This is a genomic window from Tenacibaculum crassostreae (assembly GCF_964512405.1).
In the GTDB taxonomy this organism is placed as follows: domain Bacteria; phylum Bacteroidota; class Bacteroidia; order Flavobacteriales; family Flavobacteriaceae; genus Polaribacter; species Polaribacter crassostreae.
Genome location: NZ_CAZELE010000007.1, coordinates 57,672 through 115,342, shown reverse-complemented (window position 1 = coordinate 115,342; position 57,671 = coordinate 57,672). Strand labels below are relative to the sequence as shown.

General features: G+C 32.8%; 56 protein-coding genes and 3 tRNA genes (2 of these 59 cut by a window edge). 27 read left to right on the top strand and 32 right to left on the bottom strand.

Features of this window, described 5'->3' with window-relative positions; translation table 11 throughout:
* A protein-coding gene (locus ACKTST_RS10790; RefSeq protein ID WP_408047756.1) for a mechanosensitive ion channel family protein crosses the window boundary here: on the bottom strand, nucleotides 1-587 show its 5' portion. It extends 517 nt beyond the left edge of the window; the window shows 587 of its 1,104 coding nt (coding positions 1-587); its start codon is at nucleotides 585-587; the stop codon falls past the left edge of the window.
* A gap of 175 nt (nucleotides 588-762) precedes the next feature.
* Entirely contained in the window at nucleotides 763-1,452 is a 690-nt protein-coding gene (locus ACKTST_RS10785; protein WP_408047755.1) for a queuosine precursor transporter, read from the bottom strand.
* A 65-nt stretch (nucleotides 1,453-1,517) separates the two neighbouring features.
* Here ACKTST_RS10785 and fabD point away from each other — a divergent pair, with 65 nt between their 5' ends.
* The gene (fabD, locus tag ACKTST_RS10780; protein ID WP_408047754.1) at nucleotides 1,518-2,405 is read left to right on the top strand and encodes an ACP S-malonyltransferase; all 888 of its coding nucleotides are present in this window, start codon (nucleotides 1,518-1,520) and stop codon (nucleotides 2,403-2,405) included.
* 55 nt (nucleotides 2,406-2,460) lie between these two features.
* Here fabD and ACKTST_RS10775 read toward each other — a convergent pair whose 3' ends face one another.
* Nucleotides 2,461-2,871, bottom strand: coding sequence for an MFS transporter (locus tag ACKTST_RS10775; RefSeq protein ID WP_408047753.1), 411 nt, complete (start codon nucleotides 2,869-2,871; stop codon nucleotides 2,461-2,463).
* Nucleotides 2,872-2,883: 12 nt separating this feature from the next.
* Complete coding sequence (locus ACKTST_RS10770; protein ID WP_408047752.1) at nucleotides 2,884-4,011, bottom strand: DegT/DnrJ/EryC1/StrS family aminotransferase; 1,128 nt, start codon at nucleotides 4,009-4,011, stop codon at nucleotides 2,884-2,886.
* A gap of 143 nt (nucleotides 4,012-4,154) precedes the next feature.
* Between ACKTST_RS10770 and ACKTST_RS10765 the strand changes: the two genes are divergently transcribed.
* Entirely contained in the window at nucleotides 4,155-6,536 is a 2,382-nt protein-coding gene (locus ACKTST_RS10765) for a penicillin acylase family protein (RefSeq protein WP_408047751.1), read from the top strand.
* Nucleotides 6,537-6,543: 7 nt separating this feature from the next.
* On the opposite strand, the gene ACKTST_RS10760 is transcribed toward ACKTST_RS10765, so the two are convergent.
* The 8 genes from ACKTST_RS10760 to ACKTST_RS10725 are packed head-to-tail and all read right to left on the bottom strand — an operon-like array spanning nucleotide 6,544 to nucleotide 12,758.
* Nucleotides 6,544-6,795: a hypothetical protein gene (locus tag ACKTST_RS10760; protein WP_408047750.1), complete on the bottom strand. Its 252-nt coding sequence runs from the start codon at nucleotides 6,793-6,795 to the stop codon at nucleotides 6,544-6,546.
* 10 nt (nucleotides 6,796-6,805) lie between these two features.
* Nucleotides 6,806-7,549 carry a nitroreductase family protein gene (locus tag ACKTST_RS10755; protein ID WP_408047749.1) on the bottom strand — a complete coding sequence of 248 codons (744 nt, stop codon included), beginning with the start codon at nucleotides 7,547-7,549 and terminating at the stop codon, nucleotides 6,806-6,808.
* The gene (locus tag ACKTST_RS10750) at nucleotides 7,539-8,207 is read right to left on the bottom strand and encodes a hypothetical protein (RefSeq protein ID WP_408047748.1); all 669 of its coding nucleotides are present in this window, start codon (nucleotides 8,205-8,207) and stop codon (nucleotides 7,539-7,541) included. The genes ACKTST_RS10755 and ACKTST_RS10750 overlap by 11 nt, the downstream gene beginning before the upstream one ends.
* 2 nt (nucleotides 8,208-8,209) lie before the next feature.
* The gene (locus tag ACKTST_RS10745; protein ID WP_408047747.1) at nucleotides 8,210-9,583 is read right to left on the bottom strand and encodes an aldehyde dehydrogenase; all 1,374 of its coding nucleotides are present in this window, start codon (nucleotides 9,581-9,583) and stop codon (nucleotides 8,210-8,212) included.
* Nucleotides 9,583-10,614 (bottom strand): alkane 1-monooxygenase, encoded by a 1,032-nt coding sequence (locus ACKTST_RS10740; RefSeq protein WP_408047746.1) that lies wholly within the window; start codon nucleotides 10,612-10,614, stop codon nucleotides 9,583-9,585. The genes ACKTST_RS10745 and ACKTST_RS10740 overlap by 1 nt, the downstream gene beginning before the upstream one ends.
* A 31-nt stretch (nucleotides 10,615-10,645) precedes the next feature.
* Nucleotides 10,646-11,332, bottom strand: a complete 687-nt coding sequence (locus ACKTST_RS10735) for an RluA family pseudouridine synthase (RefSeq protein ID WP_408047745.1) — start codon at nucleotides 11,330-11,332, stop codon at nucleotides 10,646-10,648.
* A gap of 32 nt (nucleotides 11,333-11,364) precedes the next feature.
* The gene (gene yihA, locus ACKTST_RS10730; protein ID WP_408047744.1) at nucleotides 11,365-11,976 is read right to left on the bottom strand and encodes a ribosome biogenesis GTP-binding protein YihA/YsxC; all 612 of its coding nucleotides are present in this window, start codon (nucleotides 11,974-11,976) and stop codon (nucleotides 11,365-11,367) included.
* A gap of 17 nt (nucleotides 11,977-11,993) precedes the next feature.
* A complete protein-coding gene (locus tag ACKTST_RS10725; protein ID WP_408047743.1) occupies nucleotides 11,994-12,758 on the bottom strand; it encodes an alpha/beta fold hydrolase in 765 nt (254 codons plus the stop codon).
* Between the two features lie 202 nt (nucleotides 12,759-12,960).
* On the opposite strand from ACKTST_RS10725, the gene mraZ reads away from it, so the two are divergent.
* The 16 genes from mraZ to ACKTST_RS10645 all read left to right on the top strand — a co-directional run bounded on the left by mraZ (nucleotide 12,961) and on the right by ACKTST_RS10645 (nucleotide 29,984).
* Nucleotides 12,961-13,428: a division/cell wall cluster transcriptional repressor MraZ gene (gene mraZ / locus ACKTST_RS10720; protein ID WP_408047742.1), complete on the top strand. Its 468-nt coding sequence runs from the start codon at nucleotides 12,961-12,963 to the stop codon at nucleotides 13,426-13,428.
* Entirely contained in the window at nucleotides 13,415-14,311 is an 897-nt protein-coding gene (gene rsmH / locus ACKTST_RS10715; RefSeq protein WP_408047741.1) for a 16S rRNA (cytosine(1402)-N(4))-methyltransferase RsmH, read from the top strand. Before mraZ ends, rsmH begins: the two co-directional genes overlap by 14 nt.
* Complete coding sequence (locus tag ACKTST_RS10710) at nucleotides 14,311-14,643, top strand: FtsL-like putative cell division protein (RefSeq protein ID WP_408047740.1); 333 nt, start codon at nucleotides 14,311-14,313, stop codon at nucleotides 14,641-14,643. The genes rsmH and ACKTST_RS10710 overlap by 1 nt, the downstream gene beginning before the upstream one ends.
* A 56-nt stretch (nucleotides 14,644-14,699) precedes the next feature.
* Nucleotides 14,700-16,661 (top strand): penicillin-binding protein, encoded by a 1,962-nt coding sequence (locus ACKTST_RS10705; RefSeq protein WP_408048088.1) that lies wholly within the window; start codon nucleotides 14,700-14,702, stop codon nucleotides 16,659-16,661.
* A complete protein-coding gene (locus tag ACKTST_RS10700; protein WP_408047739.1) occupies nucleotides 16,662-18,128 on the top strand; it encodes a UDP-N-acetylmuramoyl-L-alanyl-D-glutamate--2,6-diaminopimelate ligase in 1,467 nt (488 codons plus the stop codon). It abuts the gene before it with no gap.
* Between the two features lie 3 nt (nucleotides 18,129-18,131).
* Nucleotides 18,132-19,358 carry a phospho-N-acetylmuramoyl-pentapeptide-transferase gene (mraY, locus tag ACKTST_RS10695; RefSeq protein WP_408047738.1) on the top strand — a complete coding sequence of 409 codons (1,227 nt, stop codon included), beginning with the start codon at nucleotides 18,132-18,134 and terminating at the stop codon, nucleotides 19,356-19,358.
* On the top strand, nucleotides 19,359-20,693 hold the full coding sequence (gene murD, locus ACKTST_RS10690; RefSeq protein ID WP_408047737.1) for a UDP-N-acetylmuramoyl-L-alanine--D-glutamate ligase: 1,335 nt from the start codon (nucleotides 19,359-19,361) through the stop codon (nucleotides 20,691-20,693).
* 15 nt (nucleotides 20,694-20,708) lie between these two features.
* Complete coding sequence (locus ACKTST_RS10685; RefSeq protein WP_408047736.1) at nucleotides 20,709-21,899, top strand: FtsW/RodA/SpoVE family cell cycle protein; 1,191 nt, start codon at nucleotides 20,709-20,711, stop codon at nucleotides 21,897-21,899.
* A gap of 72 nt (nucleotides 21,900-21,971) precedes the next feature.
* Nucleotides 21,972-23,063, top strand: coding sequence for an undecaprenyldiphospho-muramoylpentapeptide beta-N-acetylglucosaminyltransferase (gene murG, locus ACKTST_RS10680; RefSeq protein WP_408047735.1), 1,092 nt, complete (start codon nucleotides 21,972-21,974; stop codon nucleotides 23,061-23,063).
* Nucleotides 23,063-24,409, top strand: a complete 1,347-nt coding sequence (murC, locus tag ACKTST_RS10675; RefSeq protein ID WP_408047734.1) for a UDP-N-acetylmuramate--L-alanine ligase — start codon at nucleotides 23,063-23,065, stop codon at nucleotides 24,407-24,409. The genes murG and murC overlap by 1 nt, the downstream gene beginning before the upstream one ends.
* A 1-nt stretch (nucleotide 24,410) precedes the next feature.
* Entirely contained in the window at nucleotides 24,411-25,151 is a 741-nt protein-coding gene (locus ACKTST_RS10670; RefSeq protein WP_408047733.1) for a cell division protein FtsQ/DivIB, read from the top strand.
* Nucleotides 25,138-26,484 (top strand): cell division protein FtsA, encoded by a 1,347-nt coding sequence (gene ftsA / locus ACKTST_RS10665; protein ID WP_408047732.1) that lies wholly within the window; start codon nucleotides 25,138-25,140, stop codon nucleotides 26,482-26,484. The genes ACKTST_RS10670 and ftsA overlap by 14 nt, the downstream gene beginning before the upstream one ends.
* A 77-nt stretch (nucleotides 26,485-26,561) precedes the next feature.
* On the top strand, nucleotides 26,562-28,427 hold the full coding sequence (gene ftsZ, locus ACKTST_RS10660; RefSeq protein ID WP_408047731.1) for a cell division protein FtsZ: 1,866 nt from the start codon (nucleotides 26,562-26,564) through the stop codon (nucleotides 28,425-28,427).
* 69 nt (nucleotides 28,428-28,496) lie between these two features.
* Nucleotides 28,497-28,943 carry a GatB/YqeY domain-containing protein gene (locus ACKTST_RS10655; protein ID WP_408047730.1) on the top strand — a complete coding sequence of 149 codons (447 nt, stop codon included), beginning with the start codon at nucleotides 28,497-28,499 and terminating at the stop codon, nucleotides 28,941-28,943.
* 10 nt (nucleotides 28,944-28,953) lie between these two features.
* Nucleotides 28,954-29,027, top strand: a tRNA-Arg gene (locus ACKTST_RS10650).
* Nucleotides 29,028-29,189: 162 nt separating this feature from the next.
* Nucleotides 29,190-29,984: a zinc-dependent peptidase gene (locus tag ACKTST_RS10645; protein WP_408047729.1), complete on the top strand. Its 795-nt coding sequence runs from the start codon at nucleotides 29,190-29,192 to the stop codon at nucleotides 29,982-29,984.
* Here ACKTST_RS10645 and ACKTST_RS10640 read toward each other — a convergent pair.
* The 5 genes from ACKTST_RS10640 to ACKTST_RS10620 form a co-directional block, all read right to left on the bottom strand.
* Nucleotides 29,981-30,169, bottom strand: a complete 189-nt coding sequence (locus ACKTST_RS10640; RefSeq protein WP_408047728.1) for a YgaP family membrane protein — start codon at nucleotides 30,167-30,169, stop codon at nucleotides 29,981-29,983. The two genes, ACKTST_RS10645 and ACKTST_RS10640, sit on opposite strands and share 4 nt — an antisense overlap.
* 1 nt (nucleotide 30,170) lies before the next feature.
* Nucleotides 30,171-33,377, bottom strand: coding sequence for an efflux RND transporter permease subunit (locus tag ACKTST_RS10635; RefSeq protein WP_408047727.1), 3,207 nt, complete (start codon nucleotides 33,375-33,377; stop codon nucleotides 30,171-30,173).
* A 71-nt stretch (nucleotides 33,378-33,448) separates the two neighbouring features.
* Nucleotides 33,449-34,522 carry an efflux RND transporter periplasmic adaptor subunit gene (locus ACKTST_RS10630; RefSeq protein WP_408047726.1) on the bottom strand — a complete coding sequence of 358 codons (1,074 nt, stop codon included), beginning with the start codon at nucleotides 34,520-34,522 and terminating at the stop codon, nucleotides 33,449-33,451.
* A 7-nt stretch (nucleotides 34,523-34,529) separates the two neighbouring features.
* Nucleotides 34,530-35,834, bottom strand: a complete 1,305-nt coding sequence (locus tag ACKTST_RS10625; RefSeq protein ID WP_408047725.1) for a TolC family protein — start codon at nucleotides 35,832-35,834, stop codon at nucleotides 34,530-34,532.
* A gap of 107 nt (nucleotides 35,835-35,941) precedes the next feature.
* Nucleotides 35,942-36,574, bottom strand: a complete 633-nt coding sequence (locus ACKTST_RS10620) for a Crp/Fnr family transcriptional regulator (protein ID WP_408047724.1) — start codon at nucleotides 36,572-36,574, stop codon at nucleotides 35,942-35,944.
* Nucleotides 36,575-36,719: 145 nt separating this feature from the next.
* Between ACKTST_RS10620 and ACKTST_RS10615 the strand changes: the two genes are divergently transcribed.
* Nucleotides 36,720-37,139, top strand: a complete 420-nt coding sequence (locus ACKTST_RS10615; protein ID WP_408047723.1) for a CBS domain-containing protein — start codon at nucleotides 36,720-36,722, stop codon at nucleotides 37,137-37,139.
* A 27-nt stretch (nucleotides 37,140-37,166) separates the two neighbouring features.
* Here ACKTST_RS10615 and rpe read toward each other — a convergent pair whose 3' ends face one another.
* Together rpe and ACKTST_RS10605 are read right to left on the bottom strand one after the other, a co-directional pair.
* On the bottom strand, nucleotides 37,167-37,823 hold the full coding sequence (gene rpe / locus ACKTST_RS10610) for a ribulose-phosphate 3-epimerase (protein WP_408047722.1): 657 nt from the start codon (nucleotides 37,821-37,823) through the stop codon (nucleotides 37,167-37,169).
* A gap of 148 nt (nucleotides 37,824-37,971) precedes the next feature.
* Entirely contained in the window at nucleotides 37,972-38,835 is an 864-nt protein-coding gene (locus tag ACKTST_RS10605; RefSeq protein ID WP_028891227.1) for a sigma-70 family RNA polymerase sigma factor, read from the bottom strand.
* 217 nt (nucleotides 38,836-39,052) lie between these two features.
* Between ACKTST_RS10605 and ACKTST_RS10600 the strand changes: the two genes are divergently transcribed.
* Together ACKTST_RS10600 and ACKTST_RS10595 are read left to right on the top strand one after the other, a co-directional pair.
* Nucleotides 39,053-39,622, top strand: a complete 570-nt coding sequence (locus ACKTST_RS10600; RefSeq protein ID WP_408047721.1) for an RNA polymerase sigma factor — start codon at nucleotides 39,053-39,055, stop codon at nucleotides 39,620-39,622.
* A 233-nt stretch (nucleotides 39,623-39,855) separates the two neighbouring features.
* Complete coding sequence (locus tag ACKTST_RS10595) at nucleotides 39,856-40,674, top strand: mechanosensitive ion channel family protein (protein ID WP_408047720.1); 819 nt, start codon at nucleotides 39,856-39,858, stop codon at nucleotides 40,672-40,674.
* Nucleotides 40,675-40,973: 299 nt separating this feature from the next.
* Here the strand turns inward: ACKTST_RS10595 and porT are convergent, their stop codons facing one another.
* The 5 genes from porT to ACKTST_RS10570 form a co-directional block, all read right to left on the bottom strand.
* Entirely contained in the window at nucleotides 40,974-41,672 is a 699-nt protein-coding gene (gene porT, locus ACKTST_RS10590) for a type IX secretion/gliding motility protein PorT/SprT (RefSeq protein WP_408047719.1), read from the bottom strand.
* A gap of 1 nt (nucleotide 41,673) precedes the next feature.
* Nucleotides 41,674-42,402: a bifunctional demethylmenaquinone methyltransferase/2-methoxy-6-polyprenyl-1,4-benzoquinol methylase UbiE gene (gene ubiE, locus ACKTST_RS10585; RefSeq protein WP_408047718.1), complete on the bottom strand. Its 729-nt coding sequence runs from the start codon at nucleotides 42,400-42,402 to the stop codon at nucleotides 41,674-41,676.
* Between the two features lie 24 nt (nucleotides 42,403-42,426).
* Nucleotides 42,427-43,320 (bottom strand): NifU N-terminal domain-containing protein, encoded by an 894-nt coding sequence (locus ACKTST_RS10580; RefSeq protein ID WP_408047717.1) that lies wholly within the window; start codon nucleotides 43,318-43,320, stop codon nucleotides 42,427-42,429.
* A 99-nt stretch (nucleotides 43,321-43,419) separates the two neighbouring features.
* The gene (locus ACKTST_RS10575) at nucleotides 43,420-44,778 is read right to left on the bottom strand and encodes an OmpP1/FadL family transporter (RefSeq protein ID WP_408047716.1); all 1,359 of its coding nucleotides are present in this window, start codon (nucleotides 44,776-44,778) and stop codon (nucleotides 43,420-43,422) included.
* Between the two features lie 44 nt (nucleotides 44,779-44,822).
* A complete protein-coding gene (locus ACKTST_RS10570; protein ID WP_408047715.1) occupies nucleotides 44,823-46,127 on the bottom strand; it encodes a hypothetical protein in 1,305 nt (434 codons plus the stop codon).
* A 146-nt stretch (nucleotides 46,128-46,273) separates the two neighbouring features.
* On the opposite strand from ACKTST_RS10570, the gene proS reads away from it, so the two are divergent.
* From proS to rpsT, 4 genes are all read left to right on the top strand, one after another.
* Complete coding sequence (gene proS / locus ACKTST_RS10565) at nucleotides 46,274-47,752, top strand: proline--tRNA ligase (RefSeq protein ID WP_408047714.1); 1,479 nt, start codon at nucleotides 46,274-46,276, stop codon at nucleotides 47,750-47,752.
* 76 nt (nucleotides 47,753-47,828) lie between these two features.
* Nucleotides 47,829-47,900: transfer RNA gene (locus tag ACKTST_RS10560), tRNA-Glu, on the top strand.
* 111 nt (nucleotides 47,901-48,011) lie between these two features.
* Nucleotides 48,012-48,083, top strand: a tRNA-Glu gene (locus ACKTST_RS10555).
* Nucleotides 48,084-48,118: 35 nt separating this feature from the next.
* Nucleotides 48,119-48,370 carry a 30S ribosomal protein S20 gene (gene rpsT / locus ACKTST_RS10550; RefSeq protein WP_028891217.1) on the top strand — a complete coding sequence of 84 codons (252 nt, stop codon included), beginning with the start codon at nucleotides 48,119-48,121 and terminating at the stop codon, nucleotides 48,368-48,370.
* Between the two features lie 102 nt (nucleotides 48,371-48,472).
* Here the strand turns inward: rpsT and rodA are convergent, their stop codons facing one another.
* From rodA to ACKTST_RS10510, 8 genes are all read right to left on the bottom strand, one after another.
* The gene (gene rodA, locus ACKTST_RS10545; RefSeq protein ID WP_408047713.1) at nucleotides 48,473-49,750 is read right to left on the bottom strand and encodes a rod shape-determining protein RodA; all 1,278 of its coding nucleotides are present in this window, start codon (nucleotides 49,748-49,750) and stop codon (nucleotides 48,473-48,475) included.
* Nucleotides 49,731-51,623, bottom strand: coding sequence for a penicillin-binding protein 2 (mrdA, locus tag ACKTST_RS10540; RefSeq protein WP_408047712.1), 1,893 nt, complete (start codon nucleotides 51,621-51,623; stop codon nucleotides 49,731-49,733). The genes rodA and mrdA overlap by 20 nt, the downstream gene beginning before the upstream one ends.
* Nucleotides 51,620-52,126, bottom strand: coding sequence for a rod shape-determining protein MreD (gene mreD / locus ACKTST_RS10535; protein ID WP_408047711.1), 507 nt, complete (start codon nucleotides 52,124-52,126; stop codon nucleotides 51,620-51,622). The genes mrdA and mreD overlap by 4 nt, the downstream gene beginning before the upstream one ends.
* Complete coding sequence (mreC, locus tag ACKTST_RS10530) at nucleotides 52,119-52,943, bottom strand: rod shape-determining protein MreC (protein ID WP_408047710.1); 825 nt, start codon at nucleotides 52,941-52,943, stop codon at nucleotides 52,119-52,121. Before mreC ends, mreD begins: the two co-directional genes overlap by 8 nt.
* A 16-nt stretch (nucleotides 52,944-52,959) precedes the next feature.
* Nucleotides 52,960-53,988, bottom strand: coding sequence for a rod shape-determining protein (locus ACKTST_RS10525; RefSeq protein WP_408047709.1), 1,029 nt, complete (start codon nucleotides 53,986-53,988; stop codon nucleotides 52,960-52,962).
* An 81-nt stretch (nucleotides 53,989-54,069) separates the two neighbouring features.
* Entirely contained in the window at nucleotides 54,070-55,596 is a 1,527-nt protein-coding gene (gene purH / locus ACKTST_RS10520) for a bifunctional phosphoribosylaminoimidazolecarboxamide formyltransferase/IMP cyclohydrolase (protein ID WP_408047708.1), read from the bottom strand.
* 144 nt (nucleotides 55,597-55,740) lie between these two features.
* Complete coding sequence (locus ACKTST_RS10515) at nucleotides 55,741-55,866, bottom strand: hypothetical protein (protein ID WP_408047707.1); 126 nt, start codon at nucleotides 55,864-55,866, stop codon at nucleotides 55,741-55,743.
* Between the two features lie 83 nt (nucleotides 55,867-55,949).
* Nucleotides 55,950-56,402 (bottom strand): GAF domain-containing protein, encoded by a 453-nt coding sequence (locus tag ACKTST_RS10510; protein ID WP_408047706.1) that lies wholly within the window; start codon nucleotides 56,400-56,402, stop codon nucleotides 55,950-55,952.
* Nucleotides 56,403-56,512: 110 nt separating this feature from the next.
* Between ACKTST_RS10510 and ACKTST_RS10505 the strand changes: the two genes are divergently transcribed.
* Nucleotides 56,513-56,929 carry an HYC_CC_PP family protein gene (locus ACKTST_RS10505; RefSeq protein WP_408047705.1) on the top strand — a complete coding sequence of 139 codons (417 nt, stop codon included), beginning with the start codon at nucleotides 56,513-56,515 and terminating at the stop codon, nucleotides 56,927-56,929.
* Nucleotides 56,930-56,985: 56 nt separating this feature from the next.
* A protein-coding gene (locus ACKTST_RS10500) for a TonB-dependent receptor (protein WP_408047704.1) crosses the window boundary here: on the top strand, nucleotides 56,986-57,671 show its start. The gene runs 1,537 nt beyond the window's last position; the window shows 686 of its 2,223 coding nt (coding positions 1-686); its start codon is at nucleotides 56,986-56,988; its stop codon lies beyond the right edge, outside the window.

The following is a 57,671-nucleotide window of genomic DNA, read 5'->3' as shown; positions in this document are numbered from 1 at the left end:
GATGTTAAATAATAGGTAGGAATACTTGAAATGGTGTTGTCGAAATTTCTAATGATAACCGACGTTAAATTAATTTCAACAACATCACCATCGGCACCATATTTTTCCATCGTAATCCAATCGCCAATTCTAACCGTATCGTTTACTGCTACCTGAATGCTCGATACAAAACCAAGAATGGTGTCTTTAAAAACTAATAGTAAAACTGCTGAAAATGCTCCAAGAGCAGTTAAAAATCGAATTAAAGGTTTACCAGTTAACACTGAAAAAGAAAAGATAGCAGCAATCAACCAAAGTACAATCATAAAAATTTGCACATAACTTTCTAAGGGTTTGTCTTTAAAAGCATTGGTGGTTCGTAAAAAATCTTTTACGGAGAGTAGAATACTTCGGATAAACCAAATGATAGAAAAAATAATAGCTATCGTAACTATACGCTCAGAATAAGTAAATATGTTTGGGAAATCTTCGAGGATTTGTTTTAAAAGGTTGAAAACTATTATTAAAACAACGATTCGAGATAAGTTTAAAAAAGTTCGGTTTTTAATTAATAAATCATCAAATTTTGTTGATGTTTTATTAGCCATTTTTCGAATAGCTTTTCTACCAAAAAACCTAAAAACTTTAAACAAAACATAACCTAACAATGAAAAAATAATCAAGTTGGTTACGAGATTTAAGTATACGGCAGTAGCGTCTGAAACTGAAAAATGCTCTTTAAAAATTTTATAAAAAAACTTGTTTAACATAAATAGTGTTAGCTTATAAATTTGTTAGTTCTTCTCCGATTTTAAGGTTGAATTTTTTTCTAAACCAATACACAATAATGTATAGTATTGGTGTGTCGAGTGCTGCAATTATTACCTTAAACAAAAATCCGCTTAGTAAAAGACTCCCGAAAATATTCCAAGGAAGTACTTTGAAAGAACATAGTAAAAATAATACTGTAAAAGTATCTATAAATTGTGATAAAAAAGTAGAGAAATTATTACGAAGCCATAAATGCTTTCCTTTGGTTAAATCTTTCCAAAAATGAAAAATACGGATATCTATAAACTGGGCAAATAAATAGGCAAGCATAGATGCTAAAACTGCTAAAGGCGAAAGCCCAAAAACTGTATTAAAAGTTTCGTTGTTAATTGGAGATTTATCTATTGCTGGTGCATAGTCTGCAGCTAAAATAATCAACATTGAAAAAAAGGAAGCAAAAATACCCGCAACAACTACTTGGTTAGCCTTTTTCTTTCCGTAGATTTCTGAAAGAATATCTGTGATTAAAAATGTTATTGGGTATGGAAGAATTCCCACAGAAATTTCAAAACGATATAAGTTAAAAGGTTCCCAATAAAAAAACTTCTGAAAAATTAAATTAGAAGTCACTAAAGAAGCAATAAATAAAGCGGCTAAAACGAGGTAAATAAGTTGTGCTTGGTTTTTAAGTGGTGTCGTCATAAAACGAAGATAGTAATTTTAAAAATTGTATGTTTGCACCGTTAAACAAACAACAAGATAAACAGATGAAAGCATATATTTTTCCAGGTCAAGGAGCACAATTTACAGGAATGGGGTTAGATTTATATGAAAATTCACCATTAGCTCAAGAACTTTTTGAAAAAGCCAATAATATATTAGGATTCAGTATTACCGATGTGATGTTTGAAGGTACTGCTGAAGAATTAAAACAAACAAAAGTAACACAACCAGCTATCTTTTTGCATTCGGTAATTTTAGCGAAAGTATTGGGTGATGATTTTAAACCAGAAATGGTAGCGGGTCATTCATTAGGAGAATTGTCAGCTTTGGTTGCAAACGGAGTATTGTCTTTTGAAGACGGATTAACTTTAGTGTCTAAACGCGCAATGGCAATGCAAAAGGCGTGTGAAATACAACCGTCAACAATGGCTGCTGTGTTAGGTTTAGAAGATACTATTGTTGAAAAGGTTTGTGAGTCTATTGATGGAGTAGTAGTTGCTGCAAATTATAATTGCCCAGGTCAGTTAGTAATTTCAGGAGAGATAGAAGCAGTTGAAAAAGCATGTGCTGTATTAACAGAAAAAGGAGCAAAGAGAGCTTTAGTGTTACCAGTTGGAGGAGCATTTCACTCACCAATGATGGAGCCAGCTCGTGAAGAATTAGCAAAAGCTATTGAAGAAACTACGTTTAATGAGCCTATTTGTCCTGTATATCAAAATGTGGTAGCGAAAGCGGTAACAAATCCTGCGGAGATTAAAGAGAATTTAATCGCACAATTAACAGCTCCAGTAAGATGGACGCAATGTGTACAAGCTATGGTAGCTGATGGAGGTACTGAGTTTGTTGAGGTAGGTCCAGGAAAAGTATTACAAGGACTGATGCGTAAAATTGATAGAAACGTTGCTGCTAGCGGAGCTAGTTTTGAAGCGTAATCAGTTTTGATATAAAAAGTAAAAAGCGAACTCATTGAGTTCGCTTTTTTATTTGTTAAATTTCTGAATTTTTAATTCCTAAAGTTTGAAGAATTTGACTTTTCCTTGGGGCTATCAATATCATGTAAACTAAAAGAATTACTCCGAATAAAAGTAATTTAGGTTTTAAAAAAAGAATTGCAAAACAAGCACCTTCTAAAACCGCCCATCTCATAATAGAAGCTGTTTGGTATATTGCTAGTTTTTCATCAGGAGTATTGTCTCTATCTATTTTTTTTAAAGTATTTCTAAACAGAATATTACCAAAAACATACGCAATTGCAGGAATAAAGCTATAAGGTAAATCGCTATTGTCAATTTCTAAATTGAAAATGTTTTTAAAATCACCTAAAAAGAAATAAGCTAAAGTTACACCAGCTACCATAGCTAGATGTATAAATTTAAACGTTTTTATCTTCTGATCCATAGCTATTCAATATTAGTTTATAAACTCATTTATTGTTTTAGCAATAAATGCTAATTGCTCTTCATCTAATTCTGTGTGCATTGGTAACGAAATAACTTCATCAATTAACTGGTTGGTAATTGTAAAGTCGCTTTCGTTATATCTATCATCTTGATACGCTTTTTGTGCGTGTAATGGAACAGGATAATAAATAGAATTTGGTATATTATTATCTAATAAATGTTGATGTAACTCATCACGTTTTCCATTCGTAATTCTTAAGGTATATTGGTGAAAAACATGCGTAGTAAAAACACTAATCGCAGGAGTGATGATGTTAGAATTAGTAGCAAAAGCTTCGGTATAATACATGGCAGCTTTTCTACGAGCATCACAATAGCTGTCTAATAATGGTAATTTAGCTTTTAAAACCGCTGCTTGAATAGAATCCAAACGAGAATTTACTCCCACCACATCGTGGTAGTAACGCTTATACATCCCGTGGTTAACCATACCGCGAAGTGTGTGTGCTAACTCATCATCATTGGTGAAAATTGCACCACCATCACCATAACATCCTAAGTTTTTCGATGGGAAGAAAGAAGTAGTCCCCACGTTACCCATGGTTCCTGCTTTTTTTGTAGTTCCGTCAGAAAAAGTGTAATCGGCACCAATTGCCTGTGCATTATCTTCAACAACAAATAAATTATGTTCTTCAGCTATTTTTAAAATAGCTTCCATATTAGCACATTGCCCGAACAAATGTACAGGTACAATGGCTTTGGTTTTAGGTGTAATTGCTTGTTTTAACGCTTCAATATCTATATTAAACGTATCAGGTTCTACATCAACTAAAACAGGAGTTAATTGTAATAAACCAATCACTTCTACCGTGGCAGCAAACGTAAAATCGGCAGTAATAACTTCGTCACCAGGCTGTAAACCTAATCCCATCATTGCTATTTGCAAAGCATCGGTACCGTTGGCACAAGGAATTACGTGTTTAACATTTAAATATTTTTCTAAATCTGCTTGAAATTCATGTACATAAGGTCCGTTAATGTAGGCAGATGAGTTTAAAACTTCTTGAATAGATGTATCTACAACATCTTTAATTTTTTGATATTGACTTTGCAAGTCAACCATTTGAATTTTTTTCATTCTTGTAATGAATTTAGGAGTACAAAAATACGAACATTTTGGCTATTTGCGTAACTATTTATTTACGGATGGCTGGTTGTTAAATTTCAAATTTACAATGAATTAATTTCTCTTATATTTGAAGGAAAGTCAACTCAAATTCAATGAAACTACTTAAAAAAATCGTCAAAGTTCTGTTTATACTACTTCTTCTTTTAGTTTTTACAGGATGGTTAGTGTCTAAAATTTTACAGCCTAAGTATAACGGAGAGTTAAAACTAGCCAATTTATCAGATAAAGTTACTGTGTATTTTGATGAGGTTGGAGTGCCACATATCAATGCACAAAACCAACATGATGCTTATGTGGCTTTAGGATATGTGCATGCGCAAGATAGATTATGGCAAATGGAATTAATCCGTAGAATTTCTGCAGGTCGTTTATCAGAAATTTTTGGAAAAGAATTGGTAAGAACCGATAAGTTTTTTTCAGGATTAGGAATTGAAGAAGCTGCTGAAAAAACTATTCAGCAACTAGATAAAAATTCAGAAGCATATCAATTAACACAGGCGTATTTAGATGGGATTAATCAATTTATAGCTGAAGGTTCTACCCCTTTAGAGTTTTATTTAGTTGGGGTTGAAAAGGAAAAATATACCATTAAAGATGTGTATAATGTCTTCGGATACATGGCTTTTAGTTTTGCAGTAGCACATAAAACAGACCCTATGCTTACCGAAATTAAAGAAAAATTAGGAGATGTTTATTTTAATGAGTTGATAGAAGCCGATAGTAAAAACCTCACTTTAATTAAGAATAAAAAAGATACGGTGTTAACTGCATCTTTTGCAAAAGCAATTAACGAGGTGATGGATAAACTTCCTGTTTCACCTTTGATTGGAAGTAATTCTTGGGTAATTGCACCACAAAAAACAAAGAACGGAAAGGTGATTTTTGCGAATGATCCACATATTGCTTTTTCACAACCTTCAGTTTGGTATCAAAGCCATATTAAAACTCCTGATTATGAAATGTATGGGTACAACTTAGCGTTAACGCCGTTTCCGTTGTTAGGACATAACAGAAATTACGCTTATGGAATGACCATGTTTGAAAATGATGATGTCGATTTTTATTACGAAGAAAACAATCCGAAGAATCCGTTGGAGTACAAAACTCCTAACGGATATGAACAATATAAATTGATTGACAAAAACATTAAAATTAAAGGAGAAAAAGACACGGTTTGTCAAGTAAAAGTCAGCAAACACGGACCTGTAATGAACGGGTTAATCGATTTTATTGAAGACGAACGCCCAATAGCAATGCAGTGGATTTACACTCAGTTAGAAAATAAGTTGTTGGATGTTTCTTACGAAATGTCGCACGCTACTTCGTTAGAAGAATTCAAGCAAGGAGCTTCTAAAATTCACGCCCCAGGATTGAATGTGATGTATGGTGATGCTCAAGATAATATTGCGTGGTTTGCTGCTGCTAAATTGTATAAGTACAGAGATAGTTTATATACCAAAACGATTTTAAATGGAGCTTCAAGAGATGATGAAATTCAACGGTATTTAGCGTTTGAAGAAAATCCGCAAGCAATTAATCCGAGTTGGAATTATGTGTATTCAGCAAATAATCAACCCGACTCAATTGCAGGAATGTTATATCCAGGTTATTATTTACCAGAAGACCGAGCAAGACGTATTGTTAACTTGTTAGAAGATAAAAATGATTGGACGCAGTTTCAGGTTTCAAAAATGATAAACGATGTTACTTCTCCTATTGTACCAGAAATTGTGATGCACATTACCAAAGATGTAGATGAAACACAACTAACAGCGAGTGAGAAAAAGGCATTTCACCTATTAAAAAACTGGGATGGTACTTACGGAAAAAATGAAGTAGCACCCGTAATTTATACACGTTTGTGGTATGAGTTTGTAAAAAACACATTTAAAGATGAAATGGGTAGTGCTTTTGAGCAGTTTGTAAATACACCTTTTGAAGAAAAAGTAGTTTCTAATCAGGTGAAAAAAGAAACATCAGTTTGGTGGGATGATGTAACAACTCCAGAAAAAGAAACGAAAAAAGAAATTATGAATTTATCGTTTCAAAACACCATGTTGTTTTTACAAAAGCAATTAGGAGAAAATGTGGATGATTGGCAATGGAAAAGAGTTACAAGTGTTGAGTATGAACACGCAATTGGTAAAGCAGGCGGATTGCTACGTAAGTTTTTTAACGTTGGTCCGTTTACTACTGATGGTGGCGATCAGGTGATAAACAATCAAATTTATAAGATTGATAGCACAGGATATTATAAAATTCATGCAGGCCCATCGACTCGTAGAGTTATTGATTTTTCTGATGTAGAAAATAGTATAACGATTTTACCAACAGGGCAATCGGGTAATGTGTTTAGTCCGTATTACAAAGACCAAGCAGAAAAATATGTAAACGGTGAGTTTGTAAACATGAACCTTAATGAAGCAGCTATTAAAAAGAGTGAAAACAAGTTGGTTTTGTTGCCGAAGGAGTAATTTTAAGTTAATCAGATTGTTTTAATGTTTTGTTTCTAAAAGAAACTAGACAAATAATAATTAGGATGCTTGTACCTGCTAGAGCATGTAATATTTTTATTGTTTGGCATAAATCAATTCCTGACACTAAGGATATACAATCAGCAATATCTTCTGTTTCATACTTAAGACTAACCATTGTATTGTATGCCATGAATTCAAATAAAAAAACACTTAAAATGAATAGTATTAATCCTATTTTGTATATTTTCTCCTTCATTCTACTAGTATCAAACCTCTCTGTAAACCTCCTCAAAAGGAATTCTAAAACGTTCGCCATACACACCTTCGGGTTTACGAATACCGCAAGAAACTACCATGTTTACTTCTGAGTTAAAAGGTAGGTTTAATAAACGTTTTACACGCCAAGTGTCAGAACCTTCCATAGGGCAAGTATCGTATCCTTCAGCAGCCATTGATAGCATAAAGGTTTGTGCTGCTAATCCGCAAGTTTTATGAGCTACAATACGCATATCGCTGTTGCGAACTTCTCTGTAAATAGGGCGGAACAATCCTGTAATTAAAATCATAAGATATTTCAGCCAACCTATAATTCCAAAGAAATCGAAATACGCAAACGGAATTACTTTTCCGTAGTAATTTCGAGCTACTTTTTCTCTACTACGTTGCTTAGATTTCGGATTATTTTTACCAAAAACTTTATCCATAAAGGCTAAATTGGCTTTTGCTCTTTTTCGCCATAAATCTTTCCTAACCACAAAAACAGCCAGTTGTTGTGCTGTTTTTGCTGCATTTTGATTAAAGCACAACGGAGCCATTTTTTTAATGGTTTCTTTATTGGTAATATGGTAAAATTCCCAAAGCTGCATGTTACTACTGGTAGGAGCTAAACTAGCTTGTTCTAAGCACTTTTTTACTATGGTACTATCAATTGGCATTTCTGCGTCATATACTCTTACCGAACGACGGTAGTTTACTGCTTCTGATACGGTTTTTTCTTTATTAGAGTTCATTTATTATTGTGTCTTTTTCTGTTGGTTCAAGTGGTGTAGGATTATAAGGTGTGTATTCAAAGAAAATCAATCTATTATAAACGTTGTCATTAATGAAGTTTGTTTCTAAACTAGTTAGATTATCAAATGATTTTTTAAACCATTTTTTTGCTAAATACTTTTTGTAATCATAAATTCCCTTGGTTATTTCAATTAATGCTTTTTTGAAGTTTTGGTTTATTCCATTTTTAGGTAATTCAATATCAAATAAACCTTTTGATATTAATGCTTCTTTTTTTGTGTTTGGAATCTTTATTTTATTAAAATATCCCACGTAAACACTATTTATTAGATAGTTTGTTGTTTTAATTTTAATTGAATCATAAGGAATAATATAACCATCACATAATAAAGAATCTTTTGAATAAGAAGAAAATTTTAGGTTAAATCTTCCGCAAAAACCATTATTTATTTTAAATAAAGAAATAGAATTATGTATTGCTGTTTCTATTTTTTTTGATTCAGGATAATTTTGGACAAAATAGTTATAATCAGTCCATTGATTAGAGTTGGAGATTTTTCTCCAATCTGTAAGTTCATCACTTTCTTTCTTGTTACATTTTATAAAGAAGATGAAGGTAAGTATAAATAGAAGTGAAAAAAGATGTTTAATCTTCATGATCAACTTAATTTCATCAAGGTTTTTAATTGTTTTAATTTTCCTTTGTAAGGTGCGTAACGTGTAGGAATATCTATCCAAGTACCTCTTGTAACTACTCCTTTTTTATGTGAAAATGAATCAAAAGTTTGTTTTCCGTGGTAGCCTCCAATACCGCTTTCACCAACACCACCAAACGGTAATCTATGATTGGCAAAATGTACGGTTGTATCGTTAATAGTTCCGCCTCCAAAAGAATAACGTTGAATCATTTTTTTAGCAAATGAACTTTTGTTAGTAAACACATATAAAGCCAAAGGCTTATCGTATTTTGAAGTGATGTTTTCTATGTCTTGTTCTGTATTGTAAGAAATCATTGGGAAAATAGGTCCGAAAATTTCACCTTTCATTACTTCACTATCTAAGCTAGGTTCGTCAATCAAAGTTGGAGCTATGTAACGTTCTTCTCTGTCGGTATCTCCACCAATTACACAGTTTTCATTTTTTAGCATTAAAGCTAAGCGATCAAAATTGCGAGTGTTTACAATTCTTGGGAAATCATTAGAAGCTTTCGGATTTTCACCATAAGCTCTAAAAATTTCTTCTTTAAAATGTGTTATAAATTGTTTTTTTACAGAAGTGTGAATCAATAAATAATCGGGTGCAATACAGGTTTGTCCGCCATTTATAAATTTCCCCCAAACCAAGCGTTTCGCTGCCAATTTTATGTTGGCGGTTTCATCAACAATACACGGACTTTTACCTCCAAGCTCTAAAGTAATCGGAGTTAAATGTTCTGCAGCAGCTTTGGCTACAATTTTACCTACAGGTACACTTCCTGTAAAGAAAATATAATCCCAACGTTGTGCCAATAATTCTTGAGCAATAGGTACGCCACCTTCAACCACAGCAACATGGTTGTTGTCAAAAACAGCTTCTATAATTTCTTTTGTAATTGCACTTGTGTGTGGGGTTAATTCCGAAGGTTTTAAAACTACGGTATTTCCAGCTGCAATGGCTCCAACTAACGGAGCAAAAGCGAGTTGATATGGGTAGTTCCAAGGAGCAATAATTAATACAGTTCCGTAAGGTTCTTTATAAATTTTTGCTGAGGATGGAAAGTTTAACAACGAGGGTAGTACTCGTTTAGGTTTGCTCCAAGAATAGATGTTTTTTATCGCCATTTTTAACTCTGCAATAACAATAGATGTTTCGGTCATTACTGCTTCGTATTCCGATTTTTTAAAATCGTTATGCAATGCTTTTACAATGTCATCTTCTCGTTTTAAAAGTTCTTTTAAAAGTTTTTTTAACGCGTTTTTTCTAAAAGATACTACTTTGGTTTGTTGAGAAGCAAAATAGCTTTTTTGATTTGCAATAAGTTCAGGGATATTCATTATAAATCTTGAAGTTTTTTATTCATTAATTTAAACCATAACGGAGGAAAAAGTGCTACTAACATCATTCCTGGGTAACCTGTAGGCATTTGCGGACTTTCAGGTAACGATTTTAATAACTGATAGTGTTTGCTACCGTTGTAGTGATGATCGGAATGACGTGATAAATTAAATAACATTAATTTTCCTATAACATGGTCGGAGTTCCATGAGTGTGTTCTTTTTACACGTTCATATCTTCCGTGTTCGTTTTTCTTACGTAATAGTCCGTAATGTTCTATATAGTTTACAGTTTCGAGCAATAAAATTCCGAAAATAGAAGCTGCTAAAAAAGCGAGTAAAGAAGTTCTTCCGAAGAAAAAGAAAATTCCAACTACTAAAAGAATATTGCAAATCGTATAGATAAGCATTCTGTTTTGATGATGTAACCGGCTTCTGTCAGAATTTGTTAAACGTTTATTTTCTGCTTCCCAAGCTTGATAATAACTTTGAAAATGCGAACGAATCCAGAAAATATAGAGGATTTCGTTTTTTCTTGCAGTAGCAGCATCGTTTGGTGTGGCTACATTAAAATGATGCCCCGCATTATGATACGGTAAGAAATGAGTGTTTAGTGAAGTGAGTAAAAGTATTTCACCTAAAAATTCATCAAAACGATTGTTTCTGTGTCCTAGTTCATGACCCACATTAATACCGATAACTCCGCACATTAATCCCATGGCTGATATTCTTCCGATATATTCTAAAGTGGTTAATTCAATAGTTTGAAACATTGCTAAAAACCATCCTAAAAAATACAGTTGAATGGGTAAAGTAGCGTATAAAATATAGGTGTATAGCTTATTTGCTTTTTCAGTTTCTTCTTGGTCTTTATCAAAATTATCTTTGTCAGGATTGAAAAACAGTTCTAGTAAAGGAACAAATCCAAAGAAAGTAATAATTGGTAAAATGGTTAACCAGCCTGATGTCGTAAACGAAATATATACGATTACAGGAAGTATTAAAATTGAGAGATATTTTAAGGCTTTCATTTTACGCGTAATTTGTTTTTAAAGATACAAATTACAAGCAAGCATCCCAAATAGGATCTTTAGGAGTTGGAGCAGTAATGTTTATAAATTCTTTGCTTACTGGATGGTGGAATTGAATTTTACGAGCATGAAGATGAATGCTTCCGTCTTTGTTGCTTCTTTTTGCTCCGTATTTTAAATCACCTTTAATGATTGAACCTATGTTAGACAATTGCACTCTGATTTGATGATGGCGACCCGTTTCTAAATCAACTTCCAGTAAAGAATAATTGTCTAACTTTTTTAAAACTTGATAATGAAGTATTGCTTTTTTACTACCTTCAACTTCTTTGTTAAAAGCGGTAGATTTATTATTCTTTGGATTTTTTTTAAGGTAATTTGTTAAAGTGTCTGAAGTTTTATTCGGTTGCTGTTGTACTATTGCCCAATACGTTTTTTTAATAGTTTTATCGCGCAACATTTTATTTAAGCGTTCTAAAGCTTTTGAGGTGCGAGCATAAATTACAATTCCTGTAGTTGGACGGTCTAAACGATGCACCGTGCCTAAAAAAACATTACCAGGTTTGTTGTATTTGTCTTTAATGTATTCTTTTACAACATCAGAAAGTGGTTTGTCGCCCGTTTTATCACCTTGCACAATATCTCCAGCACGTTTATTTACCACAATAATATGGTTGTCTTCGTGTAAAACCTGAAGGTTGTTTTTAGTAGAGTACATTTTTATATGTCGTCTCGATAGTTATCGAGCTATTATTTGAAATTTTCAGCAACATCTTCATTTACTTGGTCGATAAAGTTTAAAAACTCATCGCGCCCCATACCTGTTGATGAAGAGGTTAGAAATGTCATTGGAAGTTCTTCCCAATAATTCAATAATTTCTTTTTATAAGAAGTAATTTGTTTGTTTAATTTAGAGCTTCCTAATTTATCAGCTTTGGTAAAAACAAGACAAAAAGGAATTTGATTTTCACCTAAAAACTGCATAAAATCTAAATCTATCTTCTGCGGATCATGGCGAGAATCAATTAAAACAAAAGTACAAACTAGCTGTTCTCTTTCTTTAAAGTAGTTTTCAATAAAGAATTGAAAAATCTGTCTTTTCTTTTTTGAAACTTGCGCATAACCATACCCTGGTAAATCTACCAAAAACCATTCGTCATTAATTTTAAAGTGATTAATGAGCTGTGTTTTTCCTGGTTTTCCAGAAGTTTTGGCTAGGTCTTTACGCTCCATCAACATGTTTATTAATGAAGATTTCCCAACGTTAGATCGACCAATAAAAGCATATTCAGGAATTCGCTCTTTTGGTGCGTTTATAACATTGCTGTTACTCATTACGAATTCAGCAGATTTTATTTTCATAAGTTTTTGTTGAAAAGTTATATGTTTCTGCTAACTAGCCAGTTTTCTAATATTTGATTAAACTCTTCAGGAGTTTCCATCATTGCTGCATGCCCACATTTATCAATCCAAAATAAATCAGCATCAGGTAAAAGTTTATGAAAATCTTCAGCAACTTCTGGTGGAGTAACATTGTCTTGTTTTCCCCAAATTAAGCAGCTAGGAACATTCATGTTAGGTAAATCTTTCGCCATATTGTGTCTTACAGCACTTTTAGCAATTGCTAATGTTTTTATAAGTGTGTTACGGTCGTTGATTACCTCATAAACTTGCTCAAAAAGCTCATCTGTAGCAATAGCTGGGTCATAAAAAACTTCTTCAATTTTTCTGCGAACAAATTCTTTATCACCTCTTCTTGGGTAGTTATTCCCCATCGAATTTTCATACAAACCAGAGCTTCCCGTTAAAACTAAAGCTTTAACATCTTCAGAGTAATGTTTTGTGTAGTACAAAGCTATGTGTCCTCCTAAAGAATTCCCTAAAAGTGTAACGTTTTTTAACTCTTTAAACTCGATAAAATCGTGCAAAAACTTAGCTAAGTTTTTGACATTGGTTTTAAGGATTGGTAAGGTGTATAGGGGTAATTCTGGAATAATAACTTTAAATCCTTTTTTTGAAAGGTAGTTAAAAGTTGAGTCAAAATTACTTAAAGCGCCCATTAAACCATGAAGTATAATAATCGGACTTCCTTCTCCTGCTTCTGCGTATGTAAATTTGCCTTCTTTCTTTAAAAATTCAGTCATTATATTTCTCGTTTGACTTAACCACAAATGTAGTTCTTTTTTATCATATTTTCATTTTTATTATTTCTGCAGGTTATGTTAACTAGAAGGTGTTAATAGTCAGTTTTTTAGCTAAAAAACCAAAACTTATCAACAAAGTGGTAAAAAGTGGTAAAAAGTGGTAAATATTTTTTATTTTTGATGCAAACTATAGTTTCTTTACGTGATAAATTTAATTGGAACATACGAATGCAAGGTAGATGCTAAAGGAAGGTTGATGATGTCATCAGCTTTCAAGAAGCAGTTGTCTTCTGTGTTGCAAGAAGGTTTTGTGGTTAAGCGTTCTGTGTTTCAGTCTTGTTTGGAGTTGTATCCGATGCAAGAATGGAATTTAGTAATGGCGAAAATCAATAAACTGAATCGATTTGTAAAGAAAAACAATGATTTTATCAGAAGGTTTACTGCAGGTGTAAAAATGGTTGAAATGGATGCTTCTGGTAGAATATTAATTCCAAAAGATTTATGTCAGTTTGCAGGAATTGACAAGCAAGTAGTGTTGTCGTCTGCGGTGAATATTATTGAAATTTGGGATAAAGACAAGTACGAAAAAGTAATTGATGATTCTGTTGTTGATTTTGCTGATTTGGCAGAAGAAGTGATGGGTAATATAGGAGAAGATGAGTTATCATAACCCAGTTTTATTGAAGGAGAGTGTTGATGCACTTAATATAAAAGAAGATGGAGTGTATGTGGATGTTACCTTTGGTGGGGGTGGGCATTCTCGTGAAATATTGAGTCGATTAGGAGAGGAGGGTAGGTTGTTTGCTTTTGATCAAGATCCTGATGCGCAACAAAACAAGATCGACGATCCTCGTTTTGTGTTGATTGGTGAAAATTTCCGATTTATTTCTAGGTTTTTGCGCTTTTATGGGGTGAAAAAAGTAGATGGAGTGTTGGCGGATTTAGGGGTGTCTTCACATCAGTTTGATGAGGCTGAAAGAGGTTTTTCAACGCGTTTCGATGCAAATTTAGATATGCGAATGGATCAAAAATCTGACTTATCAGGAAAAAAAATAATCAATACTTATAGTGAGGAAGATCTTTCAAATATGTTGTTTTTGTATGGTGAGTTAAGAAATGCACGAACCTTAGCGAAAACTATTGTGGAGGCAAGAGTTGATAAAGAAATAAACACAAGTTTTGAGTTGAAAGAAGTGTTGCGACGATTTCTTCCGAAAGCAAAAGAACATAAAATTTTAGCGCAGATTTTTCAAGCAATCAGAATTGAGGTGAATCAGGAGTTGGAAGTGTTAAAAGAGTTTTTGCAACAAATTCCTCAGTTGTTAAATGAAGATGGAAGGTTAAGTGTGATTTCGTATCACTCGTTAGAAGATAGGTTGGTGAAGCGATTTGTGAGAACAGGGTTGTTTACTGGTGAACCTGAAAAAGATTTTTACGGAAACACAAATGAACCACTTAAAAAAGTTGGTAAAATGATAGTGCCAACAAAAGAAGAAATAAAAGAGAATAACAGAGCGCGTAGTGCAAAACTGCGAATAGCAACATTAAAGTAATGTCGAAAGAAAAGAAAAATGTTGTATACGATCTTTTAAGAGGAAGTTTTCTTACCGATGAAAGCTCGTTTAAAAATTGGCGGATTCTAATTTTTGTTGTGTTGTTGTTATTAATAATGATTTACAGTGCGCATAGTGCAGATGCAAAAGTGGTTCAAATTGCTGAATTAAATAAAAAGAAAAGAGAATTGCGGGCTGAAGATGTAGATACGAGTACTCAATTAATGCGAATGAAATTAGAAAGTAGTATTCGAGATAAAGTAAAAAGTAAAGGTTTGTCGCCTGCAAAGACACCACCGCAAAAAATTAAAGTAACATATAATAAGGAATAGTAAGAATGATAATTAAAAAAAGCATATTAAATAAACTCTACGTGATAGTTGTTTTAATGACGCTTTTCTTTTTTGTTATCATTTTTAGAGTAGTAAAGCTTCAATATGTAGAAGGTGAGAAGTATCGTAAATTATCACTTGAAAAAACTACAAAGAACGATACAATCTTTGCGAATAGAGGAAACGTATATGCTGCTGATGGAAATTTGTTAGCAACTTCAATGTCTAAATTCACAATCCGAATGGATGTAGTGGCAGTAGATTCGGAAGTTTTTGAAAAAAACATTCGTGGATTGTCAGAATCACTTTCTAGGTTGTTAGGAAAACCAGTTAGTTATTATCAAAATAAATTAAGAGAAGCGAAAAGACGCAAAAATCGTTATTTGTTAATCGCAAGAAATGTTGGGTATAACGATTATGTAAAAATGAAGAGCTTCCCGATATTTAATCGTGGAGTATATCGAGGTGGTTTTATTGCGGAACAACAAACGGTAAGAGTGCATCCTATAGGAAAAATAGCTGAGAGAACTATTGGTTATGATGATTATAGAGGTGGTGCGGGAATTGAGGGTGCTTTTGCTGATTATATGCAGGGGGAAAACGGTTGGCGTTTAAAGCAAAAAATAGCAAAAGGTCAATGGAAACCTATTAACGATGTTAACGAGAAGGAGCCAATTGATGGTAGCGATGTAATCACCACTATCGATGTGAATATTCAAGATATTACGCATCACGCTTTGTTAAGGCAGATGGAGTATTTCGAAGCTGAACACGGTTGTGCGGTTGTAATGGAAGTTGAAACAGGAGAGATTAGAGCAATATCAAATTTAGGAAGGACTTCAAGCGGAAAGTATTACGAAAAAAGGAACTATGCTGTTTGGGAAAGTCATGAACCGGGATCAACGTTTAAGTTGGCTAGTTTAATGGTGGCTTTAGAAGATAAAGTTGCAGATACAGCAACAGTTGTTGATTGTGAAAAAGGAAGAATTTATGTAAATAATCGAAAGGTTGAAGACAGTAGAAGAGGAGGATTTGGTAAAATTTCTTTAGGTCGAGTTTTTGAAGTTTCCTCAAATGTGGGTATCGTAAAAGTGATACAAAAGCACTATGATAAAAATCCTGAGAAGTTTACTGATAAAATAAAATCTTTCGGATTAGATCAACAAACAGGTGTTAAGATAAAAGGAGAAGGAAAACCTTATATTCCTGTTCCATCAGAAAAAAGCTGGAGTCCAACTTCTTTAGAGTGGATGGCTTGGGGTTATGGAGTTTCACTGACTCCTTTACAAATATTAGCGTTTTATAATGCAGTTGCTAATAATGGTAAATTAGTTAAGCCTTATTTTGTTAAAGAGCTACGTGTTGGTGGTAAGGTAGAACAGCGCTTTGGAACTGAAGTAGTGAAAGAAAAAATTGCTTCTCAAGAAACGCTAGATAAAGTTAGAAAAGTGATGGAGAATACGATTAAGAGAGGAACAGCTGAAAATATTTATTCATCTAACTTTTCAATGGCAGGAAAAACAGGAACTGCTAAAAAATACATCCCAAGAACTAAAAATGACAAAGGAGAGTACGAAGGTGGATATTATTCTAATGAAAAATATGTGGCGTCTTTCGCTGGATTTTTTCCTGCAGATGAACCTAAATATTCGTGTATTGTAGTTGTTCATAGTCCTAAAAAAGAAAAAGGATATTACGGTGCAACGGTAGCTGCGCCAATTTTTAAAGAAATCGCTCAGAAAATATATACTTCAACAGCTATTAACAAACAATTTGTAGCTGATAAAATTTCTGATAAAGTATTAGAAAACGAGTATCAAGAGTATTATCAAAAGTTAAGAAAATATAAAACCATTATGCCAAAAGTAACTGGTATGAGTGGTATGGATGCTGTTGCTCTGCTAGAAAACATGGGGTTAAAAGTTAAGTTTTCAGGTATAGGAAAAGTTACAGAACAATCTGTAGAAAATGGAGAGAAGGTTAAAAAAGGAGCAACGGTTTATTTAAAATTATCATAGTTGAAAAAATTAAAAGACATATTATATAAAGTTGCTGTAGCTGAGGTTTACGGAAATACTGATATTGATGTAAATGCAATTCAGTTTGATAGTAGACAGATACAGAATAACGATGTTTTTGTAGCTCAAAAAGGGGTAACCGTCGATGGACATAAGTTTATAGAAAAGGCAATACATCTAGGAGCAAGGACAATAATTTGTGAGGTTCTTCCAGAAGAAAAGAATAATGATGTTACTTATATTAAGGTTGATAATTCAAATGCTGCGTTAGCAAATTTATCAGCAAATTATTACGATAATCCATCTAAAAAGTTGCAATTAGTTGGGGTTACGGGTACCAATGGTAAAACTACCATTGCGAGTTTACTGTATCAATTATTTAAAAAAGCAGGATACAAAGTTGGTTTGCTTTCAACCGTTAAAATAATGGTGGATGATAGCGAACATAAAGCAACGCATACTACTCCAGATTCTTTAGCAATCAATAAATATTTATCGATGATGATTGATGAAGGTTGTGAATATTGTTTTATGGAAGTAAGCTCACACGGAATCCATCAAAAACGCACAGAAGGTTTGGAATTTGTTGGTGGAGTTTTTACCAATTTATCGCACGATCATTTAGATTATCACGAAACATTTGCTGAGTATCGCGATGTTAAAAAATCATTTTTTGATTCTTTACCAAAATCAGCATTTTGTTTGGTAAATATTGATGATAAGAATGGGCAAATAATGCTGCAAAATACCAAAGCGAACAAACAAACCTATGCGTTAAAAACCATTGCCGATTTTAAAGCAAAAGTATTAGAAAAGCGTTTTTCTGGGACCTTGTTAACAATTAACGGAGTAGAAGTTTGGACGAAATTAATTGGTGAGTTTAACGCGTATAATTTATTAGCTATCTATGGAGTCGCTGAATTATTAGGGCTTGAAAAGTTAGAAATATTAAGAATTGTTAGCGAGTTAGAAAGTGTAAGTGGACGATTTCAATACACAATTTCAACTGAAGGAATAACAGCAATTGTTGATTATGCTCATACTCCTGATGCATTAAAAAATGTGTTAGAGACAATTAATGATATCCGAACGGGTAACGAATCGGTAATCACAGTAGTAGGATGCGGAGGTGATAGAGATGCTACAAAACGACCAAAAATGGCGTTGATAGCTTCTCAGTTAAGTAATCAATCAATTTTTACTTCAGACAATCCAAGAACCGAAGATCCACAATCAATTATCGATCAGATGGAAGCAGGTGTTGCTGCTGAAAATTATAAAAAAACACTATCAATTTTAGATAGAAGACAAGCTATAAAAACAGCTTGCAAGCTAGCAAAGGCTGGTGATATTATTCTAATTGCAGGAAAAGGACACGAAACGTATCAAGAAATAAACGGTGTACGTCACCATTTTGACGATTTAGAAGAAGTAACCAACTGTTTTAATCAACTAAAAAACCACTAACCAATGCTGTATTATATATTTCAATATTTAGAAAATGAGTTTAGCTTAACGGGGGCAAGTGTGTTTCAATTCATCACATTTCGTTCAGCTATGGCATTTATTTTGTCTTTGTTGATTTCGACCATTTTCGGAAAAAAAATCATCAATTACTTAAGAAGACAACAAGTAGGAGAAACGGTTAGAGACCTTGGTTTAGATGGTCAGGTTCAAAAAGCAGGGACACCAACTATGGGTGGGGTTATCATTATTCTTGCAACTCTAATTCCTGTTTTGTTATTAGCGAAACTAGAAAATATATACATCATTATTTTGCTGATTACTACAGTTTGGATGGGGTTTATTGGTTTTACGGATGATTATATAAAAGTATTTAAAAAAGATAAAGAAGGATTAAAAGGACGATTTAAAATTCTTGGGCAAGTAGGTTTAGGGCTTATTGTTGGTTCTATGCTATATTTTCATCCAGATGTAACCATAAAAGAACAATTACCTGTCACAGAACAAATAGTTCAAATTGATGGAAAAAAGCAAGTATTTGGTGAGGCTCATAAGTCGACAAAAACTACAGTTCCTTTTTTAAAGAATAATGAATTAGACTATGCAAAAGCGTTTAGTTTTTTGGGAGATGGGTATGAAAAGTACGGTTGGATAGTTTTCATTTTCATAACAGTTTTTATTGTTACTGGTGTTTCTAACGGGGCCAATTTAACTGATGGTATAGATGGTTTAGCTGCGGGCTCATCAGCAATTATGGTTGTTACGTTGGCAATTTTTGCGTGGGTATCGGGTAACATAATTTTCGCTGATTATTTAGACGTGATGTACATACCAAAATCTGGTGAGATGACAGTGTTTATACTTGCTTTTGCAGGAGCATTGATAGGGTTTTTGTGGTATAACACTTTCCCAGCGCAGGTTTTTATGGGAGATACAGGAAGTTTAACAATTGGTGGAATTATAGCGGTGATTGCAATTGCAATTCGTAAAGAATTATTACTGCCAATTTTAGCGGGAATATTTGTGGTTGAAAACCTATCGGTAATCTTACAGGTTTCGTGGTTTAAGTACACCAAGAAGAAGTTTGGTGAAGGAAGACGAATTTTTAAAATGTCGCCCTTACATCACCATTATCAAAAGTCAGGATATCACGAAAGTAAAATTGTTGTCCGTTTTTGGATTGTCGGAATCCTATTAGCAGTATTTACCATTGTAACCTTGAAGTTAAGATAAATGAAAAGATTAGTGGTGCTAGGTGGTGGAGAAAGTGGTGTAGGAACAGCACTTTTAGGAAAACAAAAAGGATATGAAGTTTTTGTTTCAGATAAAGGAAGTATAGCCGAACGGTATAAAAAAGTTCTTTTACATAATTCGATTGATTTTGAAGAAAATCAGCACACAGAAAGTAAAATTCTAAATGCTGATTTGGTGATGAAAAGCCCTGGAATTCCTGATAAGATAGCATTGGTACAACAGTTACTTTCAAAAGGAGTAAAAGTAATTTCCGAAATTGAATTTGCATCTCAGTTTACGAACGCAACTATTGTTGGGATTACAGGTTCTAACGGAAAAACAACAACTACAATGCTTACGCATTATGTGTTGCAAAAAGCAGGATTAAATGTAGGGGTTGGAGGCAATATTGGAGACAGCTTCGCAGAACAAGTTGTTGATGAAAAATATGACGAATATGTGTTGGAGTTGAGTAGTTTTCAGTTAGATGGAATTGAAAATTTCAAACCTCATATTGCGATGATAACCAATATTACACCAGATCATTTAGATCGATATGAATATAAGTTTGAAAACTATATAAACTCAAAATTCCGAATTACTAAAAACCAATCGGAAGACGATTATTTAATATACGATGCTGATGATGAAGCGATTCAAAATTGGCTAAAAAATAACAAGACAAAAGCAACACTAGTGCCATTTTCGATAGAAAAAGAATTGGAATACGGAGCTTTTTTAAGACAAGAAACGATAATAATGAAACTAAATACAGAAGAAAAATTAATGAATATTTCTGAACTAACAATACAAGGTAAACACAATACCAAAAATGTAATGGCTACATCGTTAGCTGCTAGATTACTCAAGGTAAGAAAAGAAACGATTGCTGAGAGTTTGTCTGACTTTGAAGGGGTAGAACATCGTTTAGAAAAAGTGCAAAAAGTAAACGGAGTAGAATTTGTTAATGATAGCAAGGCAACTAATGTAAATGCTACATTTTATGCTTTAGAATGTATGGATAATCCAACGGTTTGGATTGTTGGTGGAGTTGACAAAGGAAACGATTATTCTGATTTGTTACCATTGGTAAGAGAGAAAGTAAGAGCAATTGTTTGTTTAGGTTTAGATAACCAGAAAATCATAGACACTTTTGCAAATGTTGTTGATGTTTTAGTAGAAACAGCAGGAGCGGAAGAAGCGGTTAAAGTAGCGTATAAAGTAGCGCAAAAAGGCAATACAGTGTTGCTTTCTCCGGCTTGTGCAAGTTTCGATTTGTTTGAAAATTACGAAGACAGAGGAGCAAAGTTTAAAGAAGCAGTAAGAAACTTATAAGAATAAAAGAGATTGATGAAACACATCTTTCGACATATTAAAGGTGATAGAGCTATTTGGGCTATCGTTACGGTGTTGGCAATTTTTTCGTTCATGCCAATTTACAGTGCGAGTACCAATTTAGTGTATGTGGTTGGTAATGGATCTACTTTTGGGCATTTAATAAAGCATATCGTGTTGTTGCTTACTGGTTTTGCGGTGATTTATGGTGTGCATAAAATCCCGTACAGATACTTTAGCGGAGGATCAGTTTTAATGTTTCCAGTAGTTATTTTACTGCTAATTTTTACTTTAGCACAAGGAACCACAATTGGAGGAGCAAATGCGAGTAGGTGGATTCGTATTCCGTTTGTAGGTATTGGTTTTCAAACCTCTACTTTGGCAGGTTTAGTGTTAATGGTGTATGTAGCGAGATATTTAGCAAAAAACAAAGAAAAAGTAATTTCATTTAAAGAAAGTTTATTGCAGTTGTGGTTGCCGGTTGGGGTAGTTTTAATGTTGATATTGCCAGCAAACTTCTCAACAACAGCGATGATATTTTCAATGATATTATTGGTGTCTTTTATAGGGGGATATCCGTTAAAATACATTGGTTACATTTTAGGGATTGGACTTGTTTCATTTCTGTTTTTCATTTTGGTAGCAAAAGCATTTCCAGATGCAATGCCAAACCGTGTGAATACTTGGAAAAGCAGAATTGAAAACTTTTCAAAAGAAGATGGAGAAGAAAATTATCAGGTAGAGAAAGCCAAAATAGCTATTGCAACAGGAGGTGTAGTAGGGAAAGGACCAGGAAAAAGTGTTCAGAAAAACTTTTTACCACAATCTTCATCCGATTTTATTTATGCAATAATTGTTGAAGAATACGGTTTAGCAGGAGCGATAATTGTAATATTTATTTACTTTTTATTGTTATTCAGAATTTTGATAACCGCAAAAAAAGCAACTACCATTTTTGCAACCTTACTGGTGATAGGAGTTGGAATTCCTATTGTTTTTCAAGCAATGATAAACATGGCAGTAGCAGTAAATATTTTACCAGTAACAGGGCAAACGCTTCCACTAATTAGTAGTGGAGGTACTTCTATTTGGATGACATGTTTCGCTTTAGGAATGATTTTAAGCGTAAGTGCTTCTAAAAACGAAACAGAAGAAACAATTTTAGACGATAACCCTTTAGATATTTTACATGAAACACTGGACTAAAAATATGAATTCATGGGTTGGAAACATTATAAGTGTTGCATACAACCGAACTATTAAAATAGAAGAAACTGTATGAAGCAATCGATTAATATCATAATAAGTGGTGGTGGTACAGGCGGACATATTTATCCAGCTATAGCAATTGCTAACGAAATAAAAGTCCGTTATCCAGAAGCAAATATTTTGTTCATAGGAGCAAAAGATAAAATGGAAATGGAAAAGGTTCCGCAGGCGGGATATGAGATAGAAGGATTGTGGATTTCAGGTATCCAAAGAAAATTAACACTTTCTAATTTAATGTTTCCTTTCAAGTTACTAAGTAGTTTATGGAAGGCACACAAAATAATTAGAAAGTTTAAACCAGATATAGCTGTAGGTACGGGAGGTTTTGCAAGTGGACCGATGTTAATGGCGGCAAATCAAAGAGGGATACCAACCTTAATACAAGAGCAAAATTCATATCCGGGAATAACAAACAAGTTTTTAGGAAAAAGTGCAGAGAAAATATGTGTTGCTTATGATAATTTAGAACGCTTTTTTCCTGAAGATAAAATTATTAAAACAGGAAATCCTGTTCGACAAGATTTATTGTTTATCCACACTAAAATTGAAGAAGGAAAAGAATTTTTTAAAACAGATGCTTCAAGAAAAATATTGTTGGTTTTAGGTGGAAGTTTGGGTGCTCGTAAAATAAATCAGCTAATAGAAGCGAATTTAGAGTTCTTTAAAAAGCAAAACATTCAGCTTATTTGGCAATGTGGTAAGTTGTATTTTGAAGAGTATAAAAAATACAATGAGTTAGAAAATGTACAAGTTCATGAGTTTTTAAATCGAATGGATTTAGCCTATGCTGCGGCAGATTTTATAGTATCTAGAGCCGGAGCGAGTTCGGTGTCTGAACTTTGTATCGTTGGAAAACCAACCATATTTATTCCGTCTCCTAACGTTGCGGAAGACCATCAAACAAAAAATGCCAAATCTGTTGCTAAAGAGCATGGGGCAATTGTTATTAAAGAAAGTGAGTTAGAAGCTTTCCCGGTGGTTTTAGAAACCTTGTTAAAAGACAAAGGGAAGCAAGAAAGTTTAAGTGAAAATATTAACGAATTAGCGTTGCCAAATGCAACGAATCATATCGTTAACGAAATAGAAAAATTAATCAGTTAGTGAATTTAAAAACGATACATAGCGTTTATTTTATTGGTATTGGCGGAATAGGAATGAGTGCCATAGCTCGTTATTTTTCTGTAAATGGAAAAGTAGTTGCTGGTTATGACAAAACACCGTCTCCAATCACTAAAAGTTTAGAAGAAATAGGAGTAGAAATTCATTTTGAAGATGCAGTTAAAAACATTCCGATTTCTTTTTTAAATAAAGAAGAAACACTGGTTGTATTTACACCTGCAGTTCCAAAAAATCATCAGGAGCTAAACTATTTTATCAATAACGGATATACCGTTTTAAAAAGGGCAGAAGTATTAGGTGAAATTACTAAAAATACGTTCTCTTTAGCCGTTGCTGGTACTCACGGAAAAACAACAACTTCTTCAATTTTAGGGCACATTATGCAACCTGAAAAAGCAACCTCTTTTTTAGGAGGAATTGCTGAAAATTACAACTCAAATTTAATTTTAGGGGAAGATAAAATTTCGGTAGTTGAAGCTGATGAGTTTGATCGTTCGTTTTTAAAGCTATCGCCAAACATTGCTTGTGTAACTTCCATGGATGCTGATCATTTAGATATTTATGGAGAAAATGAACAATTACAGCAATCGTTTGTAGAGTTTGCTAATAAAGTTTCTGATACGTTAATTGTAGCGAAAGGGCTTCCGTTAAAAGGATTGACCTATGCTGTAAATGAAGAAGCAGATTATAAGGCATATAATGTTAAAATTGATGCTGGTAAGTATGTTTTTGATGTACAAACGCCTACATCAATAATTACTAATATTGAATTTTCCTTACCAGGAAACCATAATATGATGAATGCTTTAGCTGCATTAGCAATGGCAGATGTATATGGGGTTTCATTAGAAATTATAAAAGAACAATTAAGAACTTTTAAAGGAGTTCAAAGAAGGTTTTCGTATAAATTGAAAACCGATGATGTTGTTTTAATTGATGATTATGCGCACCATCCAACTGAAATAAAAGCAGTAGCGCAATCAGTTCGAGAAATGTATCCTTCAGAAAGAGTTTTAGCTGTTTTTCAACCACATTTGTTTAGCAGAACGAGAGATTTTGCTGATGATTTTGCAGTAGCATTATCATTGTTTGATGAAGTGCTGTTGTTGGATATTTATCCGGCAAGAGAATTACCTATTGAAGGGGTTACTTCTGGTTGGTTGTTGTCTAAAATGAATTTAGAAAATAAAAAGTTAGTTTCTAAAGAAAAGCTAAGTAACGAAGTGCTAAAATCAGAGCCTAAAATAGTAGTGATGATAGGTGCAGGAGATATAGGTTTGTTAGTTGAAGAAATAAAAGATAATTTAAAAGGAAAGTATAAAATCTAGTATGAAAAAAGTAGCAACATATCTGTCTTTTTCATTGTTGTTGGTGTTTTTGGCTTTTTTGTATGGGTTTACAACTAATAGAAATGGCTTAAAAAAGGTTAAAAATACGGTGGTTGAATTTGAAGCAGGTGATAATAACTTTTTGACGCACAGTATGGTTGATAAATTGTTAATACAAAATAATGAATTTGTTAAAAACCAACCAAAAAGATTGGTAGATTTACACTTTCTGGAAGCTAATGTTTCGGCAAATCCTTATGTTGAAAAAACAGCAGTTTTTTTAACAGTAGATGGGGTGTTAAAAACGTTGATAAAGCAGCGAACACCTATAGCTAGAATTGTTGATAAGAATGAATCTTTTTATGTTGATAAATACGGTGCTAAAATACCATTGTCAACTAATTTTTCAGCAAGAGTACCATTAGTTTCAGGAATAGGGGAATCTGAACAAATCAAAGAATTAACAGAGTTAATAAAGATTATAAATAGCAATAGTTTTTTCGCTAAAGAAATTGTTGCTATTCAAAGAGACGCCCAAAACGAATATACATTTACAGTTCGTAGTGGTGATTATAAAATAGTTTTTGGTGAGTTTAAAAATGCTTCAGAAAAGTTTAAAAAACTAATCGCATTTTATAACAAAGCATTTAAAGACAAAACCATTAATAATTATAAAGAGTTAAATGTAAAATACCACAACCAAGTTGTGTGCACAAAACAAAATCAAGATGGAAAACAATAAAATCGCTGTTGGTTTAGATATTGGAACAACCAAAATTGTTGCCATGATTGGTCGTGAAAACGAATACGGTAAAATTGAAGTTTTAGGTATTGGTAAAGCGAAAAGTTTGGGTGTAAAACGAGGAGTGGTTAATAATATCACACAAACAATTCAGTCAATTCAACAAGCAGTTGATGAAGCTGAAGGTGTTTCTGGATATAAAATTGATAATGTTGTAGTAGGAATTGCGGGTCAACATATTCGTAGTTTGCATCATAGTGATTATATCACACGTGAAAAGTCTGAAGAAGTTATTGATGCTAGTGATATCGAAAACTTAGTGAGCCAAGTTCATAAGTTAGTTATGTTACCTGGTGAGGAAATTATTCATGTATTACCACAAGAATTCAAAGTAGATAGCCAACCAGATATCAAAGAGCCAATTGGTATGTATGGTGGGAGATTAGAAGCTAATTTTCATGTTGTAGTTGGGCAAGTATCTTCTATCCGAAATGTTGGTAGATGTATCAAAAGCGCAGGTTTAAATTTATCTGATATAACATTAGAACCTTTAGCTTCAGCATCAGCAGTATTAAGTCAAGAAGAAAAAGAAGCTGGCGTAGCGTTGATTGATATAGGAGGAGGTACTACTGATTTAGCCATTTTTAAAGACGGAATCATTCGCCATACTGCGGTTATTCCTTTCGGAGGAAATGTAATTACTGAAGACATAAAAGAAGGTTGTTCAATTATTGAAAAACAAGCTGAGTTATTAAAAATTAAGTTTGGTTCTGCGTGGCCAGGGGAGAATAAAGAAACCGAAATTGTTTCTATTCCAGGGTTACGAGGAAGAGAGCCAAAAGAGATAACACTTAAGAATTTATCAAAAATAATTCATGCAAGAGTTCAAGAAATTATTGAACATGTGTACTTAGAAATTAAAAACTACGGACACGAAACTCAAAAAGGAAAATTAATTGCAGGAATTGTTTTAACTGGTGGAGGAGCACAATTAAAACATTTACGTCAATTAGTAGAATATATTACAGGTATGGACGTTCGTATTGGGTATCCAAACGAACATTTAGCTGGTGATTCTGACGAAACCTTGTCAAGTCCTTCATTTGCAACAGCAGTAGGATTGTTAATGGAAGGTTTGAAAAAAGAAACCGTTAATGACGAGATAGCTGAAGAAGCTCCTGAAACAATAGTAGAGCAAACTATTGAAGAAAATATTGAGGTTGTTTCAGAAGAACAAGAGGAAGAAATAGCACAACCTATAAAAGATAAATCTAAATCAATTTTTGAAAAGTTTACAGATCGTTTTAAAGAATTTTTAGATAACGCAGAATAAGTAAATAACAACGAACTCCGAATCAATCCCCTTAAAGGAGTGTAAATTGAAATAAGAATTAAAAAAGAAAAGTTATTATGAGCGCAGAATTTGATAACATTTCATTCGACATGCCAAAAACACAATCGAATGCCATTAAAGTAATTGGTGTTGGTGGGGGAGGAAGCAACGCAGTAAATCACATGTATAGCAAACAAATTCACGGAGTAGATTTCGTGATTTGTAATACAGATGCACAAGCGTTAGAAAACAGTCCAATTCCTAATAGAATACAATTAGGAGCACATTTAACATCTGGTTTAGGTGCTGGTGCTAATCCTGAAATCGGAGCGCAAGCTGCGGCTGAAAGTATTCAGGAAATTCAACAAATGTTGAGTACACATACCAAAATGGTGTTTATCACAGCTGGTATGGGTGGTGGTACAGGTACTGGTGCTGCTCCAATTATTGCTAAAATTGCGAAAGACATGGATATTTTAACGGTAGGTATCGTTACTATGCCATTTCAGTTTGAAGGAAGAATGCGCTCAAAACAAGCTCAAAAAGGAATTGATGAGTTACGTAAAAACGTAGATTCGTTAATTGTTATCAATAATAATAAGTTACGTGAGGTTTATGGTAACTTAGGGTTTAAAGCGGGGTTCTCAAAAGCTGATGAAGTGTTAGCTACTGCTGCAAAAGGTATTGCAGAAGTAATTACACACCACTACAAGCAGAATATCGATTTACACGATGCTAAAACAGTATTGTCTAACAGTGGAACAGCCATTATGGGGTCTGCAAAAGAATCGGGTGCTAATAGAGGTAAGAATGCTATTGTAAAAGCGTTAGATTCACCTTTATTAAACGATAACAAAATTACCGGAGCTAAAAACGTATTGTTGTTAATCGTTTCAGGAACAAATGAAGTTACCTTAGATGAAATAGGTGAAATTAACGATTACATTCAAGATGAAGCAGGGTACGATGCCAACATTATCATGGGTATCGGTGAAGATGAATCGTTAGAAGATGGAATATCAGTTACAGTTGTGGCTACTGGTTTTGCAGCCGATCAACAAGGTAATATAACCAATACAGAGGTTAAAAAGATTGTTCATACTTTAGAAGATGAGCAAAAAGCAACTTATAATTTTGGTGATCAAAAAATACAAACCTCTCCAAGTATAGATGAGCCTATTAGAACACAAGTTACTAATAAAGTAGTCCATGTTTTAGAGGAAGAGGTTGAAGAACCAAAATTAAATTTAGTTCCTACAACAGAAGCTATTAAAAATATTGATGTTGTTTACGACGAAATTGCGATTGAAACAATTTCAGAAGATGATTTTGTCATTACCAATATTACTGATACTGAACCTAAAGCAGTTGAAGAAGTAAAAGAGCAACCAATTCAACAAGATTTGTTGTTCGATTTACCTTTAAACTCGTACGAAGAAATTAAACCAGCTTCTCATTTAGTTGAAACTACAAATGAGATTAAAAATATTGAAGTTGAAGCACAAGAAATCAAATTCCACCAAGTTGAAAAAAGATATGTGTTAGACGATTTTAACGTACAACCAACTATTGGTAAAAGTTCTACTCCAATTATTAAAGATGAAGTAGAAGAGGAGTTACGTTTTGAGGTGAAGTCAAAAACTCAAGAAGAAATTAACAATATTGAAATTTCAAGTGAAGAAGTTTCTCCGTTAAGTTTAACAATTTCTGAAGTAAAGAAAAGATCTGATGAAAGACGTGAAAAAATGAAGAAATTCAATTACAAGTTCAACGATCAGGCAAGTAAAAATATCGATGAAATAGAGCGTCAACCAGCATATAAAAGATTAGGAGTTGATATTGATGCTAGAGCTGATATAAGTAAATCTGACACAGCTTTAAATACAGATAATAACGATTTGTTACGTTCTAACAATTCGTTTTTACACGACAATGTAGATTAGTAAAAGAATAACATGTATTTTTAAAATCCCGATTTATCGGGATTTTTTTAATAGTTAAAATTATATATCATGAGTTTGCAAAAACAAGTAATGGATAAAATGAAAGAAGCTATGAAGTCGAAAGATACAGTAGCTTTAACAGCTTTAAGAGCATTAAAATCTGCTTTTATGCTAGCAAATACAGAGGCTGGTGCAGGTGAGTTATCAGAAGCTGAAGAATTAAAGATAGTTCAAAAGCAAGTAAAACAACGAAAAGATAGTGCAGCGGTTTTTGCAGAACAAGGTCGCAGCGATTTAGCAGAACCAGAATTAGCAGAAGCAGCTGTTTTAGAGCAATTTTTACCAGAAGCATTAAGTGAAGAAGAAATAGGAAAAATTGTTGAAAAAACTATTGCTGATGTTGGTGCCGAAGGGATGAAAGATATGGGAAAAGTGATGGGGATTGTTTCTAAGCAATTAGCAGGACAAGCTGATGGTAAAACCATTTCTACCATAGTTAAAGAAAAGCTAGCTTAAGCACTGAAAAGGCTCAGTAGTTCAACTGGATAGAACATCAGATTTCGGCTCTGAGGGTTGGGGGTTCGAATCCTCTCAGGGTCACAAAAAATAAAGCAACAAGTATTATAATACTTGTTGCTTTTTTTCTTTAAGGGAATTAATTAGGGGGAAATGTTGCTTAACATGTTATAAAATTAAAAAATATGCTTTTTATAAAATGTAACAAATGTTACATAAGTCATATATTTGGCTTAAAAAATTAATATGAAGCCTGTTTTTTTGCTAAAATATACAGCAACCATTATTGGATTTATCGGAGTAGGAGCTAATATTTTTGAATCGGTTTATGTTTACATGTTCAATAAACCGATTTTTGTGCATTTTTATCCTATAAAAAAGAAGTTACCTAAAAAAAAGAAAGAGTTTTTAGAAGAAAATATTGCTTTCTATCAAAAATTAGACGCTAAACAAAAAGTATTTTTTGAACATCGATTAACCAAGTTTTTTAGAACTTATGATTTTATTGAAAGAGATAGTTTTAACATAACACCCGAAATAAAAGTATTAATAGCTTCATCATACATTAAACTCACTTTTGGTATGAGAAGATATTTAACAACTACTTTCGATAAAATTATCGTTTACCCTACAAGCTTCTATTCTACAATAACAAAACAATATCATAAAGGAGAGTTTAATCCAGGTTTAAAATCAATTGTGTTTTCTTGGGAAGATTTTTTGTTAGGTGATGTTATCTTAAATGACAATTTAAATTTAGGAATTCATGAATTTTCACATGCCTTAACTTTTCATGGAAGAAAATCGAAAGATGTAAGTGCTCGAATTTATTACAGATTGTTTGAGGAAATTACCAGTTTTATGAACGATAAAACAAATAGAGATAAGATAAAAGCTTCAGGATATTTTAGAGAATATGCTTTAACTAATAAATTGGAATTTGTTGCTGTAATTATGGAGCACTTTTTTGAAACTCCAGAAGATTTACAGCAACAATTTCCGCAATTGTATACAAAGATTAAAGTAATGCTTAACTATTAATCGTTCACTTTAAAAATCTTAGTTAAAATATCATCCATCAAACACCACTTGGTTAATGATGACTGTAACAGGTTAGCACCTACAAAAGCAGTAAACCATAACCAATTAATATTTACTTTAATTGCTAAGATTATACTAATTAGTATAAAAGCTCCTGCAATACCGCGTACAATTCTATTTTTCATTTTATTGATAGTTTTTACGTTCAATTAAATAATATACTAAAGGGACTACTAAAAGGGTTAAAATGGTAGCGGTAATTGTTCCTCCCATTAATGAGATAGCTAATCCTTGAAAAATGGGATCAAACAAGATTACAAATGCACCAATAACTACGGTGCCTGCAGTTAATAAAATAGGAGTGGTACGAACAGCACCAGCTTCAATAACTGCTTGTTTTAAAGGAATTCCTTCTGCTAAACGTAAATTAACGAAGTCAATAAGTAAGACGGAGTTTCGTACCATAATTCCTGCTAAGGCAATCATTCCAATAAATGAAGTAGCTGTAAAATATGCTCCCATCATCCAGTGTCCTAGAATAATTCCTACCATTGATAACGGAATTGCAACCATCATCACAATTGGAGCTTTAAAGTTTTGGAACCATCCAACAATTAACATGTAAATAATAATAATTACACCTAAAAAGGCTATTCCTAAATCTTTAAACACTTCTAAGGTAATTTGCCATTCACCATCCCATTTTATGGTGTAATTATCTTCAAAGTCGGGTTGTTTAATGTATAGCTCATTTAATTCATATCCCTTCGGAAGTGGAATCTCTTTTAATTTTTCTTCCATTCCTAAAATTGCATAAGCAGGACTTTCTAACTCCCCAGCCATATCTGCCATCACATACACTACACGTTTTTGGTTTTTACGATAAATACTTTTTGCGCTGTTTTTTTCTTCAACAGAAACCAAATCACTTATAGAAACCATGTTACCGTGTTGCGACTTAATTTGTAGTTGTGCAATATCTTGAACAGAAGATTTCTCTTTTTCATCCAAAGCAAATACAATTCCTACTTGATTAGAAGCATTTTCGTCATATAAAGTTGAAACCGCTCTGTTAGACAATGCCATATTCAATGTGTAAGCAATTTGCTGAGGTGCCACACCATACAACATTGCTTTTTCTTTATTAATTACAAACTCATATTCAGTTTGATTATCTTCCACCATCCAATCAATGTCTACCACATCGGTTGTATTGTGTAAGATGTTTTGAACTTCGTTGGCAATTTCAATTTGTTTGTTATAATCTGGTCCGTAAACCTCAGCAACTATCGTTGATAAAACTGGAGGTCCTGGTGGAACTTCTACTAATTTCACATTAGCTTTGAACTTCTTAGCAATGTTTTGTATGTCAGCACGCATCGACTTCGCGATATCGTGACTTTGTGCACTTCTATCGTGTTTGTCAACCAAATTCACCTGAATATCAGCCATGTTACTACCACCACGCAAATCGTAGTGACGAACCAATCCGTTAAAGGTAATTGGGGCAGAAGTACCCACATAACTTTGGTAGTTTACTACTTCTGGTCGTGTAGCTAAGTACTGTGCAATTTCTTTGGTTACAGCATCGGTACGTTCTAAGGTGGTTCCTTCAGGCATATCAATAACTACCTGGAATTCGTTTTTATTATCAAAAGGTAACATTTTTACAGCTACCGATTTGGTAAAGAACAACGACATAGAACCTAGTAATAAAACAATAGTGATTCCCAAAAATGCCCAACGCTTGGTTTTATTTTCAATAAGCGGACGCTCGAATCGCTCATACAATTTATAGATTAGCGTGCTTTGCATTGCTTTGGTTTCATCTTCTTCTACCTTTTCCTCCGCACCGTGCTTGTCTTTTTCGCGTAAGAAAATATATCCTAGATACGGAGTAATCGTTAATGCTACAAATAATGACAAAATCATGGCGATAGAAGCTCCAATAGGCATCGGACTCATATAAGGCCCCATTAATCCAGAAACGAATGCCATTGGTAATACCGAAGCAATTACGGTAAAGGTGGCTAATATAGTTGGATTCCCTACTTCGTTAATAGCATACAAGGCAGCTTGTTTAAACGGCAGTCGTTTCATTTTAAAATGCCTATGCATATTTTCGGCAATAATAATGGAATCATCTACCACAATACCTGTTACAAATACCAAAGCAAATAAGGTAATTCTGTTTAAGGTATAATCTAATATATAGTAACTTAACAAGGTAAGCGCAAAAGTGATGGGAACTGATAAGAAAACCACTAAACCACCACGCCATCCCATGGCTAACATTACTACCAAAGTTACTGCGATAATTGCACCGATTAAGTGTAATAATAATTCTGACACTTTTTGTGAGGCTGTTTCTCCATAATTACGTGTAACTTCAACATGTACATCATCAGGAATCAAGTTGGTGCGTAAATGATCAACCTTAGCTAAAATAACATCGGCAATTTGCATTGCATCAGCTCCTTTTCGTTTAGCTATCGATATGGTTACCGCTGGATATTCTGATTGATACGTCGATGCATTACTACTTGCTTGTCCGTATCCAAAACTTACATAGTTTTTAGGAATTTCTGGACCGTCTAGTACATTGGCAACTTGTTTTAAATAAATCGGTTGATTTTGTTGTACACCAACCACTAAGTTTTTAACATCTTCAGCAGATTGTAAAAACTTCCCTGTAGTTACTAAAAACTCGGTATCATTTTTATCATAACTTCCAGCACTCAGTTGCTGATTACTGGCTTTTAGCATTTCAGTAACCGATAAAAAGTCTAGTCCACTAGCGGCTAATTTATCTTTATCTACGACCACACGTACTTCACGATTTCTACCTCCAATTTTTTGAGTAATTGCTACATCGTTTACCTTTTCGATTTCGTTGGTAAGCTCTTGTGCTATTTGTTTTAATTGATAGTCATCATAGTTTTCACTCCATAATGTCAACCCTAACATAGGTACATCATCAATTGCACGTGTTTTTACCAAAGGCATCGTAACACCTTTCGGCATTTGATCCATGTGTTTGTTAATCTCATTGTATAGTTTTACGAACGAGCGCTCGATGTCTTCTCCCACATAAAACTGAACAATGACCATTCCTTGCTCTTTCATAGAAGTAGAGTATACGTACTCTATCCCTTTGATGTTCGAAATTATTTTTTCTAAGGGTTTGATAACTCTCGATTCTACTTCTGTAGGGCTCGCTCCTGGATACCCTACAAAAATATCAGCCATAGGCACATCAATCTGTGGTTCTTCTTCTCTCGGAATTAAAAAAGAACTGTACACACCAATTACCATAAACACTACCATTAATAATATGGTAAGTTTAGAGTCTATAAACCCTTTGGCTATTTTTCCTGCTAAACCTTCTTTCATTTTATATAATTTGTTGATTTGATGATTTGAAAATGGGGTGATTGGTTCATTTTCAAATTTTCAAATTGATTTTATTGAATTGTAATGTTAGCTCCGTTGTATAGTTTACTTTCAGAAGAAACGATATAGCTTTCATCAGCAGATAAGCCTGATAAAACTTCTACTTGATTTCCAAAAGTTCTTCCTAAGCGTAACCAACGTAACACAGCGGTATTACTTTGACTTACCGTATAAATTCCTGATAATTGTCCTTTGTGTACCAAAGCTTCTGACGGAATTAAAACCATGTCAGTACTTTTTTGTGTTTTTTCAACAGGAAACTGAACAGTAGCAAACATTCCTGATAACAATTTTACATCGGTTTTATCTAGGTTAATTTTAACTAAGTATTGCCCCCCTGTGTTTTTTGCTGAGGTACTAACTTCTGATACTTTTCCGGTAACCGTTTTATTGATTGATTTAATCGTTACATCAACCTTTGTGTCTTTTTTAATTTGAGAAATTTCACTTTCAGGTACTAACGCAGTTACTTCAAATCCACCTTTTCCTTCTACAGAAATTAAAGGCATTCCAGGATTCGCCATTGCACCTTTATCAATAAATTTGTTAGTTACCACTCCTGAAAATGGAGTTCTGATATTAGTATAGGCAAACTGAGAATTGATTTCATTTCTCATCTGTTTTGCTGCTTCTAAATTCGCTTTGGCAACATTGTAATGAACAGTGATATCGTCAAACTCCTTTTGAGAAGCGCTATTTTGTTCAAATAAGTTTTTAAAACGATTGTAATCTTTTTCTGCACTCGAAAATCCTGCTTTCGCTTTAATAATGTTAGCCTCTACTTGTGCTTTCTTAGCTTGTAAATCGCTGTTATTGATAGATAATAATAATTGACCTTTGTTTACTTTATCACCAACTTTTACGTGTATGTTAGTTACATAACCCATCATACGAGTACTTAATTCAGCACTGTTGGTAGCTTCCACTTTTCCGCTTGCTGTTATAAACGGATTGTTATCATTAGCGGTTACTTTAGTAACTTTTACAGCTACTGTTGGTTTGTTGTTATTGTTTGTTGTTTCTTTTTTACCACAGCTTAATGCTAAAAGTGATGCGGCAAGGGCGATTGTATATATAGTTTTCATTTGTTGATTATTCTTTAGTTAAAAAATCTAAATAAGCTTTAGTGTAGTTGTATTGATATACAGTTTGGTAATATTCTAATTGTTTTTGAGCGTATTGTGTTTCAGCTAATAATAAATCGGCTGTTTTTTCTAGTCCTTCTTTAAATCTGTTTTTTCTGATTCGTAAAGCTTCTTCTGATTGTTGTAAGGCTAATTCGGTTAACTTTAATTGTTCCTCAGCATCAGTTAACAATCGTTTAGTATTATTTAATTCTAATTGACTTTTAGATTTGTACTGTTCGTATTCTAATCTTGATTTTTCATACTGAGCTTTACTTTTTTGTGCTTTTCCGTAGCGTTTAGAACCTTTGAAAATATCCCAAGTTAATTGTGCTCCTACAACATAACCACTTGCGTCTGCATTGAAAATTTTGTCATCATATAACTCGTAACTACCAAAAGCATTTAAGCGAGGAAGAAAATCCATTTTATCTGCTTTATGCATTTTTTTATAGGCTTCAGAAGCTAATTCCATTGCTTTAATATCTGAACGGTTTTCAGAAATAGTAATATTAGCTAGTTGATTCGTTAAATGTACTTGTAAACTATCTGAAGGTTCATAAATGGTATTTTGATCTTTATTCATCAAAAAAGACAAATAATTAGAAGCATTTTGTACAGTGCTCTTAGCTGTTTGTAATTGGTTTTTTACTTCGGTAACTCGAACCTCAATAGCTAGTACATCTACACGTTGTAAATATCCTTGTTGAAAGCTGTTTTTAGCCATTTGTTGGTTAGCTTCCGCAGCTTTTAAAGCTTTTTCTAATACTGAAACTCCTTTATGAGTTAACTGTAGTTGCATGTATGCTTTTTCAACTTCTAACAATAAATATTCTTGAGTACGTTGTGTTTGCAAATTGGTTGCTTCTAGTTTAGTTTTTGCAGCTTTACGTTGGTAAATACCATCTAGATTGACTAAAGGTTGTTGTACCTCAATTTTAGTAGCAAAGTTTTTTGTTTGCTTTGGGTTGTTCAATAAATCTGGATTAAAATCTGCCTGAGTTAAAATTTCCTGATTCAACTTGCTGCCAAATGCCATTATTGGGTTGGTAGTAACAATACCTGTGTGAGAAGCTGTTATGTTAGGTAAAAAAACAGCATTGGTTTGTTTATAATCTGCTCGTGCTTGTAAATAGTTTTGTTCTGATATTTTTAAAGAGATATTTTGTTCTTCAACTCTTTTTAAAACTTCTTCTTTGGAAATTTTAGTTTGGGCTTGGGCAAATGTTGTGAAGAGTAGTCCTAAAAATAAACTATACTGAAATGTTTTCATTTGTACTTTTTTGTGTTAGCAAATTTAGTAGCAGAAAACAAGGCAGTCAGTAACTAATGTTACAATGGAAAAAAGCATCCAAATTATGGATGCTTTTATATTTAAAATTAGAGTTCTAAAACTTTAATTTGATTTCTGTGTAATTCAATTTTGTGCTGTTTTTCTAAGGCTTTTAAAAGTCTTGAAACAACAACTCTCGAAGTATGTAAATCGTTAGCTATTTGTTGATGGGTAACACTTATTGAGTCGTTTTGATTAATGAGTGCCTTGTCTTTTAAGTACTTAAACAAGCGTTCATCCATGTTTAAAAAAGCGATGGTATCTACAGCTTCAATAAATTCATCTAACCTAGAGTGATAGCTTTGTAAAATAAACTCTTGCCAGCTTCTATACTTACTAAGCCAATCTCCCATTTTTTGTTTAGGAATCATTAAGAGTTTTACATCGGTTTCAGCAACAGCTTTTATTTTACTTTTTGTTTGTCCCATGCAACAAGAAAGTGTCATTGCACAAGTATCTCCCTTTTCTATATAGTACAAAACTAAATCGTCTCCTTCTTTATCTTCTCGTAAAATTTTGATTGCTCCGCTTAGTAATAAAGGAATTGAAGTTATATAGCTTCCAATGTCAATAATAGTTTCGTTGGCTTCTATTTCTTTTGTAATAGCAACATCAGCTATCTCTTTTAGTAGTTCTTCTTCAAACAGGTAACCGTAATATTTTTGTAACTCTTCTTTCAAGATAAATTGTTTTTGTAAAAATAGTTAAATAATTACACTTTTTAGATACTAACAAAAAGGATAGAATACTATGATTTAAATCAGTTTTTTAATTGATTTTATTGCTGAAATTTGATGTAGATAATAACAAGAAAACCATATAAAAATGAAAAAAAGAACACCAATTTCTGCAATAATGACCAAAAATGTAATCACATTAACGAGTACAGATGATTTAATGACAGCAGAGCAAATGTTTAAAAAAGAAAATATTAGACACATTCCTGTAGTTAGTGGAAAAGAGATCAAAGGAATGCTAAGTTACACAGATTTGTTAAGAATTAGTTTTGCTGATGCTGTTGATGATGAAGAAAGCGATGTAGATACAGTTGTGTATAATATGTTTACAATAGATCAAGTAATGGCGAAAAATTTGGTTACGGTAAGTTCATCTGCAACAATAAAAGAAGTTGCTGAAATCTTATCAAAAAAAGAATTTCATGCATTACCGGTTGTTGATAATGATGAATTAGTAGGGATAGTTACAACTACCGATTTAATAAATTATTTATTAGAGCAGTTTTAAAACAAAAAGGAGGCGAAAGCCTCCTTTTTAGTTTATGATATTTTTTAAATTTGAAATTGTTTCTGTAGGATTATCACTTTTAAAAACAAAGCTACCAGCTACTAAAACATCAGCGCCAACTTCAATCAATTTATTAGCGTTTTGATCGGTTACTCCGCCATCAATTTCAATTAAAGTTGAAGCTTCGCTAAACTCAATTAAGTTTTTTAATTGTTGAATTTTCTTATAAGTATTTTCAATAAAAGATTGTCCGCCAAAACCAGGATTTACACTCATAATACAAACCACATCCAAATCTTTTATAATGTCTTCTAAAACTGCGATAGGAGTGTGCGGGTTTAAAGCAACACCCGTTTTCATTCCAGCAGCTTTAATTGCTTGAGTTGTTCTGTGTAAGTGTGTACAAGCTTCGTAGTGTACCGTTAAAATATCCGCTCCTAAATCTGCAAAAGTTTGAATATAACGATCAGGATCTACAATCATTAAATGTACATCAATTGTTTTGTTAGCGTGCTTGGTTATTGATTTTAAAACAGGCATTCCGAAAGAAATATTCGGTACAAATACGCCATCCATAATATCAATATGAAACCAATCAGCATTGCTTTCGTTTACCATTTCAACATCACGCTGTAGGTTTCCAAAATCGGCAGCTAAGATTGATGGGGCTACTAGTTTTTTCATTAAATATGTAAGTTGTTGTGTTGTTATTGTTGCAAATATAGTTAAACCAAGTGCATAAAATCCAAAAAGAAAGCTCTCAATTGAGAGCTTTCCATTCATTAATCAAAAAACGAATAGTTATGATAACTATTTGTTATTGTATATAGGGTTATCCTAAATATGTCATTAAAATTTTACTTCTAGAAGTGTGCTTTAATCTACGGATTGCTTTTTCTTTAATTTGACGAACACGCTCGCGAGTTAAATCGAAAGTTTCTCCAATTTCTTCTAAAGTCATTGGTTGGTGTTCACCTAAACCAAAGTATAATTTAACTACATCAGCCTCACGTGGAGTTAATGTTTCTAATGCACGGTTAATTTCTATACGTAAAGATTCGTGTAATAAAGTTTTATCTGGATTTGGTGATTCACCAGAGTTTAATACATCGTATAAGTTAGAATCTTCACCTTCAATTAACGGAGCATCCATTGATACGTGACGACCTGAGTTTTTCATCGATTCTTTAACGTCATTAACGGTCATGTCTAATTTCTTAGCAATTTCTTCGGCACTTGGTGGGCGCTCGTTTTCTTGCTCTAAGAAAGCATACATTTTGTTTATCTTGTTAATAGAACCAATTTTGTTTAAAGGTAAACGTACAATACGAGATTGTTCTGCTAATGCTTGTAAGATAGATTGACGAATCCACCATACTGCGTATGAGATAAATTTAAAACCACGAGTTTCGTCAAAACGCTTCGCAGCTTTAATTAATCCTAAATTTCCTTCGTTAATTAAATCAGGTAAAGTTAAACCTTGATTTTGGTATTGTTTTGCAACCGATACCACAAAACGTAAGTTAGCCTTGGTTAGTTTTTCAAGAGCTCTTTGGTCACCAGCTTTAATTCTTTGTGCTAATTCTACTTCTTCATCAGCAGTAATTAAATCTACTTTTCCTATTTCTTGTAAATATTTATCTAAAGATGCGGTTTCTCTGTTGGTAACCTGTTTTGTAATTTTAAGTTGTCTCATCTACTTTAAATATATTTTAATTTATCAATCGGTCTACATTATCTTATACGCATGAAAAGAAGTAAATGTTACAAAAAAATATTTTTTTTCTGAAAGATTTCTGCAAACTGTTAAAAAAATGTTAAATTAGTTTTTTGAAAAGGAAAGAAAGTGACTTCAATACCCAATTAGTGTCTTAATTGTACGATAACTAAAAGAAATCTAACTATACTACCCCTTGGAGAGTATTGACGTAAAAAAAATAACTGACGAAGATTTAGTTCGTAAAATAGTAGCGAAAAATGATACTCATTTATTCGCTGTTTTGTACGATCGATACGCTGGTGTTGTGTATAATAAGTGTTATGGTTTTTCTAAAAGCAAAGAAGAAGCACAAGATTTAACCCACGACGTATTTATTCATTTATTTGTTAAGTTGAGAACTTTTAAAGGAAAGTCAAAGTTTTCTACTTGGTTATACTCGTTTACCTATAATTTTTGTGTAAATTATGTGCAAAGAAATAAAGAGAAAAAGAAAGAAAAAGTAACTGTTGTTACTGACGAAATTAAAGAAGACAGCAATATTGATGATATTGATGACGCTACACTATTCGAGTTAAAGTCAGATAAATTGGCGAAAGCACTCGAAATGATATCACCATCAGAAAAAATGATTTTACTAATGAAATATCAAGACGATATGAGTGTAAAAGATATATCTGAAGGATTAGATTTGGGGGAAAGCGCAGTTAAAATGCGTTTAAAGAGGGCAAAGGAAAAAGTGATTAAAGCGTATAATGAATTGTAATAAGTATGGATAATCCATTTAAAGAAATATTACATAACGAAGAGTTGCCAGAGGTACTAAAGAATAAAGTACTTAACGATGTGGCAATGATTAAGCTATCAATAGATATGGCTGATTTATTTGTGGTGAAATATCCGAACACCATAATAGATTTGCTTGGAGGAGGAGGTACGTCTAAAAAAGAAGATAATAATAAGAACGAATAATATTACTCAAACTACTATAAAATAATTATGATTACTTTACAAATGGATGTTTTTGAACCTTTTCAAAAGGTATTTCAAGAAATAAAGGATACTTTTCCAACGATACTAAAATTTTTTGGGTTTGTATTTTTTGCATGGATTTTTACTAAGATTTTATTATGGATTGTAAAGAGAATTCTAGCAAAGACAAAAATAGATCAATGGTCTAAAAAATTAAGTGAAACTGAAATTTTTGGAAGCACAACGATTAATATAGTTTTAACTAATGTGATTCTTGCTGTTTTAAAATGGTTCCTCATTTTTATTTTTGTCATGGTTGGAGCAGAAATATTTGGATTAACAGCTGTTTCAGATGGAATTAGAAGTTTCTTTGCGTATTTACCTAAATTATTAACGGCTTTAGGAATTTTTGTAGCTGGTGCTTATCTAGGTACAATGGTGAAAAAAGCTATCCAATCAATGTTTAAATCATTAGAAATTTCTGGCGGAAATTTAGTAGGTAATATAGCTTTTTATTTAATTGTTGTGTTTTTGTCAATCACTGCACTAGACCAAGCAGGAGTTGATACTTCAGTTATAAAAAGCAACTTAACATTATTAATAGGGTCTGTACTTTTAGCATTTACAATAGCCTTCGGTTTTGGAGCTAGAGATGCAGTTTCTAGATTGTTATTTGGTTACTATTCAAGGAAGAATATAGCCATTGGAGAAAAGGTTGTTGTTGGTAATATTGAAGGTGTAATTACAGCAATTGACAATATTTGTTTGACAATTACAACTGTTGAAGGGAAAGTTATTCTACCTATTAAAGATGTGGTTGACAATAAAATAATTATAAAAAAATAAAAGTTATTAACATTTTTTTATATATTTGAAGAAGCTAAAAACAATGTTTTTAACAGTACGATAGATTTCGGGGGACTTCTATCTAATAATAAAGAGAAATCTTTATGAAAAATAAGACCGCTTAACAGGCGGTCTTTTTTTATGGTTGATTTTTTAAAAAAAAATGTGACTTATAAAAAAATATTGTGTCATAAGAAACATAGAGTAACTAGATTTCGGGGGATTTCTATCTATAACTAAGTTCAAAAGGCTTCCAATGGAAGCCTTTTTTTATTGTTTAAATCTATGTGAATAGAGTTTTATTCGAATGCTAAGTGTAAAAACACACCTCTCGTTCCTAAGAAATCAATAGGATCTGTCCAAGCACTATTAGGCTTGTTGTCGTATTTTACTTCATTATTAATAGCAAATACACCTCTAATTGATGGAGAAAATTTAAAATAGCTTAAATATATATCAATCCCAATACCTACTTCGTACATAAAATTATTGGTAGTGGTTCTAAATTCACCAGCAAAATTATCATCACTGTTTCGTTCGTTACTCGAAAAATTATGGTCGTAAGAAGCGCCTCCTAAAACGTAAGGGCGCACGTTGTTTAATCTATTTGTGCTGAACTTTAAAATAAGTGGTAGGTGAAGATAGGTAGCGCCAACTTCACGAGTTGTTACATTTTCTGCGCCAGCTATATGCTTAAACCGTAATGTTTTAGTGTTAGACATTAATCCAGGTTCAAAACGAAGATTAATGTTGTTGTGTAATCTTAAATCTGCAATTAAACCTACGTTAAATCCAAATGATGATTCTACTTCAATTTCTGGATTACTAAAATTACTAGGTTTATAAGAAACCTTATAACCATTGTTGTTGGCTCCTAAATAAAATCCGTAGTGAAAAAGAGGTTTGTCAAAACTAGGAAGTTTTAAAACTTTCTCTTTTTGTGCTTGTGTTGAAATGGAAATTGCGAGAATTCCTAAAAATAAAAGCTTTTTTAACATACTATTTTAAAGCGGTATAAATTGATGCAACACCAAAGGTTACAGGTATACTCTTTGCATTCTTAAACCCATTTTTTTGCAAAATATTGTTGAAAGCCTCTCCAAAAGGAAAAGAATTTGCACTTTCTGATAAATAAGAGTAGGCAACTTTGTCTTTTGAAAAAAGTTTTCCAATAATAGGGAGAATGAAATTAGTGTATAATTTGTATCCTTGTTTAAACGGAAATTTGGTAGGATTTGAAGTTTCAAGCACAACAAATTTACCTCCTGGTTTAAGTACACGAAGTATTTCTGTTAATCCTTTGTCTAAATTTTCGAAATTACGAACACCAAAAGAAACTGTAATAGCATCAAAAGTATTGTCTGGAAACGGAATGTTTTCGCTATCGCCAACAATCATTTCAATTTTGTCTGTTAATTTTGCTTTCGCTACTTTTTGTCTACCAACTTGCAACATTCCTTCAGAAATATCTAGACCAACAATTTTTTCAGGATTTAATTGCGACATCATTAAAGCTAAATCACCAGTTCCGGTAGCGATATCTAAAATTTGTTGCGGATTGTTTTCTCCTACTAATTTTACTACTTTTTTACGCCAACTAACATCAATTCCTAAAGAAATTACACGGTTTAATCCGTCATAATCTTCAGAAATATTGTCGAACATTTTAGCTACTTGCTCTTTTTTTCCTAATTCAGAATCTTTGTATGGTTTGATGTTTTCAGACATGTGTTTGTTTAGTTTACGGTGAAATTATCCGTTAATGGCTACTACTTCGCTAATTTGATTAGGTAACATTTCTTTTAACATGGTTTCAATTCCATTTTTTAATGTTACAGTTGATGATGGGCATCCGCTACAAGCTCCTTGTAAAATAACGCTTACTCGTTTACTTTCTGCATCGTACGATTGAAAAGCGATGTTTCCTCCATCAGAAGCTACTGCTGGTTTGATGTATTCATCTAAAATATCAACAATTTTAGCTTCGGTATCAGTCAAATTCTCTTTAGGAATTTCAACATTTTGTTTGGTTTGTTGTTTTGGTAATTCAGAGATGATTTTTTTGCCATCTTGAATGTAATTACGAATGAATGTACGAACTTCTTGGTATACTTCATTCCAATCAATCATATCGTATTTTGTAATAGAAATATAGTTTTCAGAAATGAAAATTTCTTTTACAAAAGCAAAACTGAATAATGCTTGGGCTAGAGGAGAAGATTTGCTTGCTTCTTCTATATTAGTGAATTCAACATCGGTTTGAGTTAATGCTTTGTTTGTTCCGAATTTCATTACTGCTGGATTCGGAGTAACTTCAGCATAAACTTCAACAGCATCTTTTTTGGTAGATTCTTCTTTTACTACAGGTGCACCGTTTTGTATGTAAGCTTCGATTTGCTCGCGTACTTCTTCTTCAACATCACTCCATTGTACGATATCATATCGTTGAATTGCTATAAAATTAGCGGTAACCAAAACTTTTTTAACAAAAGGAAGGTGAAAAAGTTGTTGCGCTAAAGGTGAGTTTTTAGCTTCGTCTATATTATTGTATTCATAACTACCTCCATTAACTAATATTTTGTTGCTAACAAATTTTAAAATGGTTTCGTTATTAGTTTCTTGTATGTTTATTTTAATTGAACTCATAAGTTGTAAATGAGGAGCAAAATTACGGTAAAAAACTGAGAAATGGATATATAAAAAATCCTGCATTTAGCAGGACTTTTATATAGTATACTCTACGAATTATAAACTAAAAGTAATTGTTCCTGAAATTCGTGAGGTATTGTTTGTTATTGGAATGTCTCCCAAATTGTACAAAGAATTATAATTGATGCTTTCTGAATTTTGATAAGCTAAATCAAATGATGTGCTTCCAAATTTATATCCTAAACCAAGACTAAACCCTCTTAAGTTATCTTTGTTAGTATTACCCCCTAATTCAGAGATTAAGTTTGGATTTTTTTCATAATGGTATCCACCTCTAATGCTCATTTTATCAAAACGCCATTCTGTACCTACATTTAGAGAGTGAACATTTCTATAATCATTTAAGAAAGATTGATTCTCTTTTTCAAAATCAGGACTATTAAATCGAATACTTTTATAATCTTTATAAGTGTAGTCAATACTAATTAATCCTTGCTTTCCAAAAACATAAGCTCCACTTGCGGTAACCCTACTATGTGATTTAAACTTATACACAAATAATTCGTGATCAATTCCTTCATTATATTTAGGTATATTTAAGTTATTTACAGGTGCCATGTCAAAAGAATATGAATAATCTTCAAAGACTTCTTGATACCAAGTAGGTGTTTCATAAGCTAAACCTAAACGGATATTTTGATTTAACTTGTATATGAAACCTAAGCTTAAAGAGAACCCACTACCTTCATAAAAAATATTCTCACGATCGACAACGTCTAGTATATTTTCATCTATATCATCGTTTATTTCATTGAAGTAGGATCTTTGATTAAACTCTATATTATGAAATTTTAGAGCTCCCCCAACAAATAGTTTTTTTTGATAAACACTTGAAAAACCAATACTTAAAACGCTTGATTCTCCAAATGTTTCTCTAGAGATTGATTGATTAAGACTTCTGTCGAATTGAGTTGGTGTAGCGCTTTGATCTTGAAGATGTTCAGGGTAAAAAAGGAAGCCACTATTTCCTTGAACTGAAAAAAAGCTGTCAAAATCACTTTTTAATCGATAATTGAATGTAAGTGCAAATCGACTCCAATCTGAACTAGAAGCAGAGTCAAAAGATAATATACCACCTGCTTGGGTGATGTTGAAAAAATCATTTTCGTTTACTGAAGTATTTCCATAATACATAGCGGTGTACTCAGTATTTCTGTTTCCTAGAGTAGCAGCAAAAGTACTTTTGTTTGCTACAGCACTACCTGCAGGGTTAATGCTAAACGAAGAAATATCGCCTCCTAATGCACCAAAAGCTCCACTCATAGCTTCAAAACGAGCTGTTCCGTAATTATCGTCTTTTGAAAATAAAATTCCTAAATCGTTATAGCCTAATGATTGAGAATAGGCAGCAAAAGTACTTGCGATTAGTATCGCACAAGTTAAAATTCTTTTCATTTTTCCATTAATTAGTTAAAGTCTATACTGAAAGTTGGGTTGGCTTATCTTCTTGAACTACGAGAACTTCTACTACTGCTTCTGTTGTTGCTACTTCTAGATGAACTTCTTGACGGAGTAGAATAGCTACGAGAAGAACTTCTTGAGGAACTAGAATAACTTCTGTTGTTTCTTGATGAATTACTGCGAGAAGCATACTTTTTATTAGAACGATTGTTAGATCTAGAATTTGAATAGCTACGAGAACTTCTTTTAGGAGTAGATTTTTTTACTGATCTAGTTGAGTTTCTAGTATTATAACTACGAGTATTTCTTGTTGATCTTGCTGTAGATTGATCGTTATAATTTCTTTCAGATCGGTTTCTTACACTGTAACCTCTTGATGTTCTAGAAGAACGAGGAGATGTACTTCTGTAGCTTCTTGTAGAGCGTGTTCCACCAGAGTTGTAACTTCTCGATCTGGTTGAGCGGTTAATACTTCTGGAGTTAGAAGATCTGTTACCATCTCTACTATAACCTCTTGTGTTTCTTGTAGAACGAGTATTACGGTAGGTTCTGTTCCCGCTACTTCTTCTGTAAACGTCAGAAGAACGTCTTGATGCAGTACTTGTACTTCTGCGACCTGTTGTGTAACCTCTTCTTGAAGAAAATGCTATTCTATTGTTTCTATAATAGTTTGCACCACGGTAAGGTCTGTAATAGTTGTTATTGTAATATCTATAAGGACTATAATATCTGTTTGTATAATAAGGAGGGCAGTAGTTGTTCCAAGACCAACCTACGTAGAAACCAGAATTCCAGTGGTAAGGGTGCCAATAAGGGTTGTAACCCCAGTTATTCCATCCAGTTCTCCATCTCCAACGATTCCAACGCCAATCATTCCATCCCCATGTGTTATCCCAATAAGGGTCGTAAAAACCGTTATAACCCCATCCCCAACGAGGACTTGTATTTATATTGATAACTACATCACTACTATTAGTGTTATATCCCCAAGGTTCATTGCCGTTATAGGTAATTCTAGTTTCAGAATCATCTTCATAGCTAATATCATCTTCGTAAAACTCATCATCTTCAGATTTGTAACTTTCGATGTCTGTAAGAATATCTGTTCCGTTTAAAGCATCTAAACGTTCAACACCTTTTCTAAAATAATTTTCCTGATATTCATCATATTCACGTTCATTGGCAACAATTACTTTGCGTTGCGGTTGTTCAATCTCATCAGTATAAATACCATCGTCATTATTAGCAATGGTTTGTGCTGATCCGCATGAAATAAAAGTCGCTACCATTAAAAACGATAGGATGAAAATTGAAAGTTTGGTGTTGGCGTAATGATACTTCATGACTTTATATTTTTAGTTAAAGCAAAATTTTTTGTAAGTGTATTGCAAAAAGTTAGTTCTTTGTTGGGCTTGTTACCTTTTTAATGTAGTTTTGCAGACACAATTTACGCATAAAAAATAACAATATTTATGCCAAACTTTTGATTATGAGCAAACATTTAACAAAAAGAGCAGAAGATTACTCGAAGTGGTATAACGAATTGATTGTAAAAGCTGATTTAGCTGAGAATTCAGCGGTTAGAGGTTGTATGGTGATTAAGCCCTACGGATTTGCAATTTGGGAGAATATGCAGAAAGAATTGGATAGAATGTTTAAAGAAACAGGACATCAAAATGCGTATTTTCCACTTTTTGTTCCTAAAAGTTTGTTTGAAGCAGAAGAAAAAAATGCTGAAGGTTTTGCAAAAGAATGTGCAGTAGTAACGCATTATCGTTTACAAAACGACCCTGATAATGAAGGGAAGTTACGTGTAGATCCTGAAGCTAAGTTAGAAGAAGAGTTAGTTGTACGTCCAACTTCCGAAGCAATTATTTGGAATACCTATAAAGGATGGATTCAATCACACCGTGATTTACCATTATTAATTAATCAATGGGCAAACGTAGTTCGTTGGGAAATGCGCACACGTTTATTTTTACGTACAGCAGAATTTTTATGGCAAGAGGGGCATACTGCACACGCAACAAAAGCAGAAGCAATAGCTGAAGCAAAACAAATGCAAGAAGTATATGCGACTTTCGCTGAAGAATTTATGGCAATGCCAGTGGTTAAAGGAGCAAAAAGTGAAAGTGAGCGTTTTGCTGGAGCGGATGATACGTTAACTATTGAAGCATTAATGCAAGACGGAAAAGCATTACAAGCAGGGACTTCACATTTCTTAGGTCAAAATTTTGCCAAAGCTTTTGATGTAAAGTATACTTCAAAAGAAGGAAAGCAAGAATATGTGTGGGCTACTTCATGGGGAGTTTCTACCCGTTTAATCGGAGGGTTAATTATGACGCATTCAGATGATGCTGGTTTGGTATTGCCTCCAAAATTAGCACCTATTCAAGTTGTAATTGTACCTATATATAAAGGGGAAGAACAATTGAATGCTATTTCTGAAAAAGTAGCAGTAATTGTTAAAGAATTACGCTCAAAAGGAATATCAGTAAAATTTGATGATAGAGACACTTTTAGACCTGGAGCTAAGTTTGCTGAATACGAATTAAAAGGTGTTCCAGTAAGAATTGCTATGGGAGCACGCGATTTAGAAAATGGAACTGTTGAAGTTGCACGTCGTGATACTTTTGAAAAACAAACAGTTTCTAGAGACGAAGTTGTAAACTTTGTAGCTAATTTATTAGAAGAGATTCAAGAGAACTTATTTAATAGAGCTTTAAGTTATAGAAACGAACATATTACTGATGTGAATACTTTTGATGAGTTTAAAGATGTAATTGAAAACAAAGGAGGTTTTGTTTCTGCACATTGGGACGGAACTATTGAAACAGAAGACAAAATTAAAGAACTAACAAAAGCAACGATAAGATGTATTCCTAACGATGCTAAAGAAGAGGTTGGAGCTTGTGTGTTTACAGGGAAACCATCAACAAAAAGAGTGCTTTTTGCAAAAGCATATTAAAAAAATAAAAAAAAGTTTTGGTGTAAATTAAAAGAGTTTATATATTTGCACCCGCAATCGCAAAAAAGATTGTTTTGGTCCGTTCGTCTAGGGGTTAGGACGCCAGGTTTTCATCCTGGTAACACGGGTTCGATTCCCGTACGGACTACAAGTTTTAATCTAGTTTTAGAATAAAAATAAAACTAACAAAAAGATTAAAATTAATTGCAAATAACGAAAAGAGTTGTATATTTGCACCCGCAATCAGAACGATTGTTTTGGTCCGTTCGTCTAGGGGTTAGGACGCCAGGTTTTCATCCTGGTAACACGGGTTCGATTCCCGTACGGACTACAAGTTTTTTATAAACAATTAACGCATTTAGTACAATGGCAAATCATAAGTCAGCATTAAAGAGAATTAGAAGTAACGAAGCGAAGCGCTTAAGAAACAAATATCAGCATAAAACTACTCGTAATGCTGTAAGAAAATTAAGAGCTACAGAAGATAAGAAGGAAGCAGAAGGAATGTTTTCGACTGTTGTATCTATGTTAGATAAATTAGCAAAGAACAACATTATTCATAAGAATAAAGCAGCAAATTTAAAGTCTAAATTGGCTAAACACGTTGCAGCTTTATAAGAGTTTTAAGGTTAGTTAATAGTTAAAAACGCCCTGATTTATCAGGGCGTTTTTTTGTTGGTTGACTTGTATGAGATTCTGTTTGTATAGATTAAGTAGAGATTACCAATCGTATTTTTTATGAGCATCTAAACGAATAAAGATGAATAAAAGTAAGGTAAACCCCCAGAGAGAAGATCCTCCGTAACTGAAAAAGGGAAGAGGAATTCCTACTGTAGGTAAAAGACCGATAACCATACCGATATTAACTATTATATGGAAAAAGAAAATTGAAGCTACACTGTAGCCATATATCCTTCCGAATTTATTAGTATGTGTTTCAGAGAGGTAGATAATTCTATAAAGAAGAATCATGAACAAAATAATTACTACAGAACTTCCTAAGAACCCCCATTCTTCACCAACAGTACTATAAATATAATCGGTATGTTGTTCGGGTACAAAATTTCCTTGTGTTCTATCTCCTTGTAAAAAACCTTTTCCTGCAAAACCACCAGAACTGATAGTTTTTTCTGATTGAAAAGAGTTGTAACCAATTCCTTTATTGTCTTGGATCTTTCCTAATAAAATATCAAACCTATCTTTTTGGTGTTGTTCTAAAACATTATTATATGTGTAGCTAATTCCTAGTACAAATAAGGTTGTAAGGAGATATGAGCTAATTACTTTAATGGCATTGAAACGAAAAAAGCGTTTGTCTTTGTATAATCCATAAATGGTAGCAAAAGTAATGATTGATAAACAGGTTATAAGTACCCACTTTCCTCCAAAATAAATTGTTAAAAGAAATAAAGCGATAGAAATTACACCAAATAAAATGTAAGCTAAAGTCAAGCCCTCTCTGTTTAACACAAAGAAAAAAGCAAAGTAAATTAATACTGAACCCATATCTGGTTGTAGCGCAATGAAAAATGCGGGTAGAAAAATGACTATAAAAGCTTTTATTTGATTTTTGATAAGTTTTAAGTTGTATTGTCGATCACTCATTAATTTGGCAAGAGCAAGTGCGGTAAAAGCTTTAGCAAATTCAGAAGGTTGTAAACCTATTCCGCCAAAATTGTACCATGAGGTTGCTCCGTTAATTTTTTTTCCGAAGACTAAGACACCAGCTAAGAGCAGGAGAGAAAATATATACAGAATACTTGAAAACTGTTCGTAAAACTTAGAATTAAAAAAGAGAATAAAAATTATAACAGGAATACTCAATCCAATAAAAACTATCTGTTTACCGTATTTGGTAGAAAAATCAAATACTTCTCTTGTTTCTTCGGTAGAAGAAGCTGCGTAAATATTCATCCACCCAAAACCAACTAAAAGAATATAAAGTAGTACTAGAACCCAATCGATTCCTGCAAAAATGTTATTTCGTTCCTGTCGCAATGCTGTCTGTTTTTTTAGTTAACAATTCCTGCTTTTTGTCGTATTCTTTTTGAAGACTTAGGTTAACCATTCGTTCTTCAATATGTTTTCTGGTTATTTCTCTATTTAAATATTTTTCTATTAAAAGACTTGTAATAGGTGCCGCAATTGTAGCTCCGTAACCTCCATTTTCAACAAAAATTGCAAGAGCTATTTTTGGGTCGTCTTTAGGTGCAAAAGCAATAAAAATAGAATGGTCGGGTAACTGCACTTTATTACCATCAACTCGAATAAAATTCTCTACTGTACCAGTTTTTCCACATATATCTATACCTTTAACTTGGCTAAATTTTGCAGTTCCTCTAGTGAAAGTTTCATGCATTGCTTCAATTGCAATAGGGAAATGTTCAGAAGATACCGTAGTGTTTCTACGAATAGTATAAGTAGAATCAAGAATTGGTTTGTTCTCTATTTTTTTTACTATATGAGGTGTGTAAAAATATCCTTTATTGGAAATTGCAGCAGTCATGTTTGCTAATTGTATCGGAGTGGTTTCAACTTCACCTTGCCCAATTGCGTTAGAGATGGTTGTTGTTGCTCGCCATCTGAATTCGTAATTTCTATCATAAAAATCACCATTAGGAATTCTACCTGGTTGCCCTGAAGGTAAGTCATATCCTAAGTAATTACCCAAACCAAAACTCATAACATGCTTGCTCCATTCATTGGTTCCGATGGTTGGGTTTTCATAGTTGTCTATGATTTTTCTATACGTAGTAGCGAAATAAGAATTACAAGATTTAGCAATTGCAGTTTTTAGTTTAATAGGTCTTCCTACAATTCCGCAGTGGCATCCCATAAATTCATTGGGTCGTTTACCATATCGATACCCATGATAACAACGAACACCAAAGTTTTTATCAATCACACCTTCTTCTAAGCCTATTAATCCGTTAATTATTTTGAAAGGTGAACCAGGAGCATACGATGCTTGCAAACCTCTATCAAAGGTTGGCATATTAATAGTATCGTTGAATAGTTTTACAGAGTTTGGTGAACGTTTTCTGCCAACAAGCAAATTAGGGTCGTAAGAAGGAGCAGTAATAAGTGCTAAAATTTCACCTGTTTGAGGTTCGATAGCAACAATACCTCCTCTTTTCCCTGACATTAACATTTCGCCATATTGTTGTAGTTCGCTATCAATAGTTAAGGTTAAATCTTTACCAGCTACAGCGAGTGTATCATAGATTCCGTCTTTATATGAACCAGTAATCTCATTTAAGTTGTTTCGTTTGAATCTTTTTTTTCCTTTAATTCCTCTTAAAACGTTTTCATATTGTTTTTCTACTCCCCAAGCACCAATTAACTCACCCTGTTCGTAATAACTATTTCTTTTTGCTTTGTATTCGCTAACTTCACTAATATAACCTAAAACATTCGCAGCTGATTTTATAGGATAATTACGTATAATACGTTTTTGGATGTAAAACCCTTTGTATTTTGGTAGCTTTTCTTGAAGGTAAGCATAGTCTTCTTTTGCAAGTTGTTTTAAGAATACAGATGGTAACCAACGAGCATATTTTTCTGCTTTTTTAAATCGTTTAATAAAGTTTTCTTTGTCGATTTTTAAAAGTGAACAGAATTCAAGAGTGTCTAAAGGTTTTACTTCCTTCGGAATAACCATTACATCATATGAAAGTTGATTTGCAACTAGTAATTTTCCGTTACGATCGTAAATGTAACCACGTTCGGGATAATCGTATTCAATTTTAATAGTGGCACTTTGGTTAATGTCTTGCTCACTACCACGAATTATTTGTAGTTGAAATAACCGTACGATATAAATGATTCCAACAAGAGTAATTAAAAATATAAGTAAGAAACTTCGTTTCATGTTAGCTTTTTCCTAAATATAAAACTTCCTAAAAAATATAACACTAACGTAAAAACACTTGATAATAGTGTGTTTATAATTACATTATAAAAGTTATAAAAGCTAAAGTTAATTAAACTGAATAAGATAAAATGATGAATTAAGGTTAAAATAGTTACGTAGTTGAATACTTTATCAAAAGATTCATGTCGTAAACTAAAAAGTAAGTAATCAGATTCAGTTTTTTTGAAAATCGTTTTAAAGAAAAACAAACGAATATAAGCAATTAACACTGTTGCAAAAGTGTGAATACCACCAGAATTGGTAAAAGCATCAATACAAATACCTAATAAAAAAGCAACTAGCAAAACCGAAAATCGATTCTCTTTCATTGGGTATAAAAAGATAAACGCTATATATATGTACGGATTAACATATCCTAAAAACAAAATATTGTTTAGAATTAAGACTTGCAATAACAAGAAAAAAACGAATAAAAATATGAGTCGTAATGTGCTATTCATCGTTGTTTTCTACAGATTTTATTTCTTCTTTATTAAGGTTGGAAATAACATAAACGTAACCTAAGTTAGACATGTCATTAAAAAGTTTAATGTTTATATTATTTGATGCAGTAAGCTCACTTGGAACTTCTACAACGGTTCCAATTGGAATTCCTTCGGGGAAAATTGTAGATCTCCCTCCGGTAATAACAGTATCACCTACTTTAAAAATTGCTTGACGAGGAATATCGGTTAGTTGAACAATATTATAATCTTCTCCATTCCAAGTTAAGGTTCCGAAATGGTCATTATTTTTAAACTTAGCGTTTATATTACTCTTAGAGTTTAGTATGGATTGAACTCTTGCAAAACTAGACCCTACATTGTCTGTAATACCTATAATTCCTTTATTATTAACAACTCCCATTTCTTTTAAAACTCCGTTTTTTGCCCCTCTATTAATGGTTAAAAAATTATTGTTTTTATGAAATGAATTGTTAATCACTTTCCCTGAAGTATATGCGTAATACTGATTAAGGTTTGTAGTGTCAATTTTACTTCCAGAAATGCTATCAAGATAAGTGCTCAGCTGTTCTAGTTTGTTCTTTAATAAAAGATTTTCTTCTGATAGCGATGTATTTCTTTCTTTTAAATTGAAATATTCAGAAATATTAGAAGATTTAGTATATAAACCACCAGTAATAAAGTTTGTAGAACTTATAAATTTACTTCGGTGAAAGGAATTGTTATTAATGATTAATGCAACAGCTATAAATTCTAAGAATAGAAAAAATAAGAAATACTTATACTTCTGAAAGAAATAAATAAGCTGTTGCATAAATAATCATTGAAATTTATTTGATTAATACCGTTTTGTACTTTTCAAGGTTTTTAAGTGCGATACCTGTACCACGAACTACTGCGCGTAAAGGGTCTTCAGCAACATATACAGGTAAATCTGTTTTTCTTGATAAACGTTTATCTAAACCTCTAAGCATAGAACCACCACCGGCTAAATAAATACCTGTATTGTATATATCGGCAGCTAATTCTGGTGGGGTTTTAGATAAAGTTTCCATAACAGCATCTTCAATACGTAAAATAGACTTGTCTAATGCTTTCGCAATTTCACGATACGATACTTGAACCTGTTTAGGTTTACCGCTTAATAAATCACGCCCCTGAACCATCATGTCTTCTGGTGGATTGTCTAAATCTTCAGTAGCAGAACCTATTTGAATTTTAATTTTTTCAGCAGTAGTTTCACCAACGTGTAAGTTGTGTTGCGTACGCATGTAATACATAATATCACTCGTAAATAAATCACCTGCAACTTTTACAGATTGATCGCATACAATACCTGCAAGAGCAATTACTGCAATCTCTGTTGTACCACCACCTATATCAATAATCATGTTTCCTTTAGGTTCCATAATGTCAACACCAACCCCAATAGCAGCAGCCATTGGTTCGTAAATCAAGTAGATTTCTTTAGCGTTCATATGGCGACCAGAATCAATTACCGCACGTTTTTCAACTTCGGTAATTCCTGAAGGAATACAAATAACCATACGCAGCGAAGGTGGAAAAAGCCTTTTTTTGATAGCTGGAATTTGCTTTACAAATTCCTTGATCATTTCTTCTGAAGCTTGAAAATCGGCAATTACACCGTCTTTTAACGGACGTATAGTTTTGATATTTTCATGAGTTTTTCCTTGCATTCGATTGGCTTCATGACCTGTAGCGATAATTTTACCTGTCAATCTGTTGCGAGCAACGATTGAAGGATTATCGATAACCACCTTACCATTGTGAATTATAAGTGTGTTTGCAGTTCCTAAATCAACCGCAATATCTTCTGTCATGAAATCGAAAAAACCCATAAAGATTTCGTTGTTTTTATTTATTTTAATGTATTCTCACAAATCTAATAAAAATCTGTGGGTATTTTACATTGAATATGCTTAATGTTTAAAATGTCTTGTTCCTGTAAAAACCATTGCTACTTCATTATTATTACAATAATCAATACTTAATTGATCTTTAATAGAACCTCCTGGTTGAATTACACTTTTTATTCCTGCTTTATGTGCAATTTCTACACAATCAGGAAACGGAAAAAATGCATCACTAGCCATAACTGCTCCGTTTAAATCGAAATTAAAGCTAGTTGCTTTTTCAATTGCTTGTCTTAGAGCGTCAACTCTACTTGTTTGACCAGTTCCACCAGCTAATAATTGTTTATCTTTTACTAAGATAATTGTGTTAGATTTTGTGTTTTTACATAATTTAGATGCAAATAACAAGTCCTCTAACTCACTTTCTGATGGTTTATTGTTGGTTGGGTATGATAAATCTTCTAATTTATCGGTTATATAGTCTTTATCTTGAATTAATACTCCGTTTAAAGCTGTTCTAACGGTTTGTTTTGGTAATTCAATTTCTTTTTGAACTAAAATTACTCTGTTCTTTTTTCCTTTTAAAATTTCTAAAGCGTCAACGTCGTAATCAGGAGCAATAACGACTTCACAGAATAAATTGTGAATTTCTTCAGCGGTAGCTTTATCAATTTTAGTGTTTGAAATTAAAATTCCACCAAAAGCAGAAACAGGATCTCCAGCCAAAGCATCAACATATGCTTGGTGAATTGTTTTGCGTTGTGCAAAACCACAGGCATTGTTATGTTTTAAAATGGCAAATGTTGGATCTTCACCCTTAAATTCTTCAATTAAATTTACAGCAGCATCTACATCTAAAAGGTTGTTGTAGCTCAATTCCTTTCCGTGTAATTTGTCAAACATCGCATCTAAATCGCCAAAGAAAAATCCTTTTTGATGTGGGTTTTCTCCATAACGCAATACTTTTGATGTAGTTTCACTTGCTTTGTAAACTACTTCATCTTCATTAAAATAGTTGAAAATAGCGGTGTCGTAATGAGAAGAAATATTGAAAGCCTTTGTGGCAAACTTTTTTCTGTCGCCTAAAGTTGTGTTTCCGTTGTTTTCAGAAATTATGTTAAGAAACTCTTCGTATTGCTCCATAGAAGAAACAATTACAGTGTCTTTAAAGTTTTTCGCAGCTGCACGGATTAACGAAATTCCGCCGATGTCTATTTTCTCTATAATATCTTGTTCAGAAGCTCCAGAAGCAACTGTTTTTTCAAAAGGATATAAATCTACAATTACTAAATCTAGTTGAGGAATGTTGTATTCTTCCATTTCAGCAACATCATCTTTGTGATCTTGTCTGTTTAAAATTCCTCCAAAAACTTTTGGGTGTAAGGTTTTTACTCTTCCTCCTAAAATTGAAGGATATGAAGTAACATCTTCTACAGGTATTACATTTATACCTAAATCATTAATAAATTTTTCTGTACCTCCAGTAGAGTAGATGGTTACACCAAGTTCATTTAGTTTTTTTACAATAGGCTCTAATCCGTCTTTGTGAAAAACCGAAATTAATGCCGATTTAATCGTTTTTGTAGTGTTCATTTGTTGTTGTGTTGTTAAGCTTGCAAAGCTAGTGAAATAGCAAAGTTTATACAATAACTATTTTAGGTTTTATAATCAAAAACACCATCAAAAATTATAATTCTTGATGGTGTTTTGTACAACAAATATGAAAAAATAAAAAAATTATTCAGCGGTTTCTAAAAAATTACGAAACCAAACTGCAAATTTTTCTAGTAAAGATTGTTGTGCTTGAGAACGAGCATTAGCATTGCCTAATGCAGCGTAAGTAGGATATTCTCTATTGCTCATATTTAAGGGGATTAATATGGGGTTAATAAAATCAGTTCAAATAAAATAAAAAAAATCCTAATAATCAAATGATTATGAAAAAATTATAAAATATTAGCCACTTTTTTGCATACATACTCCAATAACTCTTCATCATTAGGGGTAAATGGGTTAATTGTGTGAGAATCAATATCTATCTGACCAATGTTTTCTCCATTAACAAAAATTGGAATTACAATCTCTGATTTTACCTTCCATCCACAAGAAATGTAGTTGTCTTGCTCGGTTACATCTTGAACAACAAAATTTTCGTTGCTAACAGCTACTTGTCCGCAAATACCTTTTCCAAAAGGGATGATTGTATGGTCGGTTGGCTCACCGTTAAATTGAGCGAGTTTTAATTCTTCTTTATCTCCGTTTCTAAAATAAAATCCTACCCAATCATAGTAAGAAATTTCGTTTGCTAAATAATCACATATATTTTGTAGTTTTTCTTCTTTAGTATTGTTTGAAGAAAGTATCGTATCTACGCTCTTTTTTAATTCAATTAAATTCATTTTTATATTGTTTAGTTGCTTATTCGTAATAAGTTATAAAAGCTTACAAAAATACTTTTAACAATTGTTTTAAAAAACAGAAATTAACTTTTTGTAGCTTTGCTGCGATTATGAAAATAGTTATAACTAAAACATCATCTATATTGCTAGCATTTTTGCTGTTATTTTCTACACTTTCTTTTGCTGTAGAAAAACATTTTTGCGGTGATTTTTTAGTTGATACTTCTTACTTTGGAGAAGCTGAAAGTTGTATAATTGAAACGATAACAACTGACAGTGGAGTTAAGAAAGTTAAAAAGAAGAGATGTTGTAAAGATGAAGTTGAGAAAATTGAAGGACAAGATGAACTTCAAAAATTATCAATAGATAAAATATCTTTTCAACAGAAAATTTTTATCATTTCTTATGCGGTTTCTTACGATTTATTATTTAAAAGTTTAGAGAAACAATTTATACCGCACAAAAATTACAATCCACCTAATCTCTTTTATGATTTAAATATTTTACATGAAGTTTTTATCATATGATGCTTTTACTTTTTTAGGTTTAAATAAGTAAAGTATAATTTTATATATGATAAAAAATGAAAACACACATATTTAGCATACTTATGCTAATTACATCTATAACATTCTCCCAAGAAACTTTCACAGGAATGATTATGGATAAAAATAATCCAAAAGGTAACTTAGGAGTTATGGGGGCCAATGTTTGGTGGTTAAACACTAATGTTGGAACCACAACAAACGAAAAGGGATGGTTTACACTTCCTTATAAAGAAGAGTATAAAAAACTTGTGGTAAGTTTTGTAGGTTATAAAACGGATACTCTAGAAGTTAAAAGTTTAAAGCCAATTCATCACTTTTTAACAGAGTCAGCTGTTTTAGATGAAGTTACTATTGAAGCAAAAAAACAGGCAACCCAACGTTCGTACTTGCAAACTCAAAATTTAGTTACAATAAATAGTGAAGAGTTGTTAAAAGCTGCTTGTTGTAATTTGTCTGAGAGTTTTGAAACCAATCCATCTATCGATGTGAATTTTTCCGATGCACTTACGGGAACAAAGCAGATTAAAATGTTGGGTTTAACGAGCCCATATTTGTTAATTACACAAGAAAACATACCTTCAATCAGAGGTGCTTCTCAAGCGTTCGGATTAACATTTACACCAGGTGCTTGGGTTGAAAGTATTCAGATAACCAAAGGAGCTGGAAGTGTTGTAAACGGTTTTGAAAGTATTTCGGGTCAAATTAATACAGAATTAGTAAA

What these genes read in the sequence shown, in the direction of transcription:
- ACKTST_RS10785 (WP_408047755.1), bottom strand. Translation starts at nt 1,452, where the DNA reads ATGACGACACCACTTAAAAACCAAGCACAACTTATTTACCTCGTTTTA.
- fabD (WP_408047754.1), top strand. Translation starts at nt 1,518, where the DNA reads ATGAAAGCATATATTTTTCCAGGTCAAGGAGCACAATTTACAGGAATG.
- ACKTST_RS10775 (WP_408047753.1), bottom strand. Translation starts at nt 2,871, where the DNA reads ATGGATCAGAAGATAAAAACGTTTAAATTTATACATCTAGCTATGGTA.
- ACKTST_RS10770 (WP_408047752.1), bottom strand. Translation starts at nt 4,011, where the DNA reads ATGAAAAAAATTCAAATGGTTGACTTGCAAAGTCAATATCAAAAAATT.
- ACKTST_RS10765 (WP_408047751.1), top strand. Translation starts at nt 4,155, where the DNA reads ATGAAACTACTTAAAAAAATCGTCAAAGTTCTGTTTATACTACTTCTT.
- ACKTST_RS10760 (WP_408047750.1), bottom strand. Translation starts at nt 6,795, where the DNA reads ATGAAGGAGAAAATATACAAAATAGGATTAATACTATTCATTTTAAGT.
- ACKTST_RS10755 (WP_408047749.1), bottom strand. Translation starts at nt 7,549, where the DNA reads ATGAACTCTAATAAAGAAAAAACCGTATCAGAAGCAGTAAACTACCGT.
- ACKTST_RS10750 (WP_408047748.1), bottom strand. Translation starts at nt 8,207, where the DNA reads ATGAAGATTAAACATCTTTTTTCACTTCTATTTATACTTACCTTCATC.
- ACKTST_RS10745 (WP_408047747.1), bottom strand. Translation starts at nt 9,583, where the DNA reads ATGAATATCCCTGAACTTATTGCAAATCAAAAAAGCTATTTTGCTTCT.
- ACKTST_RS10740 (WP_408047746.1), bottom strand. Translation starts at nt 10,614, where the DNA reads ATGAAAGCCTTAAAATATCTCTCAATTTTAATACTTCCTGTAATCGTA.
- ACKTST_RS10735 (WP_408047745.1), bottom strand. Translation starts at nt 11,332, where the DNA reads ATGTACTCTACTAAAAACAACCTTCAGGTTTTACACGAAGACAACCAT.
- yihA (WP_408047744.1), bottom strand. Translation starts at nt 11,976, where the DNA reads ATGAAAATAAAATCTGCTGAATTCGTAATGAGTAACAGCAATGTTATA.
- ACKTST_RS10725 (WP_408047743.1), bottom strand. Translation starts at nt 12,758, where the DNA reads ATGACTGAATTTTTAAAGAAAGAAGGCAAATTTACATACGCAGAAGCA.
- rsmH (WP_408047741.1), top strand. Translation starts at nt 13,415, where the DNA reads ATGAGTTATCATAACCCAGTTTTATTGAAGGAGAGTGTTGATGCACTT.
- ACKTST_RS10710 (WP_408047740.1), top strand. Translation starts at nt 14,311, where the DNA reads ATGTCGAAAGAAAAGAAAAATGTTGTATACGATCTTTTAAGAGGAAGT.
- ACKTST_RS10705 (WP_408048088.1), top strand. Translation starts at nt 14,700, where the DNA reads ATGACGCTTTTCTTTTTTGTTATCATTTTTAGAGTAGTAAAGCTTCAA.
- mraY (WP_408047738.1), top strand. Translation starts at nt 18,132, where the DNA reads ATGCTGTATTATATATTTCAATATTTAGAAAATGAGTTTAGCTTAACG.
- murD (WP_408047737.1), top strand. Translation starts at nt 19,359, where the DNA reads ATGAAAAGATTAGTGGTGCTAGGTGGTGGAGAAAGTGGTGTAGGAACA.
- ACKTST_RS10685 (WP_408047736.1), top strand. Translation starts at nt 20,709, where the DNA reads ATGAAACACATCTTTCGACATATTAAAGGTGATAGAGCTATTTGGGCT.
- murG (WP_408047735.1), top strand. Translation starts at nt 21,972, where the DNA reads ATGAAGCAATCGATTAATATCATAATAAGTGGTGGTGGTACAGGCGGA.
- ACKTST_RS10670 (WP_408047733.1), top strand. Translation starts at nt 24,411, where the DNA reads ATGAAAAAAGTAGCAACATATCTGTCTTTTTCATTGTTGTTGGTGTTT.
- ftsA (WP_408047732.1), top strand. Translation starts at nt 25,138, where the DNA reads ATGGAAAACAATAAAATCGCTGTTGGTTTAGATATTGGAACAACCAAA.
- ftsZ (WP_408047731.1), top strand. Translation starts at nt 26,562, where the DNA reads ATGAGCGCAGAATTTGATAACATTTCATTCGACATGCCAAAAACACAA.
- ACKTST_RS10655 (WP_408047730.1), top strand. Translation starts at nt 28,497, where the DNA reads ATGAGTTTGCAAAAACAAGTAATGGATAAAATGAAAGAAGCTATGAAG.
- ACKTST_RS10645 (WP_408047729.1), top strand. Translation starts at nt 29,190, where the DNA reads ATGAAGCCTGTTTTTTTGCTAAAATATACAGCAACCATTATTGGATTT.
- ACKTST_RS10640 (WP_408047728.1), bottom strand. Translation starts at nt 30,169, where the DNA reads ATGAAAAATAGAATTGTACGCGGTATTGCAGGAGCTTTTATACTAATT.
- ACKTST_RS10635 (WP_408047727.1), bottom strand. Translation starts at nt 33,377, where the DNA reads ATGAAAGAAGGTTTAGCAGGAAAAATAGCCAAAGGGTTTATAGACTCT.
- ACKTST_RS10630 (WP_408047726.1), bottom strand. Translation starts at nt 34,522, where the DNA reads ATGAAAACTATATATACAATCGCCCTTGCCGCATCACTTTTAGCATTA.
- ACKTST_RS10625 (WP_408047725.1), bottom strand. Translation starts at nt 35,834, where the DNA reads ATGAAAACATTTCAGTATAGTTTATTTTTAGGACTACTCTTCACAACA.
- ACKTST_RS10615 (WP_408047723.1), top strand. Translation starts at nt 36,720, where the DNA reads ATGAAAAAAAGAACACCAATTTCTGCAATAATGACCAAAAATGTAATC.
- rpe (WP_408047722.1), bottom strand. Translation starts at nt 37,823, where the DNA reads ATGAAAAAACTAGTAGCCCCATCAATCTTAGCTGCCGATTTTGGAAAC.
- ACKTST_RS10605 (WP_028891227.1), bottom strand. Translation starts at nt 38,835, where the DNA reads ATGAGACAACTTAAAATTACAAAACAGGTTACCAACAGAGAAACCGCA.
- ACKTST_RS10595 (WP_408047720.1), top strand. Translation starts at nt 39,856, where the DNA reads ATGATTACTTTACAAATGGATGTTTTTGAACCTTTTCAAAAGGTATTT.
- porT (WP_408047719.1), bottom strand. Translation starts at nt 41,672, where the DNA reads ATGTTAAAAAAGCTTTTATTTTTAGGAATTCTCGCAATTTCCATTTCA.
- ubiE (WP_408047718.1), bottom strand. Translation starts at nt 42,402, where the DNA reads ATGTCTGAAAACATCAAACCATACAAAGATTCTGAATTAGGAAAAAAA.
- ACKTST_RS10580 (WP_408047717.1), bottom strand. Translation starts at nt 43,320, where the DNA reads ATGAGTTCAATTAAAATAAACATACAAGAAACTAATAACGAAACCATT.
- ACKTST_RS10575 (WP_408047716.1), bottom strand. Translation starts at nt 44,778, where the DNA reads ATGAAAAGAATTTTAACTTGTGCGATACTAATCGCAAGTACTTTTGCT.
- ACKTST_RS10570 (WP_408047715.1), bottom strand. Translation starts at nt 46,127, where the DNA reads ATGAAGTATCATTACGCCAACACCAAACTTTCAATTTTCATCCTATCG.
- proS (WP_408047714.1), top strand. Translation starts at nt 46,274, where the DNA reads ATGAGCAAACATTTAACAAAAAGAGCAGAAGATTACTCGAAGTGGTAT.
- rpsT (WP_028891217.1), top strand. Translation starts at nt 48,119, where the DNA reads ATGGCAAATCATAAGTCAGCATTAAAGAGAATTAGAAGTAACGAAGCG.
- mrdA (WP_408047712.1), bottom strand. Translation starts at nt 51,623, where the DNA reads ATGAAACGAAGTTTCTTACTTATATTTTTAATTACTCTTGTTGGAATC.
- mreD (WP_408047711.1), bottom strand. Translation starts at nt 52,126, where the DNA reads ATGAATAGCACATTACGACTCATATTTTTATTCGTTTTTTTCTTGTTA.
- mreC (WP_408047710.1), bottom strand. Translation starts at nt 52,943, where the DNA reads ATGCAACAGCTTATTTATTTCTTTCAGAAGTATAAGTATTTCTTATTT.
- ACKTST_RS10525 (WP_408047709.1), bottom strand. Translation starts at nt 53,988, where the DNA reads ATGGGTTTTTTCGATTTCATGACAGAAGATATTGCGGTTGATTTAGGA.
- purH (WP_408047708.1), bottom strand. Translation starts at nt 55,596, where the DNA reads ATGAACACTACAAAAACGATTAAATCGGCATTAATTTCGGTTTTTCAC.
- ACKTST_RS10515 (WP_408047707.1), bottom strand. Translation starts at nt 55,866, where the DNA reads ATGAGCAATAGAGAATATCCTACTTACGCTGCATTAGGCAATGCTAAT.
- ACKTST_RS10510 (WP_408047706.1), bottom strand. Translation starts at nt 56,402, where the DNA reads ATGAATTTAATTGAATTAAAAAAGAGCGTAGATACGATACTTTCTTCA.
- ACKTST_RS10505 (WP_408047705.1), top strand. Translation starts at nt 56,513, where the DNA reads ATGAAAATAGTTATAACTAAAACATCATCTATATTGCTAGCATTTTTG.